The 57,671-nt window shown below is 32.8% G+C and carries 45 protein-coding genes, 4 tRNA genes and 1 pseudogene (2 of these 50 cut by a window edge); 31 read left to right on the top strand and 19 right to left on the bottom strand.

The annotated features are described in order from the left end of the window. Together B3I31_RS00900 and B3I31_RS00895 are read right to left on the bottom strand one after the other, a co-directional pair. Positions 1–80: the 5' end (the start) of a copper resistance protein NlpE N-terminal domain-containing protein gene (locus B3I31_RS00900; protein WP_125349545.1), read on the bottom strand. The gene continues 385 nt to the left of window position 1, outside the view; only the first 80 of its 465 coding nucleotides appear in the window; it begins with the start codon at positions 78–80; the stop codon falls past the left edge of the window. Between the two features lie 100 nt (positions 81–180). After that, positions 181–597, bottom strand: a complete 417-nt coding sequence (locus tag B3I31_RS00895) for a nucleoside-diphosphate kinase (RefSeq protein WP_038330990.1) — start codon at positions 595–597, stop codon at positions 181–183. Positions 598–770: 173 nt separating this feature from the next. Here B3I31_RS00895 and B3I31_RS00890 point away from each other — a divergent pair, with 173 nt between their 5' ends. Next, positions 771–1,298 (top strand): hypothetical protein, encoded by a 528-nt coding sequence (locus B3I31_RS00890; protein WP_291060509.1) that lies wholly within the window; start codon positions 771–773, stop codon positions 1,296–1,298. A 15-nt stretch (positions 1,299–1,313) separates the two neighbouring features. Here B3I31_RS00890 and B3I31_RS00885 read toward each other — a convergent pair whose 3' ends face one another. The 3 genes and pseudogenes from B3I31_RS00885 to alaS form a co-directional block, all read right to left on the bottom strand. Further along, on the bottom strand, positions 1,314–1,709 hold the full coding sequence (locus tag B3I31_RS00885; protein ID WP_244958051.1) for a DUF805 domain-containing protein: 396 nt from the start codon (positions 1,707–1,709) through the stop codon (positions 1,314–1,316). A gap of 80 nt (positions 1,710–1,789) precedes the next feature. Then, positions 1,790–2,701: pseudogene (locus tag B3I31_RS00880) on the bottom strand (DMT family transporter). A 103-nt stretch (positions 2,702–2,804) separates the two neighbouring features. Beyond that, on the bottom strand, positions 2,805–5,414 hold the full coding sequence (gene alaS, locus B3I31_RS00875) for an alanine--tRNA ligase (protein WP_291047676.1): 2,610 nt from the start codon (positions 5,412–5,414) through the stop codon (positions 2,805–2,807). A 99-nt stretch (positions 5,415–5,513) separates the two neighbouring features. Here alaS and B3I31_RS00870 point away from each other — a divergent pair, with 99 nt between their 5' ends. Both B3I31_RS00870 and B3I31_RS00865 read left to right on the top strand, forming a co-directional pair. Further along, positions 5,514–6,464, top strand: a complete 951-nt coding sequence (locus tag B3I31_RS00870; protein ID WP_291060511.1) for a M23 family metallopeptidase — start codon at positions 5,514–5,516, stop codon at positions 6,462–6,464. Positions 6,465–6,473: 9 nt separating this feature from the next. After that, entirely contained in the window at positions 6,474–6,842 is a 369-nt protein-coding gene (locus tag B3I31_RS00865) for a MerR family transcriptional regulator (RefSeq protein ID WP_038331000.1), read from the top strand. Between the two features lie 15 nt (positions 6,843–6,857). On the opposite strand, the gene B3I31_RS00860 is transcribed toward B3I31_RS00865, so the two are convergent. Together B3I31_RS00860 and B3I31_RS00855 are read right to left on the bottom strand one after the other, a co-directional pair. Continuing rightward, a complete protein-coding gene (locus B3I31_RS00860) occupies positions 6,858–7,361 on the bottom strand; it encodes a hypothetical protein (RefSeq protein ID WP_038331001.1) in 504 nt (167 codons plus the stop codon). A 270-nt stretch (positions 7,362–7,631) separates the two neighbouring features. Continuing rightward, complete coding sequence (locus tag B3I31_RS00855) at positions 7,632–8,156, bottom strand: NADPH-dependent FMN reductase (RefSeq protein ID WP_115001941.1); 525 nt, start codon at positions 8,154–8,156, stop codon at positions 7,632–7,634. 102 nt (positions 8,157–8,258) lie between these two features. Here B3I31_RS00855 and dnaE point away from each other — a divergent pair, with 102 nt between their 5' ends. The 11 genes from dnaE (at position 8,259) to B3I31_RS00800 (ending at position 16,160) form a co-directional block, all read left to right on the top strand. After that, the gene (gene dnaE / locus B3I31_RS00850) at positions 8,259–12,659 is read left to right on the top strand and encodes a DNA polymerase III subunit alpha (protein WP_221854003.1); all 4,401 of its coding nucleotides are present in this window, start codon (positions 8,259–8,261) and stop codon (positions 12,657–12,659) included. A gap of 111 nt (positions 12,660–12,770) precedes the next feature. After that, positions 12,771–13,088: a thioredoxin gene (gene trxA, locus B3I31_RS00845; RefSeq protein ID WP_038331009.1), complete on the top strand. Its 318-nt coding sequence runs from the start codon at positions 12,771–12,773 to the stop codon at positions 13,086–13,088. A 127-nt stretch (positions 13,089–13,215) separates the two neighbouring features. Then, a tRNA-Asp gene (locus B3I31_RS00840) sits at positions 13,216–13,289 on the top strand. Between the two features lie 43 nt (positions 13,290–13,332). Next, positions 13,333–13,406, top strand: a tRNA-Asp gene (locus B3I31_RS00835). A 48-nt stretch (positions 13,407–13,454) separates the two neighbouring features. Then, positions 13,455–13,528 (top strand) — tRNA-Asp (locus B3I31_RS00830). A gap of 57 nt (positions 13,529–13,585) precedes the next feature. Further along, positions 13,586–13,662, top strand: a tRNA-Asp gene (locus B3I31_RS00825). A 107-nt stretch (positions 13,663–13,769) separates the two neighbouring features. Beyond that, positions 13,770–14,177, top strand: a complete 408-nt coding sequence (locus B3I31_RS00820) for an NUDIX hydrolase (RefSeq protein WP_291047681.1) — start codon at positions 13,770–13,772, stop codon at positions 14,175–14,177. A 78-nt stretch (positions 14,178–14,255) separates the two neighbouring features. Further along, entirely contained in the window at positions 14,256–14,735 is a 480-nt protein-coding gene (locus B3I31_RS00815) for a DUF2938 domain-containing protein (protein WP_291047682.1), read from the top strand. A 72-nt stretch (positions 14,736–14,807) separates the two neighbouring features. Then, the gene (locus B3I31_RS00810; RefSeq protein ID WP_291047683.1) at positions 14,808–15,071 is read left to right on the top strand and encodes a hypothetical protein; all 264 of its coding nucleotides are present in this window, start codon (positions 14,808–14,810) and stop codon (positions 15,069–15,071) included. Positions 15,072–15,148: 77 nt separating this feature from the next. Then, positions 15,149–15,580, top strand: coding sequence for an RNA polymerase sigma factor (locus B3I31_RS00805; protein WP_409410629.1), 432 nt, complete (start codon positions 15,149–15,151; stop codon positions 15,578–15,580). Then, a complete protein-coding gene (locus B3I31_RS00800) occupies positions 15,570–16,160 on the top strand; it encodes a hypothetical protein (protein WP_280061780.1) in 591 nt (196 codons plus the stop codon). The genes B3I31_RS00805 and B3I31_RS00800 overlap by 11 nt, the downstream gene beginning before the upstream one ends. 18 nt (positions 16,161–16,178) lie before the next feature. On the opposite strand, the gene B3I31_RS00795 is transcribed toward B3I31_RS00800, so the two are convergent. Beyond that, positions 16,179–17,504, bottom strand: coding sequence for a PDZ domain-containing protein (locus B3I31_RS00795; protein ID WP_291087370.1), 1,326 nt, complete (start codon positions 17,502–17,504; stop codon positions 16,179–16,181). A gap of 158 nt (positions 17,505–17,662) precedes the next feature. On the opposite strand from B3I31_RS00795, the gene B3I31_RS00790 reads away from it, so the two are divergent. Beyond that, positions 17,663–18,289 (top strand): hypothetical protein, encoded by a 627-nt coding sequence (locus B3I31_RS00790; RefSeq protein ID WP_291047691.1) that lies wholly within the window; start codon positions 17,663–17,665, stop codon positions 18,287–18,289. Positions 18,290–18,310: 21 nt separating this feature from the next. On the opposite strand, the gene B3I31_RS00785 is transcribed toward B3I31_RS00790, so the two are convergent. Then, positions 18,311–18,886: a hypothetical protein gene (locus tag B3I31_RS00785; protein WP_291047693.1), complete on the bottom strand. Its 576-nt coding sequence runs from the start codon at positions 18,884–18,886 to the stop codon at positions 18,311–18,313. A 160-nt stretch (positions 18,887–19,046) separates the two neighbouring features. Then, complete coding sequence (gene ahcY / locus B3I31_RS00780) at positions 19,047–20,360, bottom strand: adenosylhomocysteinase (protein WP_291060234.1); 1,314 nt, start codon at positions 20,358–20,360, stop codon at positions 19,047–19,049. Positions 20,361–20,434: 74 nt separating this feature from the next. On the opposite strand from ahcY, the gene B3I31_RS00775 reads away from it, so the two are divergent. The 4 genes from B3I31_RS00775 to B3I31_RS00760 all read left to right on the top strand — a co-directional run bounded on the left by B3I31_RS00775 (position 20,435) and on the right by B3I31_RS00760 (position 23,384). Next, positions 20,435–21,064 (top strand): 4'-phosphopantetheinyl transferase family protein, encoded by a 630-nt coding sequence (locus B3I31_RS00775; protein ID WP_280049879.1) that lies wholly within the window; start codon positions 20,435–20,437, stop codon positions 21,062–21,064. Between the two features lie 82 nt (positions 21,065–21,146). Then, positions 21,147–21,833: a nicotinamide riboside transporter PnuC gene (pnuC, locus tag B3I31_RS00770; RefSeq protein ID WP_291060231.1), complete on the top strand. Its 687-nt coding sequence runs from the start codon at positions 21,147–21,149 to the stop codon at positions 21,831–21,833. Between the two features lie 59 nt (positions 21,834–21,892). Continuing rightward, on the top strand, positions 21,893–22,597 hold the full coding sequence (locus B3I31_RS00765) for a Bax inhibitor-1/YccA family protein (protein ID WP_284584249.1): 705 nt from the start codon (positions 21,893–21,895) through the stop codon (positions 22,595–22,597). Between the two features lie 70 nt (positions 22,598–22,667). Further along, the gene (locus B3I31_RS00760; RefSeq protein WP_225538918.1) at positions 22,668–23,384 is read left to right on the top strand and encodes a TIGR00730 family Rossman fold protein; all 717 of its coding nucleotides are present in this window, start codon (positions 22,668–22,670) and stop codon (positions 23,382–23,384) included. A 53-nt stretch (positions 23,385–23,437) separates the two neighbouring features. Here the strand turns inward: B3I31_RS00760 and B3I31_RS00755 are convergent, their stop codons facing one another. From B3I31_RS00755 to B3I31_RS00725, 7 genes are all read right to left on the bottom strand, one after another. After that, on the bottom strand, positions 23,438–23,605 hold the full coding sequence (locus tag B3I31_RS00755; RefSeq protein WP_225532378.1) for a sialidase family protein: 168 nt from the start codon (positions 23,603–23,605) through the stop codon (positions 23,438–23,440). After that, positions 23,592–23,795: a sialidase family protein gene (locus B3I31_RS00750; protein ID WP_225532379.1), complete on the bottom strand. Its 204-nt coding sequence runs from the start codon at positions 23,793–23,795 to the stop codon at positions 23,592–23,594. Before B3I31_RS00750 ends, B3I31_RS00755 begins: the two co-directional genes overlap by 14 nt. Then, positions 23,789–24,175 (bottom strand): sialidase family protein, encoded by a 387-nt coding sequence (locus B3I31_RS00745; RefSeq protein ID WP_349678966.1) that lies wholly within the window; start codon positions 24,173–24,175, stop codon positions 23,789–23,791. The genes B3I31_RS00750 and B3I31_RS00745 overlap by 7 nt, the downstream gene beginning before the upstream one ends. A 366-nt stretch (positions 24,176–24,541) precedes the next feature. After that, positions 24,542–27,346 (bottom strand): alpha-amylase family glycosyl hydrolase, encoded by a 2,805-nt coding sequence (locus tag B3I31_RS00740; protein WP_188319574.1) that lies wholly within the window; start codon positions 27,344–27,346, stop codon positions 24,542–24,544. 88 nt (positions 27,347–27,434) lie between these two features. Continuing rightward, positions 27,435–28,460 (bottom strand): SusE domain-containing protein, encoded by a 1,026-nt coding sequence (locus tag B3I31_RS00735; protein ID WP_125349454.1) that lies wholly within the window; start codon positions 28,458–28,460, stop codon positions 27,435–27,437. Between the two features lies 1 nt (position 28,461). After that, complete coding sequence (locus B3I31_RS00730; RefSeq protein WP_291059266.1) at positions 28,462–30,087, bottom strand: RagB/SusD family nutrient uptake outer membrane protein; 1,626 nt, start codon at positions 30,085–30,087, stop codon at positions 28,462–28,464. Between the two features lie 10 nt (positions 30,088–30,097). Then, positions 30,098–33,016, bottom strand: coding sequence for a SusC/RagA family TonB-linked outer membrane protein (locus tag B3I31_RS00725; protein WP_125349452.1), 2,919 nt, complete (start codon positions 33,014–33,016; stop codon positions 30,098–30,100). A 224-nt stretch (positions 33,017–33,240) separates the two neighbouring features. Between B3I31_RS00725 and B3I31_RS00720 the strand changes: the two genes are divergently transcribed. From B3I31_RS00720 to B3I31_RS00670, 11 genes are all read left to right on the top strand, one after another. Further along, positions 33,241–34,260: a LacI family DNA-binding transcriptional regulator gene (locus B3I31_RS00720; protein ID WP_038331040.1), complete on the top strand. Its 1,020-nt coding sequence runs from the start codon at positions 33,241–33,243 to the stop codon at positions 34,258–34,260. Positions 34,261–34,422: 162 nt separating this feature from the next. Next, positions 34,423–35,769: an MFS transporter gene (locus B3I31_RS00715; protein ID WP_038331042.1), complete on the top strand. Its 1,347-nt coding sequence runs from the start codon at positions 34,423–34,425 to the stop codon at positions 35,767–35,769. A 5-nt stretch (positions 35,770–35,774) separates the two neighbouring features. Beyond that, positions 35,775–36,431, top strand: coding sequence for a beta-phosphoglucomutase (gene pgmB, locus B3I31_RS00710; protein ID WP_221853995.1), 657 nt, complete (start codon positions 35,775–35,777; stop codon positions 36,429–36,431). A gap of 27 nt (positions 36,432–36,458) precedes the next feature. After that, a complete protein-coding gene (locus B3I31_RS00705; RefSeq protein WP_114998830.1) occupies positions 36,459–38,756 on the top strand; it encodes a glycoside hydrolase family 65 protein in 2,298 nt (765 codons plus the stop codon). Positions 38,757–39,031: 275 nt separating this feature from the next. Then, complete coding sequence (locus tag B3I31_RS00700) at positions 39,032–40,888, top strand: glycoside hydrolase family 13 protein (protein WP_291047710.1); 1,857 nt, start codon at positions 39,032–39,034, stop codon at positions 40,886–40,888. Between the two features lie 107 nt (positions 40,889–40,995). Further along, positions 40,996–43,101, top strand: a complete 2,106-nt coding sequence (locus tag B3I31_RS00695) for a glycoside hydrolase family 97 protein (protein ID WP_219033777.1) — start codon at positions 40,996–40,998, stop codon at positions 43,099–43,101. 315 nt (positions 43,102–43,416) lie between these two features. Continuing rightward, positions 43,417–45,585, top strand: a complete 2,169-nt coding sequence (locus tag B3I31_RS00690) for a glycoside hydrolase family 97 protein (protein WP_221853992.1) — start codon at positions 43,417–43,419, stop codon at positions 45,583–45,585. 69 nt (positions 45,586–45,654) lie between these two features. Beyond that, positions 45,655–47,310, top strand: a complete 1,656-nt coding sequence (locus tag B3I31_RS00685) for an alpha-amylase family glycosyl hydrolase (protein ID WP_291071909.1) — start codon at positions 45,655–45,657, stop codon at positions 47,308–47,310. Positions 47,311–47,335: 25 nt separating this feature from the next. After that, on the top strand, positions 47,336–48,724 hold the full coding sequence (locus tag B3I31_RS00680; protein WP_286495094.1) for an alpha-amylase family glycosyl hydrolase: 1,389 nt from the start codon (positions 47,336–47,338) through the stop codon (positions 48,722–48,724). 79 nt (positions 48,725–48,803) lie between these two features. Further along, positions 48,804–49,415: a PepSY-like domain-containing protein gene (locus B3I31_RS00675; RefSeq protein WP_280050766.1), complete on the top strand. Its 612-nt coding sequence runs from the start codon at positions 48,804–48,806 to the stop codon at positions 49,413–49,415. A 127-nt stretch (positions 49,416–49,542) separates the two neighbouring features. Continuing rightward, complete coding sequence (locus B3I31_RS00670) at positions 49,543–51,144, top strand: class I SAM-dependent methyltransferase (RefSeq protein WP_291071912.1); 1,602 nt, start codon at positions 49,543–49,545, stop codon at positions 51,142–51,144. Between the two features lie 73 nt (positions 51,145–51,217). Here B3I31_RS00670 and B3I31_RS00665 read toward each other — a convergent pair whose 3' ends face one another. Continuing rightward, complete coding sequence (locus B3I31_RS00665) at positions 51,218–52,234, bottom strand: hypothetical protein (protein WP_038331054.1); 1,017 nt, start codon at positions 52,232–52,234, stop codon at positions 51,218–51,220. Between the two features lie 218 nt (positions 52,235–52,452). Next, on the bottom strand, positions 52,453–55,194 hold the full coding sequence (locus tag B3I31_RS00660) for a M16 family metallopeptidase (RefSeq protein ID WP_291087367.1): 2,742 nt from the start codon (positions 55,192–55,194) through the stop codon (positions 52,453–52,455). 120 nt (positions 55,195–55,314) lie between these two features. Here B3I31_RS00660 and B3I31_RS00655 point away from each other — a divergent pair, with 120 nt between their 5' ends. Then, positions 55,315–57,671, top strand: the 5' portion of a protein-coding gene (locus B3I31_RS00655) for an alpha-ketoacid dehydrogenase subunit alpha/beta (protein WP_291071916.1). It continues 58 nt past the right edge of the window; 2,357 of the gene's 2,415 nt are visible here — the first part of the coding sequence; it begins with the start codon at positions 55,315–55,317; its stop codon lies off the right edge, out of view.

Genomic DNA, 57,671 nt, shown 5'->3' with positions numbered 1-57,671 from the left:
TTTACTTTTTCTACTTCAGTTTTACAACTTGACACAACGAAAGCTGCGATTGTAAATGTGGCTAAAATTATTTTTTTCATATTTTAGAATTTGATTTAAAGGTAAGTAAATTTTGAGCCAAAAAAAATCCTTCCGAATATTTTCAGAAGGATTTGTATAATGTTTTGTAATCTTATTCGATTAGAAAATTTCTTTCGCAGCAAAGTGGAAAGCAGCTTCAATAGCAGCATTTTCGTCAGAATCAGAACCGTGAACAGCGTTAGCATCGATAGATTCAGCATATTTAGCACGGATTGTACCTTCTGCAGCCTCAGCTGGGTTAGTAGCACCGATTAAAGTACGGAAATCAGCAACTGCGTTGTCTTTTTCTAAAACTGCAGCAACGATTGGTCCAGAAGTCATGAATTCTACTAAATCCTTGAAGAAAGGACGCTCTGCGTGGATAGCGTAAAATGCTTCAGCATCTTGTTTTGCTAATTGAGTCATTTTAGCCGCTTTAATTTTGAAACCAGCGTCAGTAATGTCTTTTAAAATATCTCCGATGTGTCCTTTTGCAACTGCATCAGGCTTAATCATTGTAAATGTAATGTTTGCCATTTTATTGAATTGTATTTATTACTTATTTTTTGAGGTGCAAAATTACAAAAATGATTCGAATGTTTATGTTTTATGATTAAAATTTCTTGTTTTAATAAAATGCATTAATTATTATTCATTTACGATTATTTCAATTCGATAATATTTCTTATTTTTAAATTAAATCTAAAGTTATGAATACAAATAATCTTTCCACATTTCATCATAAAACGAAACTCAAAAAGGTTGGTGATAAATATTTTCTACCTTTCGAAATTTGGAATTATTTAGATTTAGGTTTAATGTTTTTACTTATTTTGTTTTTCGCTTATGCATCAAGTGAAATCAATATCATTTTTATTTCATTGATTGTAATTTTTGGAATTCGAATAATAACGACAATTAAAGACAGATTTTTTGTAGAAATTAAAACATCAAAATCGTTGAGTGAGAATATTAATTTAATCAAAAAATTAGCGCAGCGTCAACATAATTTTACGCAATCATTGGACGAAGAAGGTTTGTTTCTTTTTGAATATTCGGAACGAAATATTTTTTATAAATACAATTACCGAAGAAGAGATTATATCGAAACAGTTGTGATTTATTGTGAAGACAATTCGATTTGGGTGAACTCTTTTAATCAACGTTATTTCGGAATTTTTAGACGATATAATCTAAAACAATGGATAAAATTGATCCAATTAAAAAGCGAGAATTAATCTCGCTTTTTAATTTTAATATCTTTCGATTAAATCGTTTCCTATTTCGTTGATAGAATCATCAGTTTCTTTTGGGTTTGGTCCCCATTGATTAGAACCTGGTTGACTATCCATAATAAAAAATATTAATAAAATAAGATTTCCTCCAGGTATAAAAGTTAATAAATAGAACCATCCACTTTTTCCTGTGTCATGCAATCTTCTACTTATTAAAGCTAATCTTGGTATAAGAGTTATAAAAAAAAATAAAACTATTATTCCTCCAATAGTATATGAAACTATGTCTGATATATTTATAAATTTAAATAAACAAATGAAAGATATTATAAAAAATATAGTATTAATTAAAGTTGTATACCAAAATTCGCTTCTGCGGGCTCTTCCCGAGAAATTGGCGTAATTGTCAAACATTACTCGTTTGTATATTTCAATCATAGATTAAGTTGTTAAATTATGTTAAAAATATTAAAATAAATTTTATTACGCAACTCTTAATCTGCTTTTAAACGTTTAGTTTTGAACATTTCTGGCTTATAGTTAATAATAAAAACACCAAGAATAATTAGAATAGTAGCGACAATAAACTTTGATGAAATCTGCTCGTCAAGAACTAACCAACCCAAAATAATTGCAATAATCGTATTGAAATAAGAAAGAATAGAAACTTGTATAGGGGAAATTTTGGTCAATGCATAATGAAAAGAGAAAAACGTAATCACAGAACCAAAAACAGCTAAATAAAGCATGGCAGAAATACTTTTTGTACTCCAATTCTCGAAATTATAATTTTTAGTAAAAGCGAATGCAAAAATAATTTGAACAATTCCAGCAAATATAAATTGGTAAAAAAGATTGAGAGAAATATTTTTAGATTGAATATTCATTTTCTTGGTGAAAATAGTTCCTGTTGCCCAACCTGTAATCGCACAAAAAAGTAAAATAATTCCGGTTCTATATTCTGGATTTGCTAATTCTTTAATTCCATCCCAAAAAATAAATATTACGCCGCAAAAACAAAGTAAAACACCTAATAATCCGCGGTAACTAAATTTTTGTAAACCAATAAAAATACTTCCTGAAAAGACTAAAATAGGAGAGGTTGCGCTGATTAATGCAGCTAAACTACTCGATAAATTTTCTTCGGCAACAGTAGTTAATCCATTTGCAGCGATTAACATCAAACTTGAAAATATAAGTTGATAAGACAAATTTTTCCAGCCAATCTATTTTAATTCCTTTTTAGATAGTAAAATAATTAGCATAATTAGTCCTGCCAAAAATTGACGAATTTCAACAACAAACCAACCAGGAATAGTTTCTACAGCTATACGAATTCCGAGGAAAGTTGTTCCCCAAACAATTGCAACTATACTAACGGCAATCAATAATTTGATCTCTTTCAAGATAAAAAAGTTAAAAGTGTTAATTCTAAAATAGAATTATAAAAATAAAAAAAAAGCGACTTGATAAACCAAGTCGCTTTTAAAGTATTATAATAGAGATTTATTATTTAACAAAATCCTCTGCTTGTTTTAGTGCAGCATCTAATCCAGAAACCTCTTTACCACCTGCTGTAGCTAAGAAAGCTTGTCCACCTCCGCCGCCATTGATGTGCTTCGCGATTTCTTTTACAATTTGTCCTGCGTTATAACCTTTTTCATCTACAAGGTTTTTTGCGATAGAAATTGTAATCGATGGTTTTACGGCATCATTCGTACCAACAACGATAAATGCATTTTCGATTTCTTTTGTTAAATCAATTGCATTTTGTTTTGCGGCATTTGTATCTAAATTCGTTTTAACCGCTAAGAAATTAACACCATTAATCTCTTTAATCGCAGCTTTCCAAGTCGCTTTCTCAGCAGCAGCTTGTTGCGCAACAAAAGACTCTAATTGCTTTTTCAATTCTGCATTTTCATCTAATAAATGTTGAACCGCTTTTACCGCATCATTTTTCGTTTTAAGTGCAGCTAAAACATCATTGTAATTTTTCTCAGCATCTTTGTATGCTTCGATTGCTTTGTTTGATGTAATTGCTTCGATACGACGAATACCAGCAGCAGTAGAAGATTCAGATAAAATTCTGAACAAACGAATATCTGCTGTGTTTTTTACGTGCGTACCACCACATAATTCGATTGAAGATCCGAAACGAATGACACGAACTTTATCACCATATTTTTCACCAAATAGAGCCATAGCTCCATCAGCAATAGCTTCGTTGATATCACAATCTCTTTTTTCGATTAATGGTAAAGCTTCTGCAATTTTATCGTTTACTTTTTGCTCAACAATAGCCAATTCTTCATCTGTCATTTTAGAGAAATGAGAAAAGTCAAAACGTAAATAATCGTCTCCAACATACGAACCTTTTTGTTCTACGTGCGTTCCTAAAACTTCGCGTAAAGCTTCGTGCATTAAGTGTGTTGCAGAGTGATTTTTAGTTGTCTCATTACGTTTTTCTGTGTCAACTTTCGCATTGAATGTAGCGTTTACATTTTCTGGTAAAGTTTCAACGAAATGAATTACTAAGTTATTTTCTTTTTTCGTGTCAACAACTTCAATTGTTTCATTCAAAGTAGAAATTGATCCTGTATCACCAATTTGTCCTCCAGATTCTGCATAGAATGGCGTTTGATTGAATACTAATTGGAAAAATTCTCCTTTTTTATTTTTTACTTTTCTGTAACGTGTAATTTTTACTTCAGCTTCTGTGTTATCATAAGCGATAGAGGTTTCGTTTCCTTTATCATCTAAAATAACCCAGTCATCCGTTAATAAAGCAGTTGCTTTTTTCGAACGTTCTTTTTGTTTCGCCATTTCAGCTTCAAAACCAGCTTCGTCAATTGTGAAACCGTGATCTTCTGCTACAATACGAGATAAATCTGCAGGGAAACCAAACGTGTCATATAATTCGAAAATCACATCACCAGGAACAATTTTAGAATCTCCTAATTGCTCAATGATTTGATTTAATCGATTTAATCCTTGTTCAATTGTACGTAAGAAAGATGCTTCTTCTTCACGAATAACGCCAGTTACAATTGTTTCTTGTTTTACTAATTCTGGGAAGAAATCGCCCATTTCAGCTTTCAAGATTGGATATAATTTATAGATAAAAGGCTCTTTAAGACCTAAGAAACGATATCCGTAAGAAATAGCACGACGTAAAATACGACGAATTACATATCCAGCTCCTGTGTTTGATGGTAATTGTCCGTCTGCAATTGCAAAAGAAACTGCACGTAAATGGTCAACTACAACACGAATCGCGATATCTGTTTTTTCTGCTGCGCCATATTTTACACCAGAAATTTCTTCTAATTTTTGAATTGTTGGTTGAAAAACATCTGTATCATAATTTGATGATTTTCCTTGTAAAACCATTGCTAAACGCTCAAATCCCATTCCTGTATCGATGTGTCGCGCTGGTAAAGATTCTAAAGAACCATCAGCTTTACGTTGGTATTGCATAAATACCAAGTTCCAAATTTCGATAACTTGTGGATGATCCATATTAACCAATGTTTTACCATCAACAGCTAAACGATCAGCTTCTGGACGAATATCAACATGAATTTCAGAACATGGTCCACATGGTCCGATATCACCCATTTCCCAGAAATTATCTTTTTTATTTCCGTAAAGAATTCTGTCTTCAGCAATATGTTGTTTCCAAAGTTCTAATGCTTCTTCATCTAATGATGTTCCGTCACCTTTATCACCTTCAAAAACTGTTACATAAATTTGATCTTTAGAGATTCCGTATTTTTCTGTTAGTAATTCCCACGCCCAAGCGATTGCTTCTTTTTTGAAATAATCACCAAAAGACCAGTTTCCTAACATTTCGAACATCGTGTGGTGGTAAGTATCTTTTCCTACATCATCCAAATCATTATGTTTACCAGAAACACGAAGACATTTTTGTGTATCCGCGATACGATTACTTTTTGGAGTTCCGTTTCCTAAAAAATATTCTTTGAATTGTGCCATCCCCGAATTATTGAACATTAATGTCGGATCGTCTTTCAAAACAATCGGCGCAGAGTCTACTATTAAGTGGCCTTTTGTCTCAAAAAAATGCAGAAATTCTTTTCTTATATCTTTGGATTTCATTTAATTAAATTATTTTTATCATTTGATTAACAAGTTTACTCGTACAATATTCGTTACTTTGCAAACGTTTTACAAAGATAATAAAAGGTTGGTTAAGTAATGGAAAATAAAAACTATAAGTATAATTCTGTGAAATTTTTAATGAGTTGGGCGAAGAAAAGAGTCCAAAATACTCCTAAAACAGCATTATACGTATTACTATTTTTATGTCTATCGACAATATCTGCTGGAATGATTGGTTATCATTTTAATGATTCTGAATACGCATCGAGAGCAGGGAAATTCAAAGACGACAAAAGCAAATTATTGGCTGAGTTGGAAAGAATGGAAAATGAAAATCAGCAATTACATAAAAAATTCAAAGAAGTTGAAGAGGCTTTGACAGAAATCGAAGAAAAAGATCGCAATATTTATCGTACAATTTATGATATGCGTGTCAATGAAAATATCGATTCTGTAAACAAAGAAATTGATAATTATACAGCAGAAGATATCGAAAAATTGATTGATAAAATCGAAATTGAATCAAAATCGTTGGACGAAGTATTTCGTTCTGCTGGTGTAAAAGATGCCAATTTATCATCAATGCCAGTTCTAAAACCTGTTGCAGATAAATATGTAAGTAGATTAGCTTCTGGTTATGGATCTCGTTTTCACCCAATTTTGAAAGTGAATAAAATGCACAAAGGTTTAGATTTTGCAGCTTCTACAGGAACACCAATTTATGCAACTGGAGATGGTTCTGTAAAAGTTTCTGAATTTAATTCGGGTTACGGAAATATGGTGGTCTTGAAACACGGAAATGGTTACGAAAGTTTGTATGCTCACATGTCTCGTGCGAAAGTTCGTAGTGGACAAAAAGTGAAAAGAGGCGATGTAATTGGTTATGTTGGGACGACTGGATTGTCGACAGGAGCGCATTTGCATTACGAAATTCACAAGAATGGAGAACCTGTAGATCCAATTATGTATTTCTACAATGATGTAGATCCAGACGATTTCATTAAAATTTATCAAAACTCTAAAAAATTGTCATTATCTTTGGATTAAACGCTGATAATGAACGTAGACCTGCCTGATAAACTATATTACTCGATTGGCGAAGTCGCCAAAGCCTTTGATGTAAATGCATCGTTGATTCGATTTTGGGAGAAAGAATTTGAAATTATTCAACCCAAAAAGAACAAAAAAGGAAATCGATTATTTACCAAAAATGATATTGATTGTTTCAAGAATATCTATTATTTGGTAAAAATAAAAGGCTATACGTTAGAAGGTGCAAAACAAGCGATTGGTAAAAAAGGAATTGCGACAACAACAGATGAAATAGATGTTGTGAAGCGATTAGAAAATATAAAAGATGAACTCATCAAACTTAAAATGAGTTTTGAGTCGGAAGAAATTTTAGAAAAAGATGAACTGAATTAAGTTCATCTTTTTTGGTTATAAAACTTTTGTTTCAATAAATTTAAAGCCAATTGCAAGTATAAAACTTATAATGATTAGAATCCAGTTTGGTTTTAGTTTAGTTTTTAATTCAAATAGTTTCGAAAAAATTTCAATCACTCTTTCTTTGTCAATAATTAAGATAACAAAGACTAAAACTTGATAAAAAATAGAAGAATTTAGCGCAACAATTTCATAGAAATAATCTTGTAGAATAATATTGATTAAAATTGTAGTTAATAACAAGCATGCAAAAATTCTTGTCCTTCTAAAAAGTAATGTGATTGCACCAATCACTTCAAAAATTCCGATGATTATTGGATACCCTTTGGTAAAACTATAAAAATTCCACATCAATCGATGACCTTCAGAAAGATGATTATTAATGCTGTTATCCATATTTGTGAATTGAGTAGGTTTTACAATTCCATACACAAACATTGATATTGAAACCGTAAATATTGCTGACCAATAAAGTATATAGATTAGTTTTTGTTTCATTTATTTTTTAAAATTATTTAGAATAATCATTACAATTTTTATAATTAATACAATAATAGTGATTGGAAGTAAGAAGAGTAAAATGGAGTATAAACTCCAAAAATCATTTAAAATTTTAAAATATTGTAAAAAAAATAAGCTAATCAAGTAAAGCCAGAATAAAAAAACTAAAATGAGAAGGTTATTTATTTTGAATATTTTTCGTTCAACGAAATAAAAAGTCAAAATAATCAAAAGTGGTATTGCAATAGTATAAACGTAAAACATATTTTAGGTTAATAGTTGGTTATAAGCTACGATGAACTCTTCCAATTGTTGTAAAGTTACTTTATCAATAATTTTTCCTTCCGAATTTACTTTTCCTTTAACACCTTGAATGAGTAAAGTTGTTTCATTATTGAAGTTTGTCATCAACGTTTTCATTATCAATTGCAATTCTTCATGTCCTTTTTCTCCATTTGCAGACGCAGTGATAATTCCTAAAGGTTTTCCATCAAAAATAGTTGTAGAAACGCACCATTCTAATACATTTTTTAATCCACTCGGAATACTAAAAATATATTCGGGCGTACAAATAATTATTCCATCAGCTTTTTCTATTTCAGTTCTAAAACCAAGTATTTCTTGCGGCGTATTTTCGATAGAACGTTCTGGATCAAAATGAGGAAGAGTTTTTAATTCATCAAAAACAGTACATTTGAAATATTGAGATGTAGAAGAAATAAAATTTTCTATGATTTTTTGATTAGATGAATTTTCGCTTGTGCTTCCATTAATGATGAAAATATTTTTCATTTTCGTTGATTTGAACATCTAAAATAGATAATTATTCTTAACTTATCTTAAGAAAATCTTCTGCTAAGATTTCGTAAATTTACAGATTCAAACGAAAACTCAATGTACTTAATATACGATACAGAGACAACTGGTCTTCCGAAAGATTGGAATGCGCCGATTTCTGACTCCGACAACTGGCCGCGTTGTATACAAATCGCTTGGCAATTGCACGATGAAATGGGGCAAATTATTGAACATCAAGATTATTTGGTGCGTCCAGATGGTTTTGATATTCCGTATGATTCTGAACGTATTCACGGAATTTCAACTGATTTAGCAACCGAAAAAGGTGTTCCATTAAAAGAAGTTTTAGATAAATTCAACGAAGCTTTAGGTAAAGCTAAATTTATTGTTGGACAAAATTTAGGTTTCGATATTAACATTATGGGAGCCGAATTTTATCGTCTGAATTATGAAAATAATTTAGCCGAAAAACCTGTTTTGGATACCTGTACCGAGGTGACTGCTGAGTTATTGAAACTTCCTGGAGGTCGTGGAGGTCGTTACAAATTACCAACGTTAACGGAATTGCATCAATATCTTTTTGGTGTTTCGTTTGGCGAAGCGCATAACGCAACTGCCGATGTGGAGGCAACTACGCGTTGTTTTTTCGAGTTGATTCGTAAAGGTATTTTTACAAAAAACGAGTTAGAAGTTGAAGATGAATATTTTGTTCGATTTAATGCAATTAATGAAACAAATATTCAGCCAGTTGGACTAAATCACGTAAATCTTAAAAAAGCTTCACAAGAAATTGCGAAAATTAAAGCCAAAGAAGATGGAGGAGATGAGGTTATTGATATTTCGGAAGAAGTTTTAGCACAATTCGAGAAAGCAAAATTTGCACATTTACATAATCACACACAATTTTCAATTCTTCAATCGACTATTTCTGTAAACGATTTGGTGAGTGCTGCGGCAAAAAATAAAATGACTGCAGTTGCAATTACCGATCATGGAAATATGATGGGAGCTTTTCATTTTAATGCAGAAGTACAAAATCATAATAAAGCTGCAAAAGTAAAGAATGAAGAGTTAATTGCTGACGGAGCAGAACCAACGGAAGTTATCTTAAAACCTATTATTGGTTCCGAATTCTTTGTTTGTGAAAATCATTTAGACAAAACAAAAAAGGATAATGGCTATCAAATTGTAATTTTTGCAAAGAACAAAAATGGTTATCATCATTTAGCAAAAATGGCATCGAAGGCTTATACTGATGGGTTTTACTACGTGCCTCGAATTGATAAAGCGATTATTGAAGAATATAAAGAAGATTTAATTGTTTTGTCTGGAAACTTACAAGGTGAAGTTCCAAACAAAATTTTGAATCTTGGTGAAAAGCAAGCCGAAGAAGCTTTACTTTGGTGGAAAGAGCAGTTTGGTGATGATTTTTACATCGAATTGATGCGCCACGGACAAGAAGATGAAGATCGTGTTAATCAGACTTTGCTTGCGTTTGCGCGTAAACACAATGTAAAAGTTGTTGCGACAAATAATACGTATTATATCAATCAAGACGATTCGAATGCACACGATATTTTGTTGTGTGTGCGCGATGCAGAAAAACAATCAACGCCAATTGGTCGTGGTCGTGGATTCCGTTTTGGTTTGCCAAATCAAGAATATTATTTTAAGTCGGAAGCAGAAATGAAACAATTGTTTCAAGACATTCCCGAAGCAATTATTAATATTCAAGAAATTGTTGATAAAATAGAAGAATACACGCTTTATCGAGATGTATTACTTCCAAAATTTGATATTCCCGAAGAATTTCATCACGCAGAAGATGATGAAGATGGAGGGAAAAGAGGTGAGAATGCTTATTTAAAACATTTAACCTACGAAGGTGCAAAAATTCGTTATCCAGAATTGACAGACGAAATTAAAGAACGTTTGGATTTCGAATTAGCCACAATTGAAAAAACAGGTTATCCTGGTTATTTCTTGATTGTACAAGATTTTATTGCTGCGGCGCGTAAAATGGGCGTATCGGTTGGTCCAGGTCGTGGTTCGGCGGCAGGATCAGCAGTTGCTTATTGTTTATGGATTACCAATTTAGATCCAATTCAGTACGATTTACTTTTTGAGCGATTCCTAAATCCTGATCGTGTATCTATGCCCGATATCGATATCGACTTTGATGACGAAGGTCGATCGTTGGTAATGGATTATGTGATTGATAAATATGGAGCAAATCAAGTAGCGCAAATCATCACTTATGGTACAATGGCGGCGAAATCTTCGATTAAAGATACGGCGCGTGTATTGGATTTACCATTGTTTGATGCGAACCGTGTTGCAGGTTTGATTCCGAATATGAAGTTATCTAAAATCTTCAATTTAGATGAAGCTGCATTAAAAGGAGCCTTAAAACCAGAAGAGTTTGATGCTGTAAGCGAATTAAAACGTTTATCGAATGGAGACGATTTAGCTGCGGAAACTATTCAGCAAGCAAAAATCTTAGAAGGTTCTGTTCGTAACACGGGAATTCACGCGTGTGGGGTAATTATTACGCCAGATGATATTACGAATTTCGTACCTGTAACAACAGCTAAAGATTCAGATTTATATGTAACGCAGTTTGATAACTCGGTTGCAGAAAGTGCCGGATTATTGAAGATGGACTTTTTGGGGTTGAAAACCTTAACCTTGATTAAAGATACCATCAAATTAGTAAAAGCGAGAACAGGAATCGAAATCAATCCGGATGAAATTCCGATTGACGACGAAAAAACATATGAGCTTTTCCAGCGTGGCGAAACGGTTGGGGTTTTCCAATACGAGTCACCCGGAATGCAAAAATACATGAAGGATTTACGTCCGACAGTTTTCGCGGATTTAATTGCCATGAATGCCCTTTATCGTCCTGGGCCTATCGAATATATTCCGTCGTTTGTTCGCCGTAAAAATGGTGAAGAACCAATTCAGTACGATTTGGATGCGATGGAAGAATATTTATCAGAAACCTACGGAATTACGGTTTATCAGGAGCAAGTAATGTTGCTTTCGCAAAAATTAGCAGGTTTCTCGAAAGGTGATGCCGACGTTTTGCGTAAAGCAATGGGGAAAAAGCAAAAAGCTGTCTTGGATAAAATGAAACCAAAATTTGTTGCGCAAGCTTCAGAAAAAGGGCATGATCCTAAGATTTTAGAAAAAGTTTGGACAGACTGGGAAGCCTTTGCATCCTATGCCTTCAATAAATCGCACTCGACGTGTTATGCATGGGTAGCGTATCAAACAGCTTATCTGAAAGCACATTATCCAGCAGAATATATGGCGGCTGTTCTTTCAAATAATATGAATGATATCAAGCAAGTGACCTTCTTTATGGAAGAGTGTAAGCGAATGGGATTGGCGGTTCTTGGACCAGATATCAACGAATCCATTACAAAATTTAATGTAAACGAAAATTACGAGATTCGTTTTGGAATGGGAGCTGTAAAAGGTGTTGGGCAAGCCGCAGTAAACTCGATAATTTCTGAACGTGAAGCAAATGGTCCGTTCAAAGATATATACGACTTTGTTAAACGTGTCGAATTGCGAACAGTGAACAAAAAAACAATCGAAAACTTAGTTTTAGCTGGAGGTTTTGATTCGTTTGAATTTCATCGTGGACGTTATTTTTATATCGAAAATACGACAACTAATTTGGAAAAACTAATCAAATACGGAGCAAATTTTCAAGAGCAAAAAAACTCTGCTCAAACTTCTTTATTTGGCGATTTTGGTGGTGATTCTGTTGTAGAAGATGTGGTTCCGATGTTGCCAGATTGTGAGAAATGGAATATGTTACAACGTTTGTCGAAAGAGAAAGAAGTTGTTGGAATTTATATTTCTTCGCATCCTTTGGATGATTTCAAACATGAGTTGAAAATGGCTTCAAATTGTAGTATTTCTGATATCAATGCGAATGAAGATAATTTTGTCAACAAAGAAGTTTCAATTTGTGGAATGATGTCAAATATTCAACATAGAATTGCCAAAAATGGAAACGAATTTGGTATTTTTACGTTTAGTGATTACACCGATTCGATGGATATCATGGTTTTTGGTAGCGATTATATGAAATATAGACACTTTATGCAGGAAAATATGTTCTTGAATTTGAAATTGAATATCTCGAAAAAAGAATTCAAAGACAAAGAAGGAAATGTAACGCAAGGTCGTGTGTATAAAAACATCACAAATATTTTGTTGTTGAATGAAATTGTTGAAAAACAAGCCGAAAAAATGACGGTGAAGATTGAAGTTCCAGAATTTTCGGAAGAAACATTTAGCAAATTATCAGATATTATGTTCAAATATCAAGGAGATAAATTATTAAAAATTCAATTAATTGATCCAAAAGATTATTTGAATAATTTAGATTTACCAGCAAGTAAAATCAAAATTAACATTTGTCGAGATTTGTTGAAAGAATTAGATGAATTGCAGGAAATTACATTCAAACTGAATTAATTATTCGTTTCATCTATTGAATAATTGATAGATAATATGAACGAAATTTTTCAAGAATAAAATTTTATGTAGATTTGTAAACTTAAGATTAGATAAAAAAAATATAAGATTATGGCATTAGAAGTAACAGACGCATCATTTGCATCAGATATTATAGAGTCAGGAAAACCAGCAATGGTTGATTTTTGGGCTGTTTGGTGTGGTCCTTGTAGAATGGTTGGTCCAGTTGTGGAAGAGCTTGCTACAGAATATCAAGGAAAAGCAGTTATTGGTAAAGTTGATGTAGACACAAACCAAGAAGTTGCAGCAAAATATGGAATTCGCAACATTCCTACAATTTTATTCTTCAAAGACGGAGAAGTAGTAGACAAAGTTGTTGGAGTTGTTCCAAAAGAGCAATTAGTAGAAAAATTAAACGCGATTTTATAATAAATTAAATCGCTGATTTTGAAATAAAAGAATCTCGGATGCAAAATTTCCGAGATTTTTTTTGAAAAAAGTTTAGGTTTTATCAGAAAACCGCCTATATTTGCAATCCGAAATCGATACAGATTTTGATCCGGTAGTTCAGTTGGTTAGAATACTTGCCTGTCACGCAAGTGGTCGCGGGTTCGAGTCCCGTCCGGATCGCAAAAAGTTCGTTCTTTTACACAATATATTTTTTATAATTTCTGATCCGGTAGTTCAGTTGGTTAGAATACTTGCCTGTCACGCAAGTGGTCGCGGGTTCGAGTCCCGTCCGGATCGCAATTTTTTATAAAAATTCATAAAAAATATATCAATTTATAATTTTCTGATCCGGTAGTTCAGTTGGTTAGAATACTTGCCTGTCACGCAAGTGGTCGCGGGTTCGAGTCCCGTCCGGATCGCATCTATTTCTTTTTCTATTTTAGTGCGATCGAAAATTATAAATAAAAAAACAGACTGATCCGGTAGTTCAGTTGGTTAGAATACTTGCCTGTCACGCAAGTGGTCGCGGGTTCGAGTCCCGTCCGGATCGCCAACTTTTATAAGCTTCACTTATTGTGAGGCTTTTTTTTGCTCCAAACTTTTTATTTTTGCATAACGCATAACGCATAACGCATAACGCATAACGCATAACGCATAACAATGAATCATATTTATTTGGTGAACGCCTTGGTTACAGATGAAACGGGTAGAATGTTAGCTGTCCGAAAAAAGAAATCGAAATTTTTTCAGATGGTTGGTGGAAAACGAGAACAAGATGAAGAATTATTAACCACACTTCGACGCGAATTTTTAGAAGAGATTAATGTTGATATTCTACAGCACGATGTTTCATTTTTAGGGCAACACACTTCTATTGCCGTTAATGAAGTTAATACCGAAGTTTATGCAAATGTATTTCATGTTAAATTAAAATCATTAGAAACGCTTAAAATCGCTTCTGAGATAGAAGAAATGGCGTGGATAACGAAAGAAAACTACAAAGAATTTCAATTGGCTCATTTATTAGAAGAATTCAGTTTACCGATTTGGTTAGAAATGAAATTTTAAGGAAATATTTTGAAATATATTAATGCGATTAAGTTGCATTAATTAAGAAATAATCTATCTTTATTAAAAAAATAAACGATGGAGATAATTATAAAAACAATATTGGTTGGCGTTGGTGCAACAATTGTGATGGATATTTGGGCTTTTATTTTGAAATTATTCAATATTAAATCTTTGGATTATAGATTTGTAGGACGTTGGATTGGACATTTTGCAAATGGAAAGTTTACACATGATAAAATATTTGATTCAAAACCAATTCAAAATGAAATTTTTATCGGTTGGTTGGCGCATTACTTAATCGGAATTACATTTTCTATTTTATTAGTCGTGATTTTTGGGGTAGAATGGTTAAATCATCCGACCGTTTTTCCCGCTTTATTTGTAGGATTGTTTACAATTGTAGCACCTTTTTTTATTATGCAACCAGCATTTGGGCTCGGACTTGCATCTTCCAAACTTCCATCGCCAAATGTAATGCGTTTTCGCAGTTTACTCACACATTTTATTTTCGGTTTTGGCTTATACATTTCTGCATTAATTCTTTCTCTATTCTAAATATTTTTCAAAAAAGTTTGTAACGTTTTTATTTTTTTTCTACTTACTAGTAAACACTAAAATAATTAAACGATGAAATCTATTTGGGAAGCAACAGTTGAAAATAATGTTATCAGAATCGAGAATAATTGGTTTTCTGGCGAAAAACTTTTTGTAAATGACAAATTACAAGATTATCAAATTAACTATTTTTCTGCGCCAATTTTAACGGGGCATTTGAAAAATTCTAAAGATGAAAAGTTAAATATCAAAGTAAATATTTTGCAAGAATTTTTCGGAGTCAATTGTATTTTATTTATCGATGATGAACAAGTTGCGTTGAAAAAAATAAAGTAACGATTTTGGAAGCTAAACAAACTCTTTTTTTAGAATTAATCGATCAGCACAAAGGGATTTTACACAAAATCGCTATGATGTATATGGATAATTCTGAAGATCAAAATGATTTGATACAAGAGATTGTTTTGCAGTTATGGAAATCTTTTGATCGTTTCGAAGGTAAGTCTCAATTTTCGACATGGATGTACCGCGTTTCGTTGAATACGGCGTTAACTTATTTTAGAAAAGAAAAGAGAAAAGCAGATCGTCATACTTTTTTAGAAAATATTGATCAAGTAGATGAGGTGGATTCTGGTGAAAAAGAAACGCAACTCGAATTGTTTTACAAAGCAGTTCATGAATTAAATAAAGTAGAGAAAGCATTGATTTTTCTGTTTTTGGAAGGGCAAAATCACAAGGAAATTAGTATCAACTTGGGAATTTCGGAAGTAAATGCACGTGTGAAATTGAACAGAACGAAAGAAAAAATACAAATCATCATAAAAAAATACGGTTATGAATTTTGATGAATTACAAAAACAATGGGACAATCAATCTTCAGATGAAGTGAAAATTGATCCAAATCTTGAGCTTAATCAAGAAGCAAATACCATTATTGATAAAGTAAGAAAAACATTGAAACAAGAGTTTTATTTTCAATTATTAGGATTATTGTTTTTATATACTTTTCCTTTCTTATTTGATGCAAATACGCCAACAATTTGGTGGACATTGTTGTGTGTTTCGTTGACTTTTTTGGTGCCGTTTATTTATGTTTTCAAGTTTTATAAACGATCATATCATCTGGAATATAATTCGTTAAAGAACATCAATTGGTTTTATTTCAATTACAAATCTGCGATTGATATTTACAGTATTTACTCGTACATGATCTGTATTTTAATGTTGATGATTATTGGTGTTTCGTATATCCAGCATCCTAACTCGTTGCAATTTGTTCATAAATTTCAGTTTTATCTTTATATTTTTCTTACACTATTTTTCTATGTTTTAATTTGCGTTTTATTATTAAAATGGTGGATTTCTACTTATTATAAAAAGAATCTGGTAGAATTAGAAAATATATTACATCAATTAGAAGAGTAACCAAAAGTTACTCTTTTTTTAATACGGAATGTCAAGTACAAACTTAAATTTCATTGGAACATTATTTCGGAGAATTTCTACAGAAATTTGCTGAAATTCATTTTTAATCATAAATTTTTCGATATCATCTAAACTCATTTTATTCACTTGTTTTCCATCCAATTTTGTAAGTATATCATTTGCTTTCAAACCCACTAAATCTGCATTCGATTTTTTACGAACTGCTTCTATTTTATAAACAGGTTTCATCACATATTGATAGTTAACTTTGTTTGTCGTGATAGAATTATATTCAGATATAGATGTATTTTGTGATACAATATTTATTTTTTCATTTTTCCATTCAAATTGATCGTGAATTATCGTTAATCCACTTCTGTTGTAGTGGAAAGCATCTTTGAAATTTCGATTGGGTTTATAATAAAACAACTGATTTTTATAATCTAAAATAATTGTAAATCTTCTCAAAATTTCATTTCCAAGAGAGCCTTTTCGATTATTTTTAAAGTTAAGATATTGGATTGATTCGATATCTGGAATGGCAATTAAAGGTTGATTAAGTTTATATTTATCTAAGTTTACGGCATCTATAACTCCACGTTTGCCATTAATAGAACCATTAAAACCTTTGCCCAATTCATCCGAAAATACATGTTGTAAAGGTGCTAAATTCTCAATTTGATTTTCGAAAAGCCACAAACCATCACTATTTCCAATGTCTATCAACATTTTTTGATTTGTGTAAGTTGTTTGATGCGTAAAATCAACAGTTGTAAAAGGTTTTATTTCTGGACTTATTTCTAATGGATTTGATTGAAATTTCTTTAATTTTTTAACTTCAAGAATAGATTTATAAATGGTGATTTTTCTTTTTGCATAATCTACTTGAATTGGATAGTTTTTAAAAAATTCAGAACCAATTATTCCATGAACATCAATTCCTAACCGAGAAAAGAGGTTGAAATTCTCGTCTTGTATCACGATAATATCCATATTGTTTGAAGAATAATTTTGACCTAAAACGATTTGATTTTTTGATGAAAAAAATCCTTTTGTATCAGCATTATCTTTTCCTAGACCTTTTAAATTAATTTGGCGAAGATTGTTTTTGTTGATTGTTTTGTCATATTGGCTGAATAAAATAGTTTCTTTAAGTCCAGAATCTACAATGAAATTCATTTGATGACCATTAAATGTAATTGGAACAACAACTAAATTCTTGATAAATTGAAATGAGATAGTTTCTTTATTTACATTTTCAGACAAAGAAAGTTCCTTTTTTTGTGCATGAATTTGTAAAAAAGTAAACACAAAAATTATTGAAAGTAATAATCTAATTTTCATTCAAATTTCAGTTTTTATTAAAATTATGCAAAAAAATGATGTGATAATAAAATTATTCTTAATATCCAAATTGAAACTTTAACATGTTATTGTGTAACCTTTATGAATTTTGAACATCTATATTTTATAAAATTGATAAATGATTTTAAAACCAATAGATGACAAAAATTTACTTCTTTTTTTTATGTTTTATAACGTTTGCAAATGCGCAAGATTATAAAAAAGATACGATAGAATTACACGAAACGATTTTGTATGATAAAAGCAAATTTCGCTTGAAACGTGTTGGTCCAGAAACAAAATCTAAAAGTATTTGCCTTCAATTTTCTACAATAAAAGATAGTGTAAAATGGAATAAACCGATCATAGAAAGTTTTATTCAGGTGAATGCTCCTAAGAAAGATTTTATTGTAAAAGCGATTAATTTTAATTTTTCATATCCTCCAAAAGAAGAAAGTTTTAAATTAAATTTAAAACTATATAAATCGTCTAAAAATACTCCTGTTGATAATGTATTTTTTGAAAAGAATAATATTGAGATTTCTCCAAGTGATATTGTAAATCAATCGTACAAACTTGATTTAACCGATGATAATATTAGTTATAATGATGAATTTTATATAAGTGTTTTGATAACAAAAAGATTGGTTGATGAATTTGTTTGTTTAAGTGGTGTTATTTTGTCGAATGGATTTACAAGAAACTTAACGACAAATGGAGGTTTTGAGAAAAATCCTTTGGGAGCAAAACCATCTGTAAACGCTGATTTATTGATAAAAAGATAAAAGAGCTTTTCAGCTCTTTTATTATCGTGGTGTTCCCCACCCCCAAGGTGCTGGCGGAGTTTCAATTTCTTTTGTCAAGTCAAAATAGACATGGAATGGTGTTTTAGAACCAGCTTTTTGCAAATTGTAACTAAACGTTTTATCATCTAAGGTAATCCACCAAATATTTGTCGAAGCATAATCTATTAACGTTGCAGTTTCTTGATCGGCAGGAAACATCTGAAAATCTTTGAAACCATAATTTGTATTTGTTCCTCCATAAAATGTAATTGTTTCCGAAGTTCCATTTTTGTAACGATGATCGTGTTTTAGCGTGATGATTCCATCTTTTTTAGTCAAAATCCACGTTCTCGAATAATTATCACCAACATTGAACGGAATTTTAATTTCGTTTGTAGAACAACTTTTTACATGCATGGTTAATTTTTTACCTGCAAAATCATCGCGCGTAATATGTTCGGGCAATTTGCCTTCGTAAGCTTTACCGCAATGTTTTTCGAGATTTTTCCAGAATATTTCTGAAGGTTTTTCAGTTTGTGCAAAAAGTGAAGAAAAACCAATTAAAACGAATCCAAGTTGTAAACATTTTTTAATCATAATCAGTAATAAAATTATTCAATAATATTTTAAAGATAATCTTTTTAGAATTAATTGTTGAGCTTAATTTTCTATGCATAAAAAAGCCCTCGCTTGTTCAGGGCGAGGGCATATAGTTAAGTGTGTTATTTCTTCAAATAAAAATCTAAATTAAAATTAATTAATATCTATAATATTCTGGTTTATATGGTCCTTCAACCGTTACACCAATGTATTCTGCTTGTTCTTGAGATAAAACTTCTAATTCTACTCCTAATTTAGCTAAGTGTAATTCTGCAACTTTTTCATCTAAATGCTTCGGTAAAGTATATACTTTATTTTTGTAAGCTGATGAATTTGTCCACAACTCGATTTGAGCTAAAGTTTGGTTAGAGAAAGAGTTTGACATCACAAAAGAAGGGTGTCCTGTTGCACAACCTAAGTTAACTAAACGTCCTTCAGCCAAAATGATGATGTCATTTCCGTTGATGTTGTATTTGTCAACTTGTGGTTTAATTTCTTCTTTCGTGTTTCCGTAGTTTCCGTTTAACCAAGCCATATCGATTTCGTTATCGAAGTGACCAATGTTACACACAACTACTTTGTCTTTCATTTTCTCGAAATGCTCTGCACGTACAATTCCAAAGTTACCAGTAGTCGTAATTACGATATCAGCGTTTGCAACCACTGTATCTAATTTTTTTACTTCGTAACCTTCCATAGATGCTTGTAAAGCACAAATAGGGTCGATTTCAGTTACTGTAACAATTGCTCCAGCACCGCGGAAAGAAGCCGCTGTACCTTTACCAACATCACCAAATCCACAAACTACAACACGTTTACCAGCGATCATCAAGTCAGTAGCACGTTTGATAGCATCTACTGCAGATTCACGACATCCGTATTTGTTGTCGAATTTAGATTTTGTTACAGAGTCATTTACGTTAATTGCAGGCATAGGCAATGTACCTTTCTCCATTCTTTCGTAAAGACGGTGTACACCCGTAGTTGTTTCTTCTGATAATCCTTTGATCTCAGCAACCAATTCTGGGTAACGATCAATCACCATATTCGTTAAGTCTCCACCATCATCCAAAATCATGTTTAATGGTTTACGATCTTCTCCGAAGAATAATGTTTGCTCGATACACCAATCGAATTCCTCTTCGTTCATCCCTTTCCAAGCATACACAGGAATCCCAGCAGCAGCTATTGCAGCAGCAGCGTGATCTTGTGTAGAGAAAATATTACATGACGACCATGTAACATCAGCTCCTAAAGCAACCAACGTTTCGATTAATACTGCAGTTTGGATTGTCATGTGTAGACAACCTGCAATGCGAGCACCTTTCAAAGGTTGAGCAGCTTTGTACTCTTCACGGATAGCCATCAACCCAGGCATTTCTGCCTCAGCCAACGTAATTTCCTTTCTTCCCCACTCAGCTAAAGAAATATCTTTAACTTTGTATGGAATGTATTGCGTTTTTGTATCCATCAATTGATATATTTAACTAACTTTTTTTTTAAGTTTATAAGGAACAAATTTACAAACAAATTTCGATTAATAAAATGCCCGTTATCGATTATATTAACGATTTTAAACATACCCGCATTATTACGTGGAATGTAACAGAATCGAATGAAGAATTATTAGAATATCTTCATTTAGAGGACTATAGAATAGAAAAATATAATAATCTTCGACCTAAACAGGCGAGAGAATATCTTGGTTTGCGCGCTTGTCTAAAGAAATTGGACTTGGATTATGATGTAAATTATGACGAAAGAGGAAAACCTTTTTTACCTACAAATAAAGAAATTTCTATCACGCATTCCTATGGATTGGTTTCTGTTGGCGTGAGCGAATATAATATTGGGATAGATATTGAATTGGCTCGACCAAGAAAAATTTTAAACATTAAACACAAATTTGCGCGTCCAGATGAAATCGCTTGGATTCCGCAAGAACATGAAACTGAATATTTGCATGTAATTTGGGGAATGAAAGAAGGTTTGTACAAATTGAATGGTGGAAATCTTTGGAATTTTCTGAATCATTATCGTGCAGAAGAATTTGAATTAATAGAAAATAAACAATTTATTTGTTGGATTTCGGATGATGTGAAATCTCGTAAATATCATGCATTCTATAAAATGATTGGTGAATATTATTTGGTTTGGGTGTTGGATTATGAATAAGTCGAAGTTTAAAATTAGAATTACGAATTTAGATTTTTGATTTAGAATGAATTATTTTTAACTCACAACTCACAACTTAAGAATGAACGATTTTATTGATTATATCCTTGCGCCTTACAAAACCTATTCTAAGTTGAATATCTTGCTCGAAACGATAGCAACTTTTTTCGGAATTATTTCAGTTTATTATACCTACAAACGCAATATTTGGGTTTATCCAACTACAATTATTTCAACATTTATTTTCATTTATTTATTTTTTAATTGGGGATTATATGGTGAAACAATTATTAATGTTTACTATACTTCAATGGCGATTTATGGTTGGATTTTGTGGCAAAAAAATCTTGAAGAAGATCATAAACATGTCGATGTTTCGTGGGCTTCGAAAAAAGAATATTTGTATGCAACGATTTTGTTTGCATTGAGTTTTCTGTTTATTCTGACGATTTATTATTTCCGTCCAGTTATTCAGAATGGATTTGACACAAGTTTTATCAATCAATGTCAATTTCATTATACTCAAATAGATTTTATAGATGCATCGACAACAGCCATCTTTTTGATTGGGATGTGGATGATGGCAAGACGAAAAATTGATAATTGGTTTTTTTGGATAATTGGTGATTTGGTGATGATTCCACTGATGATTCATAAAGGAGCTGTGATTACATCATTTCAGTATATTGTTTTGTTAGTTTTATCGATTATTGGACTAATTGATTGGATTAAATCTATTAAAAATTACCAAAAAATAGTGAGCGAGTAAATAAGTTTATTTTATTATTTTAGCATTAATTATTTATCAAAAATTTTACCTAAAAAAATATGGAAGATCAACACGTATATCAACAAAACCAATTGGTTGCAGAGGCAACGAGTGTAGAAAGGGCAAATTTCTATAAACATACTTACGGACACGTTGCAGGAGGAGTTTTAGTATTTGTTTTAATCGAATCTTTGATGTTAAAATCAGAAGCATTAGTAAGCTTTATGTTAAGTTTAACTTCTGGATATCTTTGGCTTATTTTATTAGCAGGTTTCATGGGAGTTACTTGGGTCGCACAAAAAATGGCTTATGGTTCGATTTCTAAATCAAAACAATACTTAGGTTACTTATTGTATATAATTGCAGAAGCTTTAATTTTTGTTCCAATGCTTTACATCGCATTGTATTATGGCGGAACATACGTTATAAAACAAGCAGCTGTAGTAACAGGAGGATTATTTGTAGGATTATCAGCTATTGTATTTTTAACAAAAGCAGATTTCTCTATTTTACGAGGAGCATTAACTATAGGATTTTTCTTAGCAATTGGATTGATTATTGCAGGAATGTTATTCGGGTTCGATCTAGGATTATGGTTCTCAGTTGGAATGTGCGCCTTAGCTGGTGGAGCAATTTTGTACAACACTCACCAATTAAAATATGAGTTCGGAACACAACAATATGTTGCAGCAGCATTGTCGTTATTTGCATCATTAATGTTACTATTCTGGTATATTTTAAGAATTTTTATGAGCAGAGATTAAACAGAAACAAACAATAAATTTGTATATTGAACCGTAGCATTTTTGTTACGGTTCTTTTTATTAAAATACTATGACAAATAAAGAAAAAGAAGTAGATAGAATACAATCTCCGTTTCGACCAAAAGATTGGAACGAGATTAGAATAAATGACTCTTGGGCATTGTTCAAGATTATGGCAGAGTTTGTAAATGGTTATGAAGCCATGTCAAAAATTGGACCTTGTGTTTCTATTTTTGGTTCGGCACGTACATCAAAAGAAAATCATTATTATCAATTAGCAGAGGAAATTGCCTATCAATTAACTAAAATAGGTTTTGGTGTTATTACAGGAGGAGGACCTGCAATTATGGAAGCTGCAAATAAAGGTGCTCAAAAAGGAGGAGGCTCATCTGTTGGTTTAGGAATTACATTGCCTTTCGAGACAGAATTGAACAAATATATTGACCGTGAATATGAAATAAATTTTGATTATTTCTTTGCTCGAAAAGTGATGTTTGTAAAATATTCTCAAGGATTCATCGTAATGCCAGGAGGTTTCGGAACATTAGATGAACTGTTTGAAGCATTAACTTTAGTTCAGACAAAGAAAACAGGTCGTTTCCCAATTGTGTTAGTTGGAACTGAATATTGGTCAGGTTTAATTGATTGGATCAAAGAAACAGTTTTGAGAGAAGGTTATATTTCTGAGAAAGATTTGGATCTTTTCCGTTTGGTTGATACAGCAGAAGAAGCAGTTGCTCACATCGAGAATTTCTACGAAAAATATAATATTAAGCTTAATTTTTAAGCAACAAAAAACCTCATCATTTGATGAGGTTTTTTATATTTTTATGATTGAATTTATTTTAAATCAACTACTTCAAAAACCATATCTTGGTAATCATTAGCTTCATAAAAAATACCAATTTTATTTTTTGATATATTCGTTAAAACGGAATAAGCCGAAGAATTTGGTTCTATAGTTTTGAAAAAATTCCATGTTTTCGCTTGATCTCTACTTACTTTCAATCCCAGGTTTTTGACTATCTTTTGAATCATGCAAATTACTAAACACAATATCTTTTCCTAAAACCAATGTCGAAGCATTACAAGTTGGATCAATTAATTGTTCATCCATTTTAGAAGTCCATGTTTTTCCTTGATCTTTTGAGATAAATATTTTACGGAAACCAGCATTTTGAATGCGCGCATTTAACATCCAATTTTTGTTTCGTCAGCTTTTTCTGCAACACTCGAAATTCGTTCCCACGTTTTTCCATGATCTTTACTTCCGAATACGTAAACACCGTCTTTCAATCGAACCAATGTATTCAAAATCCAACCTTCTTTTGTGTATGCGCCACGACCAGAAGTAATGAATTTAAAATCTTTTTTCCATTCCGTTGGCGTAATTTGGTCCGTAATATCAACAGGTTTTGACCACGTTTCTCCATTGTCAGCACTTTTTACAAAATGTAATCGAAATTCATTTTTCGCAATTTTATGATTCATGTAATTGTAAAAAAGATAAATTTCTTTTGTCTTTTCATCCAAAACCATTGATACATCAGAAGCAGATTCTTGATCTGGAAAATCGATAACTCGCTTGATTGCTGACTATGTTTTTCCCTTGTCATCACTTTTCCTAATCACAATATTGATATTAGGATTGTAAAGTAAATCGCCACAATTTGGAACACGCTCGTCGATTGCCGCAATCAATATTCCTTTTGCTGATGTAATGATACTCTAAATGCGATAACATTTGACATCCGATTGATTTTTGATTGTAAATAAAACTTGTTTGTTGGTTTGGGCAAATCCCAGCGTATAAGCGAAGGAAAAAATGGCAAGTAGAATTTTTCTTTTTTGTCATGGTGTAAATTAACCGACAAGTTATTGATTTTTCAACGATTTGTGAAAATGAAAAGCCATCAAAACGAATTTTAATGGCTTTTTTTAAAATTAATTTTTAATCAGTTTCGCCGACGATTTTCGATTTTTAGCTTCAATGTCAAGAATGTAAATACCTTTTGGTAATTCTTTGATGTTAAATTGATGTATTGCTGAAAATTTTCCTGAAAATTCTTTGACCAACTTTCCTGATAAATCATAAATTTTTACTTTTTCTGAATTAATATTTAATGAAAAAGAGGAAGAAACTGGATTTGGAGTTACAGAGATTTTTTCTGAATTAACCTCAATATTATCTGTTGATAAATTTGCTTTTGCATTCCCGAAAATTCTAAATTCACCTGGATTTAGATTAACTGTAAATGATGAATTTGTATTGGTGACATTCAGCGTTGTTTCGTCCATCAAATTGTACCAATTTCCTGTAAATGGAAAAAGTGGCGCAATTGCTTGAGTGCTTGTTGTGAAGTTTGCAATAACAATTACCTCATATAAATCAGACGACGATAATAAATTATTTGTAATCTGAATACGCGGTTTTAAATCTCCAGATGTAATTGTATAATTATCAGTTTCGAAAACTTTGTTGTTTAATTTAAGACCAATAATTTTTGACCAAACTTCATAAACAGATTTTCTATCGGCATTTGTTAAGTAACCAATTTCGCTTGGAATAGGTTTTGGATTGGTGCGACATCCGTCATTATTTGTTCCATCTTCGCAATGATTGATCGAATAATCATATCCTAATTCTCCAAATTGCCACAACATTTTAGGACCAGGAATCGTAAATAGAACGGCACCTAAAGCTTTTTGTCTTTCTAAAGAAGTTTTTAAATCTTTTACATTATAAGTTCCTGATGATGCACCATATTGTAAATTCTTGTACATCATTCTTTCTTCATCATGACTTTCTGCGTAGGCAACCAAATGTTTTTTCGTAAAACCTTTTACAGTATGCTTCAACCAATCAAAGTTACTATCCGAAGCATATCCCATTGTATTTTGATTAAAATTATTAGTCGCTTTACCCCAAAGCATAATTCCTTTACCTTCGTTAATGCGATAATTCGCCCATTCTGTTTCCTCTTGTGCTGAACCATTATTTCCTAAATGTTCAAAAATGATGTAGGAATTCGGATCAATTGTCCATTGCATATCTGCATATTTTTTTAAAATTGCTACACGATCAGCCTGATATCCGTTTGTACAAGTTTCATCAGAAGGTGTACAATTTTGTGTAAATCCTTTTGTTAAATCCCATCTAAATCCATCAATTTTGAACTCTTCAATCCAATGTTTTAATGTACGTTGTACATAATTTTGAGTTGGTGTTAATTGATGATTTAAATCGTATCCAACATTGTAACTATGTTTTGAGGTTTGATTAACATAAGGATTTGTAGTAGTTGGTTCTCCAAAACCATCATTGTCGGGATCATTCATCCACATTCTAACCAACGGAGATCGACCATAAACATGATTTAAAGCAACATCTAAAATGATTGAAATTCCATTTTGATGACACAAATCGATGAACTCTTTCATTTTATCTGCTGGTCCATAAGCTTTATCCAAAGCAAGATGATAAGCTGTATTATAACCCCAAGAAATATTTCCTTCAAACTCCATTACGGGCATAACTTCGATTGCGTTGATGTTTAATTTTTTGAAATAATCAAAATCATCAATTAAAGATTGCCATGTTTTTGTCGAATTGAAATCACGAATTAATAATTCGTAAATCATCAAATTCTCTTTATTTGGGCGATTGAAATTTGAAACTTTCCAATTGTATTTTGCTTGATTTGTTTGTAAAACCGAAACTTCAAATTGTTGTCCAGTAGGATATACAGGCATATTTGGGTAAGTTGCTGCGGTAATATACGGATCATCATAAGGCGATAAAACTAAAGTCGAATAAGGATCTGCAGTTTTGATTCCATCACTTGTTCGATATTGAAACGTATAGATTTCACTTGCTTTAAGATTAGATAATTCAATCCAATATAAATCCTTGTTAGTTGTATCTCGATTCATCACATATTGATCAGAAAGTTGCCAATTATTGAAACTTCCGATTACATGAATGAACTCTTTTTGTGGAGCGTATAAAACCAAATATGCTTTTGTAAAATCATTATTCAAATAATTAATTCCTTCATGTAAATTAGATGGAATGGCTACATCTTTAACCGTTGGTTTGATATTAATTGTAAAAGATTTGCTTATTGTTTGACCATTAAAAGTTGCATTTAATGTATAATTCTGATTTTGTAAAATGGTATAATTTTTATCAAAAGAAGTTGAATTATTTAATGCATCAATTTGAGTTCCGTTAGCAGATAATGTCCAATTAGCAGATTTTGTAGCTATCGCTTTGATGTTAAAACTTGATCCTGAAGAAACATTTGTAATTGAATTTTCGAGCGGATTAGTTAAAGTAACTTTGAAAGAACCTACCGAAATAGAAAGATCCGTAGTTTGTTGTTTTCCATCTGCACTTCTAAAAACAACATCTATTGCTGTAATATTTTTAGAAGTATCAACTCCATAGAATTGATAAATAGATGTAGGGATTTCTAATTTGTAGGTTGATCCAGAAACGAAAGTTAATTTGGGTTGAGTGGTATTATTTCCCCAACTTTCAATTATATTTTCCCATTGTTTTCCATCAATAGTTACGCCTGTATGCGCATAAATATCTCCTGAATAATTGGCAAGACCTGTTCCTGTTTTATCGAAGTTTATTACAACTGCTTGGTTTGCTTCGGGTGGTGAAGGAGTTGTTGTAATTTGTGCTTTGGTAAAAGATATTACCATTAAAAGCATTAAAATAGATAGAATGTTTTTCATGTTTTGTGTAGTTTTAGAAAAAAGCCATTAAAAAACGTAATTGAATTTTAATGGCTTTTAAAAAATTATTTGTTGATGAGAAAAAATTTTATTGAGCTTCTACTGTATAAGTTTTCTTGTTGAAATTAGCTGTGATTTTATATTTCCCAGCTTTTATTTTGATGTTAGTACCGTCTTTGTCTGTTAATTCTCCTGCATTACTTGTACCACCAAAATTTGTTCCCCAATCATTATTTAAACGGAATTTAAATTCTCCATCTTTTAATGTTGTAGTAATAGTCCAAGCATCTAAAGTACCATCATAAGACAATTTTTGGTCTGGACCATCCCATCCGTTTGCTGTAGCGTCACCTACTAATCCCCAAGAATAATTATCTAATTTATAAGTTAGATTTGTTAAGTCCATAGTTATCTTGTAAGTACCGGCATCTACTGCGATGTTTTTACCTCCTTTTTCAAGTTTTCCATTAGATCCACCATAATCTAACTCCCATTTGTTGTCTTGACGGAATTTGATTTCACCAGCTTTTAAATCTGTATACGCTACAAATACATTTGTAACATCAGTTTTCCAAAATTGAACATCTGGCCCGTCCCAACCGTTAGGAGTAGCAGAACCAACAACACCCCAATTTGTAGATAAATCTGTTGGATATGGCGTTATTTTTAATATATTGACATTAGAAATTAACTGTTGAGAACCAGGAGTACCAACTGTAGAGACAATACGATATTCTATTTCTCCTTCTTTAAAAGGTTCTAATCCTAAAGCAATAACTGCTAAATTCAATTCTTTTACGGTAACATCAGCTGTTAATGTTGAAGTTGAAGTAAGAACTTGATGATTTTCAAAATTATCTCCTTTTACATCAATTTGTAATTCATATTTAGGAGGAGTATTTGTTCCATAATTTGCGGCACTCCAATTAAATGTCATTGCTGTATTTGCAGCATTTTCTTCTAATAATTCAATTGTTGATGAAGCAGGTGTTTCTACTTTCGGTGCAACAAAATTTGAGGGATCTAATTTGATGATATCTTCATCATCGTTACATGCGCTTAAGGCAAAAATACTCGCACAAGCTAACGAAATATATTTTATAAAATTTTTCATCTTAATAACCTGGGTTTTGAGTTAAGTTTGGATTAATGACAATAATATTGTTTGGAATTGGGAAGATAGCTTTTGTAGCATCTACAGAAGTTCCGTTATGAACGCCTCCTTTCCAAGGCCAATTGTAATTATTTGTATATCTACTGAAACGAATTAAATCCGTTCTACGCGTTCCTTCCCAGTACAACTCTCTTGATCTTTCTGCTAAAATGAAATCTAAGTTTAATTGTCCGTCAGTAATATTACCTGATGTATTTCCGTATGCACGAGTTCTTAATTCGTTGATTAAGCTCAATGCAGTTGCACGATCACCACCAGTTCCTCCACGTAAAACAGCTTCGGCATAGTTTAAATAAACTTCTGCTAAACGAATTATAGGAACATCTGTGTCAACATATTCTCCTGTTGCGTCGTTTGCACTTTTTCCGTCTGAACGTTTATTTGACCATTTGTAAACAGCATAACCTTCTCCAAATGTACCTATGTTGTTAATTTCAAATGTTTGTCCATCTGTAAAGAACATCGCACGTTTATCTTTCCATGCAGTTGGATTTCCGTTACTGTCTTTCGTTGTTACAGCATCTGTAAATTGATTCACCAATGCTTTTGTAGAACGAGGACCTCCCCATCCACCATTTACACCATAATCAGCAGCTGTCATTTTTCCACCAATTGCAGCTTTTACTAAGAAAGTAGAACCTCCATATGTACGAGAATTATTTCCGTCAAAATTTAAAACGAAAATAGCTTCGTTCTGCGCGCCATTCGTATTGTTATCAGCTAAAAATAATTCGTCATAAGCAGAACCATTTTTATTTCCATCAGTTATGTTAAGCGTATATCCAGCTTGCATAGCCAATTTAGAATAAGTGATGGCTTCTGTATATTTTGCTTCACCAATCCAAGTTTCTGCATTTAGATATAAACGAGATAATAATGCTTCGGCAGCTGCTTTGTCTACACGTCCGTATTCGTTTGTACGACCAGCTTTTAATTCAGCTTCGATAGCTTTTAGTTCGCTTTCAACGAAAGTGAAAATCTCTTTACGATTGCTTTGTTTCGGTAATTCAGAAGAAACTTCTGTTACTAACGGAACATTCGCATATAAATCCATTAAGCTATAATAAGCATATGCTCTAATGAAACGCGCTTCAGCTACATATTCTTTCACTTCTGGAGTTGTGCTTGATAAAGCTTCAGCGTTTGCAATAAATGAATTAGAGAAAGAAACGGTTTGTGCTAAACGATAATACATCGCTTCAACAAAACTGTTACTTGCTCCCCAAGAAATCTCATGCAAGTTTGGTAAACCTGGATCTCCCCAGCCAACAATAGATTCGTCTGTTGTTAATACATTTAAGTTGAACATTAAACGAGTATATTGAGAAGCACCTTCGTCAATACCTTGAATATCTCCACTTCCCGCTGGACCTTTTTGTCCAGTAAGTGCTAAAGAAGAATATACTTTTGCTAAAGCAGATTTTGCAGTAGCAACATCTTTGAATACATCAAATTGTGTATAAGTATCTGGATCATTTGGCATTAAATCTAAATCATCATGACATGAAGAAACAGAGAAAGCCAATGCCGCAGCTAAAATATATGTTGAAATTTTAATCTTTTTCATTGTAGTTTTCTTAGAAATTAACATTTAAACCAAATACATACGTTCTCGGTCTTGGATAAAAACTATTATCAATTCCGCGGTAAATTTCAGGATCTAAACCACTGTAATTTGTGAATACAGCTACGTTTTGAACCGCTCCATAAAGACGAATATCTAATCCTTTGATTGCTTGTTTTAGGTTGTAACCTAATGTAATGTTATCAATACGGAAGAAAGATGCATCTTCTATAAAGTGGTCACTTAACAAATTAGTTTCTGTGATACTTGTGAAACCTGTGTTGTAGTAGCTTGAAAGCACATTAGATAAATAGTTTTGACCATTTCCTGTCGCTTTTTTGCTGTAACCTTTAGACGAAGCCATGTTATTGTAAGCATAGTTTCCGATATTAGCACGAGCAGTTGCACTTAAATCCCAATTTTTGTAACGGAAGAATGTATTGAATCCCATTGTTACTTTTGCGAAAGGACTTTTGTGAATATAACGGTCTTTTTCGTTGATGATTCCGTCGTTGTTCAAATCTTCGTAAGCTCCTTCGATAGGCTTTCCGTTTGCATCATAAATTTGTTTGTATACGTAGAAACTAAATGGTTCTTCTCCTTCACGTTGAATTTGAATATTGTTACCAGTTCCTCCATCGATACCACCTGTTAAATTATCAGTAGGTAAGTTGACAATTTTATTATCATTAAAAGCGATGTTGTATCCAAAAGACCAATCAAAATCTTTTGTTTTTACGATATCAGCATTGATGCTAAATTCGATTCCTTTATTTTCCATATCACCGATATTTTTATCGATCATATTTCCAAAGTTTGTAAATGGATCTACATAAACACTCGCAATTAAATCACTTGTTTTTTTCTTGTAAACGTCTAATGTACCATAGATTCTATTTTTGAATAAAGAGTAATCAATACCAGCATTTAATGTACTAGAAATTTCCCATTTTAAATCACCATTAAATGGTTGAGGACGATAAGTTTGATAGAATGTTGAACCAAATTGATAATAAGCAGTTGATTCTGATCCTTGATAACGCGTTAAGAATTGGAAGTTTCCTAATCCGTTCACATTACCAACTTTACCATATCCAACACGTAATTTCAAATCATTTACAACAGAACTTCCTTTCAAGAATTCTTCTTTAGAGATATTCCATGCAATAGCTGCAGAAGGGAAATAACCCCATTGGTTGTCATGGCTTAATTTTGATGAAGCATCTGCACGCATAGTAGCTGTTAAGATGTAACGATTATCAAAATTATAGTTTAAACGTCCGAAGTATGATAGTAAAGAATAGTGATCACGGTCTACGAATGTAAATTGATCAGAACCTTGTTGTTCTAATTCACTATCGTAATTGGTGTTGTATGTATTAAAGTATTGATAACTGTAACCTCCAACAACAGTTAATCCGTGTTGTCCAAAATCTTTGTTGAATGTTAAATATGCATCAAATAATTTGTTGTAGAATTGTGCGCTAAATGTTGTTTTAGAACCATCCCATGTCAAAGAAGAGTTTGGCATATTTGCAGTTGTTACATTACGTCCATTCGCATTAGAAATATCATAACCTACATTAACTGTTGCAGTAACAGATGGTAAGAAATGTAATTTATAATCCATTTTTGCATTTCCTACAAAACGACGAACTTCTGATGTATCTCTGTTTTCGTTGATTAATGCAACTGGGTTAGTTGGCGCTAAATTGTGTTTAACAGATCCGTCCATCCAAGTGTGGTAACCTCCAAATATATTTGCTCCAGAATAAACTGGTTGAGTTGGATCATACTCTAAAGCAGCTCCAATTGCACCTCTGTTTGCAAATTGATTTTCGATATAAGAACCTCGAGCATTCAATTCAAATTTTAAGTGATCATCTAAGAAAGATGGACTTAAGTTCATAGAAGCTGTTGTACGATTGATGTTATCTCCTTTCAAAATACCATCTTGATCTGTGTTAGAAATAGAAAAACGAGACGGCATTTTACCTCCAATATTTCCTGTTGCACTAAAGTTGTGATCAAAACCTACAGCTGTTCTATAAATTTCTTTTTGCCAATCTGTATTTGCGTTACCTAAACGAGAAATTTCGTCAGCTGTTCCTACAGATTTTACCAATTCACGGAATTGATCTGCATTCATTACATCAATATAACCTTCTGGTTGATAAATTGATGTAATTGAATTATAATTAAAACGGAATTTTTTTCCTTTTCCTTTTTTAGTTGTAACCATTACAACCCCATTCGCAGCACGAGAACCATAAATGGCAGTTGCAGAAGCATCTTTCAAAATAGTCATCGTTTCGATGTCGTTAGGATTTAAGAAATCCAAAGGATTTCGAGAACCTCCAATATTTACTTCAGATAAAGGAACACCATCAACTACATATAATGGTTGAGAGTTTAATGATAACGAACTATTACCACGAATGATAATGTTTTGACCGTCACCAGGAGCTCCACCAGCAGATGTTACCACAACACCAGCGATTTTCCCTGTCATTAATTCTTGCGCAGAAGTGATTGATCCTTTGTTGAAATCTTCTGAATTTAATTGATTTACAGAACCTGTGACATCTTCTTTTTTAGCTGTACCATATCCAATTACAACTACTTCTTTCAAGTTTTCTGTCGTTTTAGACATACGAAGTTGTAATTGCGTTTGTCCCGCAAAAGTTATTTCTTGATCGTCATAACCAAAAAAACTGATAACAATTATATCACCATCGTTCGCTTCTAATGTAAAATTTCCTTTTTCATCAGAAACTGTCGATTCTCCTGTTGTAATGTTCGAAACATCTGCACCAGCTAAAACCGTGTTATTAGCGCTATCTTGTACTGTTCCTTTTATCGCAGTTTGTGCAGATAAAATAGCAGGGCTTGATAAAACTAATGCTAGAAGAGATTGTTTTAAAATCCTCATATATTTTTTGTTTTGTTTCGTTAATTATTAATTTATATTTTTACTTCTCATTACCAAATATAAGTTGTTTAATTGATTGATTGTGTATGTAATACACTAACTAGTTGAACGAAAACGTTTTCGTGTTAATAAATAATTAAATTAATTGTTATAGCATGTTAATTTTTAATAAAAAAGACGGAAATTAGTAGAATAAGATTGATGGTTAAGGTAGAAAGAAGATTATGAAAAAGAATTTGACATTAAAACAGATTGCAAAAGAGTTAGATGTTTCGATATCAACGGTTTCTAAGGCGTTGAAAAATAGCGAAGAGATTAGTGCTGTAACGAAACAAAAGATTCAGGCATTTGCAAAATTATACAACTACAAACCGAATAATATAGCATTAAGTCTAAAGAATCGTAAAACGAAAACCATTGCCGTGATTATTCCCGAAATCGTTCACGATTTTTTTGCGATGGTAATTAGTGGAATCGAAAATTTAGCCAATCAATATGGTTATAATGTCTTAATATGTTTGTCAAATGAATCGTACGAACGTGAAGTGATTAATATGGAGATGCTTGCAGCGGGTAGTATAGACGGATTTGTGATTTCTCTTTCGAAAGAAACTCAAGCCAAAAAAGATTATCATCATATCAAAGAAATCATCAACCAAGGAATGCCAGTTGTGATGTTCGACCGTGTAACGCGTGAGGTTTATACTGATAAAGTGATTATTGATGATGTACTTGCGACACAAGAAGCAATTCAGTATTTTATAAGTAAAGAACGCAAGAAAATCGGTTTTATCACAACGCCAGATTATATAAGTGTTGGACGCTTAAGAACCGAAGGATATAAAAGAACATTAGAAGCGAATGGAATTGCAGTTGACGAAAACTTGATTTTGCGTGTAGAAGACGAGAGTCAGTTGGACACTATGATTGATGAGTTTTTCGAAAAAAATAAATTTGACGCAGTAATGGCAGTAAATGAATTATATGCCGTAAAAGTGTTGAGAGCAGCACTGAAAAAAGGAATCAAAGTGCCAGAAGAATTACATTTAATAGCTTTTACAGATGGTGTAATTTCCAAGAACTCAATTCCAAGCATTTCTACAGTCAAACAAAATGCATTCAAAATGGGTGAGATTGCAGCGCGTTTATTGATTCAAAAATTAGAGTCAGAAAACGAGCATGAGCATTACATTACCGAAGTTGTCGGAACAGAATTATTACACAGAGAAACTACAACGATTTAGTAAGTTTTTTTTGGTTAAATAATTGTTACAGTTGCAATAATCCCAAAAAAAAGTTTTAACATTGTAAACAAATCAAAACATATTTTTACTTCTCAAATTACAAAAATATAGTTTTGATAAGCATAAAACGCTTATCGTAAAATACATAAAAAAATTACGATAATGAGAAAGCGTAGATTAGGATTTCTTGAAATCTGGAATTTAAGTTTCGGATATCTAGGAGTTCAAATGGGTTTCGCCTTGCAAAACGCAAATGCGAGCCGTATTCTAAGTTCATTTGGTGCCGATGTGCACGAATTGTCTTGGTTTTGGATTGTTGCACCGCTAATGGGATTGATTGTTCAACCTATTATTGGTCATTATTCAGATAATACTTGGTCTAAATTTGGACGAAGAAAACCATACTTTTTAGTAGGAGCTTTATTGGCTTCTTTCGGATTAATCTTAATGCCACAAGCAGGTGCATTTACGGCATTGATGCCTGCATTATGGATGGGTGCTGGATTCTTGATGATAATGGATGCTTCATTCAATATCGCGATGGAACCGATGCGTGCATTTGTAGCAGATATGTTGCCTTCGGATCAACGTACATTAGGATATTCAATTCAAACTGTAATTATTGGTTTAGGAGCTGTTGTCGGTTCGTGGTTGCCTTATATTTTGAGCAACTGGTTTGGTGTTTCAAGTATTGCAGCGGAAGGAGAAGTTCCGTTTCACTTAATTTTATCATTCATTATTGGAGCAATTGCAATTATTGTAACCGTTTTAATTACCATTTTTACAACAAAAGAATATTCGCCAGAAGAATTAGACGCTTTCGAAAAAGCAGAAGGTAGAGAACCAATTGTTGAAGAAAAAGCAAGCTTAACACAGATTTTTACCGATTTTGGGAATATGCCAAAAACGATGAAACAATTAGGTTTGGTACAGTTCTTTACGTGGTTTGCATTATTCGGTATGTGGGTATTTGCTACGCCTGCAATCGCTCATCATGTGTACGGTTTGTCTTTGAGTGATACACATTCAGAAACGTACCAAAAAGCAGGGGATTGGGTTGGAATTATCTTCGGAGTTTACAACGGAATTTCTGCAATATTCGCCTTCTTTTTACCAGCAATAGCCTTAAAATTTGGTCGAAAAACAACACATGCTATTTCATTAATTTGTGGAGGATTAGGATTAATTTCAATCTATTTTATTCACGATCCAAAATTACTAATCCTTTCCATGATCGGAGTAGGAATCGCTTGGGCAAGTATCTTATCGATGCCTTATGCAATTTTAGCGGGAGCAATTCCAGCGAAAAAAATGGGTGTTTACATGGGAATTTTCAATTTCTTCATTTGTATGCCTCAAATCGTCAACGCATTGTTAGGCGGTCCAATTGTAAAATATTTATATCACGATAATCCAATTTTCGCCATTGTTACCAGCGGTGTTGCGCTAATTATTGCAGCACTTTTTGTAACGCGCGTAAAAGATGTGGATGAACCAATCAAAGCATAATCATTTTGAAAACTAAAGCATTTATTTTTGATTTAGATGGTGTCATCGTCGACACTGCAAAGTACCATTATTTAGCATGGAAAAAATTAGCGAATAATCTAAACATCGATTTTACGCACGAACATAACGAATTATTGAAAGGTGTTTCTCGTGTGCGATCATTAGAAATTATTCTTGGATTGGGAAATGTTGAAGCTTCTGATGAGCAGAAAAACGAATGGTTAATTCAGAAGAACAAAGAATATTTAGAATACATTGATAAGATGGACGATTCTGAAATTTTACCAGGCGTTATGGACGTTTTAAACTTTCTAAAAGAAAACAATCAACCAATTATTTTGGGATCAGCTTCTAAAAATGCACGTCCAATTTTAGAGAAAGTTAATATTCTAAATTATTTCGATGATATCGTAGATGGAAACGATGTTTCTAACGCAAAACCAGATCCAGAAGTTTTTATCGTTGGAGCGAAAAAAGCGAATCAAACAAACGAAAATTCAATTGTATTTGAAGATTCTGTTGCAGGAATTGAAGCAGCAAATGTAGCAGGAATGACAAGCATCGGAATTGGAGAAGCTTCGGTTTTGAATGAAGCGAAATACAACTTTAAAAATTTTACTGAAATCTCAGAGGATTTCTTGGTCGAATTAATCAATCAATAATTATACAAACTACATACAACAAACAAAATGAATCAAGATTATATCATCCCGAATGCGTGGTCAATTATCGAAGAAGGGTTTGAAAAAGATCGTGTAAAATCGTCTGAAAGTTTATTTTCTATCGGAAATGGAGCAATGGGACAACGTGCCAATTTCGAAGAATTTTATTCAGGTGATACATTTCAAGGAAGCTATATTGCCGGCGTTTATTATCCTGACAAGACAAAAGTGGGATGGTGGAAAAACGGTTATCCAGAATATTTTGCAAAAGTATTAAATGCGCCAGTTTGGATTGGAATTGACATCGAAATTAACGGTGAAAAATTTGATTTAAACACTTGTAAAGAAGTTAAAAATTTCCGTCGCGAATTGAATATGAAAGAAGGTTTATTGGATCGTTCATTTATTGCGATTTTACCTTCAGGATTAGAAATTGAGGTTTTTGTTCGACGTTTTCTTTCTGCTGATTTAGATGAATTAGGAGCAATTAAATATGACATCAAACCAATCAATGATGATGCGAAAATTGTCTTCAAACCTTATGTTGATGCAGCTGTAAAGAACGAAGATGCGAACTGGGAAGAGATTTTTTGGGAACCAATTTTTTCTGAAATTAAAGGTGAACAAGGTTTTGTACAAGCGCGTACGTTCAAAACTCATTTTGAAGTCGTAACATTTATGCAGAATAAAATCTTGGTAAATGGAAGTTATCAACAAAATACACCAACAAGTGATGTTAAAACTGAAACAAAAGTAGAATTTACATATGAAGTTGAGGTAAAAGCGAATGATACCGCGACAATTGAGAAATTTGGAGGTTATGTAGTTTCGACAAATCATCCTAAAAATGAATTAATTAACGCTGCCGAAAATGTATTATCTCAAGCAAATGAACAAGGTTATGAACAATTGTTAATAAACCAAAAAGAAGCTTGGGCAAAGATTTGGGAAATGGCTGATATCACTATAGAAGGTGATACAAAAGCGCAACAAGGTATTCGTTTTAATATTTTTCAATTAAATCAAACGTATTCTGGAAAAGATGAGCGTTTGAATATCGGTCCAAAAGGCTTTACGGGAGAGAAATATGGAGGTTCTACATATTGGGATACAGAAGCATATTGTTTGCCATTTTACATGGTAACAAAAAATCAAGAAGTTGCGCGAAACTTATTAATGTATCGTTTTAATCAATTGGATAAAGCGATTGAAAATGGAGAAAAATTAGGCTTCAACAAAGGTGCAGCTTTGTATCCGATGGTTACGATGAATGGTGAAGAATGCCATAACGAATGGGAAATTACATTCGAGGAAATTCACCGTAATGGAGCTATTGCATTTGCGATTTACAACTATGTTCGTTTTACGGGAGATCAAACGTATATTCCAGAAGCTGGTTTAGAGGTTTTATTAGGAATTGCACGTTTTTGGAAACAGCGTGTGAATTGGTCAAACGACAAAAAACAATATGTGATGTTAGGAGTTACGGGACCTAACGAATATGAAAATAATGTCAACAACAATTTCCATTCAAATTATTGTGCACAATGGTGTATGAATTATTTGTTGGAACAAGTTGAAAACGTCAAAACAAATTATCCAGAGGATTTCGCTCGAATCGCTGCAAAGAGAAGTATTACTGATGCTGAATTAGCAGAAATGAAAGAAGTTGCAGAGAATATTTATTTTCCATTCAGTGAAGAATTAGGAATTTATTTACAGCAAGATGGTTTCTTGGATAAAGATTTAACACCTGTTTCTGAATTACCAAAAGAAGAACGTCCGATTAATCAAAAATGGTCTTGGGATAGAATTTTACGTTCAGCTTATATCAAACAAGCAGACGTTTTACAATCGTTCTATTATTTCGAAGATCAATTTTCGAAAGATCAATTAGAAAAACATTTTGATTTTTACGAACCATTAACGGTTCACGAATCATCATTATCGCCTTGTGTTCATTCCATCCAAGCAGCAACGTTAGGAAGAATGGAGCAAGCATATACATTTTATTTGAGAACTTCTCGTTTAGATTTAGATGATTATAACAAAGAAGTTCACGAAGGATTACACATCACATCTATGGCTGGAACTTGGATGTCGATTGTAGAAGGATTTGGTGGAATGCGTGTGAAAAACGATCAATTGTATTTTGAGCCGCGTTTACCAGAACAATGGGAAGGTTTTTCGTTCAAAGTCAATTTCCGTCATCAAATCCTAAAAGTTATTGTAAATAAAGGAGAAACAATTTTTGAACTGGAAGGAACAGAACCGTTAGAGGTTTATGTTTTCGACCAGAAAGTAGTTGTTCAGCCTTCGATTTAATAAAGGGAATCTAATACCTTGAAGGCTTCGGTTTTCAGGGTATTTTTATTTAGAATAGATGTTTTAAGTTCTAAGTTTATTCTGAAAACTTATTTTAAAAAAGTCATCCTGAATTCATTTCAGGATCGCATGAAGCAGAGAATGAGAAGCTGAAACAAGTTCAGCTGGACAGAGAATTTAAAAAGATTCTTTGATAAACTCAGAATGACAAGTTCATTAACGACAATAAAGTAAATGTCATTCCGCAGAATGGAGGAATCTAAAAAACAAAACACATGAAAAAAATACTATTATTATCATCTTTCCTATCAACATTTGCTTTTGCACAGATTCAAAAAGTAGAGCCAATGTTTTGGTGGAAAGGAATGAAAAATCCAGAAGTTCAAATTCTGGTTTATGGAAAAGATATTAGTAAATACAATATTGAATTATCGGATAATGTAAAAATTCAAAATTTACAGAAAACTGAAAATCCAAATTATGTTTTTGTAACGATTAATACGAATGAAGTAAACAAATCATCATTCAAAATTAACATCAAAAACAAAAATAAAATCGTTGATTCGTATACATACGAGTTAAAAGATCGTCAACCAAATTCAGCGAATCGTTCATCGTTTTCATCAAAAGATGTGGTGTATTTAATTATGCCGGATCGTTTCGCCAATGGAGATGAAAGCAATGATTCGAAAAAAGAATTGCGTGAGAAAGTTAATCGTCAATTGCCAGGTGGTCGTCACGGAGGAGATTTACGAGGAATTATCAACAACTTAGATTATATCCAAAATTTAGGAGCCACTGCAGTTTGGTTAACTCCAGTAAACGAAGACAATGAAAAAGAATATTCGTATCACGGGTATGCTCAAACCGATTTATATAAAATTGATGGTCGTTACGGGACAAACGAAGAATACCGTGAATTGTCTCAGAAATTGAATCAACGTGGAATGTATTTGATTCAAGATTATGTCACGAATCACTGGGGAATCTCACATTGGATGATTCAGGATTTACCTTCAAAAGATTGGATCCATACATTTCCAGAAGGAGAAAATGGATTCCGTCGTTCGAATTATAGAACAACAACCCAATTTGATCCTAATGCTTCAGAGATTGATAAAATAGGCGCATTAAATGGTTGGTTCGATACGACGATGCCAGACATCAATCAAGCAAATCCATTAGTATTAAAGTACATCACTCAAAATGCCATTTGGTGGATAGAATATGCCGAATTAGGAGGTTTACGTGTAGATACATATCCTTACAATAACAAAGAAGGAATGGCAACTTGGGTAAAAGCAATTACAGATGAATATCCCAATCTAAATGTAGTAGGAGAGGCGTGGATGCATTCGCCAGCTCATGTATCGTATTGGCAAAAAGATTCGAAAATCGGTGAAATGGCGGGGTACAATTCGAATTTACCAGCGGTGATGGATTTTTCGTTGTATGCAAATATGACGAAAGCTTTTCAGGAAGAAGAATCGTGGGATAAAGGTTTGGTGAAAATCTACGAATCATTCACGAATGATTTCTTATATCCAGACATCAATAATTTATTGGTCTTTTTTGAAAATCACGATACCGAACGTTGGAACGAAATCTACAAAGGAGATATTAAGCCGTATCAACTAGCAACGACTTTAATCGGAACGGTTCGTGGAATTCCACAAATTTATTACGGCACTGAAATCGGTATGGCTGGAGATAAAAATACTGGTGGAGATGCAGCAATTCGTCAAGATTTTCTTGGTGGTTGGAAGTCTGATACACAAAATGCATTTAATCCAAATTCACGAACAGCAACGCAAAAAGCGTTCTATGATTTTACAGCGAAAGTATTCAATTGGCGTAAAAATAAAGAGGTGATTCATTCCGGTAAAACCAAACATTATGCACCAATCAATGATGTCTATGTGTATTTCCGATACAATGACAACGAATCGGTAATGGTGATTTTAAATAATAAATTAGATAAGCAAACCCTCCAATTGGATCGTTTTGAAGAATCGATCAAAGGATATCATACTGGAAAAGATATTTTATCGAATCAAGATTTCACAATTCATCCAAACGGTGAAATCACAATTGATGGAAAATCTTCGATGATTATTGAATTGATGAAATAGAATTACTGTCACACTGAGCTTGTCGAAATGTTTTTTATAATTCTTAAAAAGCTCAGAATAACAAAATCGTATAACGTAAAACATATCACGTACAACGTAAAAAGCAAATGAAAAAATTAACAACAACTATATTTACTTTACTTGCCATAGGCGCATTAAATGCCCAAATCATTGAATCGCCATCAAAGGAAGTAAAAGTTAACTTCGAATTAACAGCTAATGGTCAACCATCGTATTCGGTAACTTATAAAGGAAAAGAAATTGTAAAACCTTCAACATTAGGTTTCATTTTAAAAGATGCAGAAGCTTTAGAAAACGGATTTACAGTTACAAATTATACGACTAAATCAGTAAATGATGCTTGGCAACCTGTTTTAGGAGAATACAAAGAAATTAAAGATATTCATAACGAAGGTACGTTTCAATTAACGCAAACTTCTACTAACCGAAATGTAAATGTTACGTTTCGAGTTTTTGATGAAGGTGTAGCTTTTCGCTATGAATTTCCGAAGCAACAAAACTTAAATTACTTTGTCGTAAAAGAAGAAAAAACACAATTTAATTTAACAGGAGATCATCAAACATTTTGGTTACCTGGTGATTTCGATACACAAGAATATACATACATCGAATCGAAGATTTCAGGAATCGATCACAGTAAAATTGATATGAATAATGGGATTGGAGTGAAATCAATTGGGAAACCAAATTCAGTTCAAACGCCATTACAAATGAAAACTTCGGATAATATTTACTTAAATATTTTCGAAGCTGCAGTGGTTAATTATCCAGTAATGCATTTAGAATTTGATAAAAACTCCTATCAATTCAAATCGCATTTAGCACCAAACGCAATTGGAGATTTAGCTTATTTACAAGCGCCTTTCAACACACCTTGGCGTACAATAATGGTATCAGATGATGCCCGAGATATCGTAGGGAAAGGTCCTCAAATGATTTTAAATTTAAATGAACCGTCAAAAATTGAAGATACATCTTGGATTAAACCAATGAAATATGTCGGAATTTGGTGGGAAATGCACGTTGGGAAATCAACGTGGGATCGTCAAGGAACTCAAAACGCACAAAACCAAGTCGGACAGGAGGCAATTAAATTTCCTCACGGAGCGACTACAGAAAATACAAAACGTTACATCGACTTTGCAGCGAAACACGGATTCGACGGAGTTTTAGTGGAAGGTTGGAATGAAGGATGGGAAGATTGGTATGGGAACTGGAAAGAAGATGTTTTCGATTTCACAACACCTTATGCTGATTTCGATATCAAAGAAATTTCTGCTTATGCAAAATCAAAAGGTGTAAAAATGATTATGCACCACGAAACTTCTGGTTCAGTAGCCAACTACGAACGTCGTTTTGACCGTGCAATGGAGGTAATGAAACATTACGAATATCCTGCAGTAAAAACAGGTTATGTTGGTCGCATCATTCCAAGAGGAGAATATCACGATGGACAAACAATGGTCAATCATTTCAATTGGACGGTAGAGCGTTTCGCTGAAAATAAAATTTTAGTCAATACACACGAGAGTTCTCGTCCTTCGGGTTATCACCGTACGTATCCAAATTATATTGCTGCTGAGGCAGGGAGAGGAAACGAGTTTAATGCATGGAGTTATGGAAATCCTCCAGCGCACGAAACCATTCTACCCTTCACACGTCAGTTAGGTGGTCCTATGGATTATACGCCTGGTATTTTTGAAACAGAAATGAAAGTGTATAATGTTGGTCGTGATACAAAAGTGCATACCACTTTAGCGAAACAATTGGCTTTATATGTGACGTTATATTCTCCGTTACAAATGGCTGCCGATTTACCAGAAAACTACGAGAAGTATGCCGATGCTTTCCAATTCATCAAAGATGTGGCAGTGGATTGGGACGATACAAAATACTTAGAAGCTGAGCCTGGTGATTATTTAACAGTAGCGCGTAAAGCAAAAGGAAGGGAGAATTGGTTTGTAGGTGCGATTACAGATGAAAATCCTCGAAAAACTGAAATTAAATTAGATTTCTTAACGCCTGGAGTAACTTACGAAGCAACAATTTACCAAGATGCGAAAAATGCACATTGGGATAAAAATCCAAAAGCATACGACATCAAAAAAGTAAAAGTAAATTCAAAATCAAAACTGAAATTGAATTTAGCGGCGAGTGGAGGAACAGCAATTTCGATTTTTCCAATAAAGTAGAAAATGTTTTAAGTTCTACGTGATACGTTTTACGTAGAACTTCTTTCAATTCTCATTAATAAATTGTCACACTGAGCTTGTCGAAGTGTATTTTTAAGCTTCTTTGATAAGCTTAGAATGTTATTTAAAGTAATCTTGAATAGGTCACTGAGCGAAGTCGAAGTGCAGGATCAAATTAAAGATGATGAGAAGCTGAAATAAATTTAGCTTGACAATTTGAATACTTTTTTATCAAGAAAAGAATATTGGAGAATTAATTCTTCGGCAATCTCAAAAAGACAAAAAAATATAGATATAAAAAATAAACAAATTATAATGAAACACTTAAAATCAATTATAGCGTTAGGAATTTCAATGATGAGCGTCGTTTACGGTCAAGAATTGAAATCACCAAATGGAAATTTCAAATTAGATTTTTCTTTATCGAAAGATGGAAAACCAACGTATCAATTAAAATACAAAGGGAAAGATGTCATCAAACCTTCAACTTTAGGATTCGAATTTAAAGCGAACAATCAAATGAGTTTTGAATGGGAAAATCAAGTCGGAGATAAAAATGCATTTACAAATTTTGTATCTGGTTTTCAAATCGTAGATACAAAGACTTCAACTTTTGATGAAACGTGGACACCAGTTTGGGGAGAAGTAGCTAAAATCAGAAATAATTTTAACGAATTAGCAGTTACAGTTTCTCAACCGAAAACAGATCGTCAAATGGTGATTAGATTCCGATTATTTGATGATGGTTTAGGATTCCGTTACGAATTTCCTGAGCAAAAGAATTTAAAATATTTTGTGATAAAAGAAGAGCATTCTCAATTTGCTATGGCAGGAGATCACAAAACATGGTGGATTCCGGGTGACTATGATACGCAAGAATATGATTACACAGAATCAAAGTTATCAGAAATTAGAGGATTATTTGATCAAGCCTATACTGGAAATGCATCACAAAAATCATTTTCTAAAACAGGAGTTCAGACTTCATTAATGATGAAAGCTGAGAATGGATTATACATCAACATTCATGAAGCAGCTTTAATCAATTATCCAGCAATGAATCTAAATTTAAACGATAAAAATTTAGTATTTGAATCGTGGTTAACGCCTGATGCATTAGGTGATAAAGGATATTTACAAGCGCCTTTTAATACACCTTGGAGAACAGTTATTGCAAGTGATAATGCGGCAGATATTGCGTTTAAAGGGCCACAATTAGTATATAATTTAAATGAACCATCAAAGATTGAAGATACTTCATGGATCAAACCAGTGAAGTATGTAGGTATTTGGTGGGAAATGATTACAGGTCGTGGTTCTTGGGCTTATACAGACGATTTTTCTACAGTGCAATTAGGAATAACGGATTATAAAAACGCAAAACCAAATGGAAAACATGCGGCTAATAACGAAAATGTAAAAAATTACATTGACTTTGCTGCAAAACATGGTTTCGATGCGGTATTGGTAGAAGGTTGGAACGAAGGTTGGGAAGATTGGTTCGGAAATCACAAAGATTATGTGTTCGATTTTGTAACGCCTTATCCAGATTTTGATGTAAAAGCATTAAATGAATATGCAAAATCAAAAGGTGTAAAAATTATGATGCATCACGAAACTTCGGGATCAATTCGTAATTACGAAAGACATTTGGATAAAGCATATAAATTCATGAACGATAATGGTTATACATCTGTAAAAAGTGGATATGTTGGTGATATCGTTCCTCGTGGAGATTATCATTACAGCCAAAATACAATTAATCATTATCAATATGCAATCGAAAAAGCGGCTGATTATAAAATAATGGTCAACGCACACGAAGCGGTTCGTCCTACAGGAGTTGCGCGTACATGGCCAAATTTAATCGGAAACGAATCTGCACGTGGAACAGAATACCAAGCTTTCGGTGGTTCTAAACCAAATCACGTAACGGTTTTACCTTTCACACGTCTATTAGGTGGACCAATGGATTACACGCCTGGTATTTTCGAAATGGATGTGAAAAAATTAAATCCAAACAATCATTCTCACGTTAATTCTACGATTGCAAATCAGTTGGCTTTATACGTGACAATGTATTCTCCTTTACAAATGGCTGCTGATATTATCGAGCATTACAAACAATTTTCTGATGCATTTCAATTCATCAAAGATGTGCCTGTAGATTGGCAAGATTCTAATTATTTGGAAGCTGAACCAGGAAGATATTTAACAATTGCGCGTAAAGATAAAAATTCGAACAATTGGTTTGTTGGAAATGTAAATGGTGAAACGCCTCGTTCAACAAAAATTAAATTAGATTTCTTAGATAAAGGAAAAAAATACGAAGCGAAAATTTATGCAGATGCAAAAGATGCGCATTACAAAACAAATCCACAAGCCTATAAAATTGAAACAAAAAAGGTTGATTCAAAATCTGTTTTAGATTTAACATCTCAAGCTGGTGGAGGTTTTGCAATTAGTATCAAAGAAATTAAATAAGTAATGAGTGATGAGTATTGAGAAACTTGTTACTCAATACTCAAAACTTACTACTCAAAACTTTTTAGTATGAAAAAAATACTTTTCACGTTAGGAATAGCTTCATTGTTTTTAAGCTCTTGTTCAAAAACAACAACACAAGCTACGCAGACAAATCATTCAGAAAAACAACTATTTGTTTGGAATGGTGCAAATATTTATTTTTTATTGACCGATCGTTTCGAGAATGGAGATAAAAAGAATGATGTTAATTACGGGAGAACTGCTAAAACATCTAAATTAAGAGGTTTTGAAGGAGGAGATTTTCGTGGGGTAATCAATAAAATCGAAGATAATTATTTTTCAGATTTAGGAGTTAATGCGATTTGGATGACACCGATTGTGGAGCAAATTCATGGATATGTTGATGAAGGACAAGGAAAAACATATGGATTTCACGGTTATTGGACAAAAGATTGGACGTCGATTGATAAAAACTGGGGAACTGAAAAAGAGTTACAGGAATTAGTAGACAAAGCACATGCGAAAGGCATTCGTATTATGTTGGACGCGGTGATTAATCACACAGGTCCAGTTACAAATTCGGATGGTGTGTTTCCTGCTGATTGGGTTCGTGTTTCGCCACAATGTACTTATGAGTCTTACAAAACGACGATTGAATGTACGTTGGTAAAAAATCTTCCAGACATTTTAACGGAATCAGAAAATGATGTGATGTTGCCCCCGCAATTGTTAGCAAAATGGTCGCAAGAAGGTCGTTTAGACAAAGAAGTTGCTGAATTGAATGCTTTTTTCGCGAAATATAATCTTCCAAAAGCACCGAAATATTATATTATGAAATGGCTTTCAGATTATATTAGAAAGTATGGAATTGATGGTTATCGTGTCGATACGGTGAAACATACGGAAGAAAATGTTTGGAAGAAATTCGAAGAAATTTGTCAAGATGCTTTCGCAGAATATAAAACGAATAATCCTACAAAAGTATTGGATCAAAATAAGTTTTTCTTGTTAGGAGAAGTTTATGGATATTCGATTAATGATGGTCAGCAATATAATTTTCCTGATAAAACAGTTAATTATTTCGAGAATGGATTTGATGCATTAATCAATTTCGATTTGCGTTCAACTCAAAAAGAATCTAATCAAACTGTTTTTGATCGATACAATGATATTCTTCAAAATAAGATGAAAGGAAAGTCTGTGATGAGCTACATTACCTCGCACGATGACGGTTCGCCTTTTGATAAAAATCGTCAAAATACTTGGGATGCAGGAACTCGATTGTTATTGGCGCCAGGGATTTCGCAAATTTATTATGGAGACGAAACGGCTCGTCCGTTAGAGATTGAAGGTGTTGATGGAGATGCAAATCTTCGTTCGAATATGAACTGGGAAGATATTAAACCAAATTCAGAAACGGAATCATTATTGAATCATTACCAAAAATTAGGACAATTTAGACGAAATCATCCAGCGGTTGGAGCAGGAAATCAAACAGATTTGCAAAATTCTCCGTATATTTTTACAAGAAAATATAAGACAGACGAAGTGGTGATTGGTTTGGAAATGCCAATTGAAAAAAAAACAATTAATGTAAGTTCTGTTTGGAAAGATGGTACCAAAGTTCGCGATGCTTATTCAGGTTTTTCTGGAAAAGTTGTGAACGGAAATTTAGAATTGAATACGACTTCCAATATTGTATTATTGGAAAAAGTGAATTAGTTTTTTGAGAAGTAATAGAAGAAAAATGATAAAAAAAATAGTTGGTTTAACCTTGATGACAACTTTGTTTTTAACAAGTTGTGAAAGCAAAAAAGAAACAAAGTCAGAAGACGTTAAAACTGAAAGGAAAGAACAAAGCATTTTGCCTTTTACGGCTGATATGGCAGAAACTTCTGTGATTTATGAAGTGAATGTTCGTCAGTTTTCACCAGAAGGAACTTTTGCAGCGGTTACAAAAGAGATTTCGAATATCAAGAAATTAGGGGTTAAAATCCTTTGGATTATGCCCATTTACCCAATTGGAGAAGAAAATCGAAAAGAAGGTTTAGGTTCGTATTATTCGATCAAAGATTATAGAGGAATCAATCCAGAATTTGGAAATGCCGAAGATTTTAAGAAATTAGTTGATGAGGCGCACAAAAACGGAATCTATGTGATTTTGGATTGGGTTGCGAATCACACGGCTTGGGATCATCCTTGGGTAAAACAACATCCTGATTGGTATGAACAAGATAAGAACGGAAAAATGCATTCTCCTTACGATTGGTCGGATGTTGTGGCGTTAAATTTCGATAACAAAGAAATGCGCAAACAGATGATTGCCGATATGAAATATTGGTTAGATGATTTCAAAATTGATGGTTTCCGTTGTGATATGGCGCACGAAGTTCCGACAGATTTTTGGAATGAAGCAAAACCGCAATTGGCAAATGGTCGCGAAATTTTTATGTTAGCTGAAACGGAGAAACCAGATTTATTAGCAAATAATGCATTTGACGCCGCTTACGGATGGGAAATTCATCATATCATGAATGATATTGCAAAAGGTAAGAAAAACGTTTCTGCGATTGATGCGTACATGGATTCGATTCCGAAAAAATGGCAAGCGGACGATTACAAATTATTATTCACATCAAATCATGACGAAAATTCTTGGGCTGGAACTGAATACGAAAGAATGGGTGATGCGGTAGAAACATTTGCTGCATTAACGTATACTTTACCTGGAATTCCATTGATTTATAATGGACAAGAAGAAGATTTTAATCGTCGTTTAAAATTCTTTGTCAAAGATTCTATTGATCGTAATCCAACAGCAAAAATGCGTGGCGTTTATGAAAAGTTAGGAGAACTTAAAATCACAAATGAAGCATTTAATGGAGCGAAAAAAGCGGCTTCTTACGAACGTTTGAAAACATCTGATGATAAATCTATCTTAGCGTTCAAACGTCATAAAAATACGACAGAAGCTTATTTTATTGCGAATTTTACGAAAGCAAATAAAGAAATTATAGTTCCAATTAATGGGGTGTATAAAAACTTTATGAACAACGAAGATGTCACATTTGATGCAACAACAAAACTGAAATTAAAACCTTGGGAGTACCTGATTTTAGTTCAGAAGAAAAAATAATTTCTTAAAAGCTGGTTAAATTTTTAACCAGTTTTTTTTATGGTATAATGCTTGTTGATAAACGTTTAAAATCCAAATCATGAGAAAAATAATTTTATCAACAGCCGCCATTTTAAGTTTAGTTTTATCTTCGTGCGAATCGAAGAAAACAGAAAACACAGAAGTTGTAACAAATAAATCTGAAGTTGCAGAACAGCCAATTGTTTTGGAGAGTGATATTGCGAATCATCCAGAGTCATCGACTTCGTCAAATACCTATGTGGTTTTGCAAGATAATGGTCAACAAAAAACAGTAAATATTGACCCGAATGAAACCGTTATTTCAGCAAATAATTTGCCTGTTAATGCACAAAATTTTGTTTCGAAAAACTTTGGTAATATGGAGTTCGTGAATGCAATAAAAGAAGTTGAACGCAATATCACAACATATAATATTCAGTTGAAAGACGGAACAAAAATAGAATTTACAGATAATGGAGATTGGAAGGAGGTGAAAAATGGTCTAGGAAAAGCGATTCCGATTAAATTTTTCCCAGATAATATTCAAAAATATCTTCAAACTAAATATCCTAAAATTGATGCGAAATCAATTGAAATGGATACAAAAGATAAAGAAATAAAAGTAGAATTGTTACAAAATAATGTCGATTTGAAATTTGATTTGAATGGTAATTTTATCAAAATTGATTAATCACATACATCAAAAACCTTATCAATAGATGAGGTTTTTTTTATTTCTGATTTTTAAAATTTACAATAACCTTCACATCAACTTTTCGCAATTTTCAATATATTTATAGTAGAAAAAATCAACCAAAATGGATAAAAAATATTTGAGATCGCTAATTTTTAGACATCTCGATGGTTTGGTAACGGCTCCGGTATTAAGCGCTTTGGCTAAAAAAGGAGCTTTGCATTACATTGTCGAGCACAAAACTATACAGTTAGAAGAATTGACAAAAGAATTTCAGGCAAACGAAGGTTATCTAAATGTTGCTTTGCGTGTATTGGCTTCGCAGAATATGTTAGAATATTCGGTGGACAATGCGAAAGATAATGTCGAAATTCAAACCAATAAATATTCGGATCGAGCATTTACAAATATTGATATTTACCATGATTTAGCTGTTTTTTTGGCAGAAAATGAGGTAATCAATCAACATGATTTTTCGGATGAGTTTTGTAAAAAATGGATCAAATTATTTGATAAATATAAAACTTATTTGATGACTGCTGACGACGAAGAGTTTCTTGAAAAACCTTTGCATTATCAAATTACCAAACATATCGAAGGCGTTTTAGTTGGACCAATTATTGTGCGAATGGGAATGAGTGGTTTGTTTCATAAATACTTTATGGAAGCTTCTTTCAATCCAGATGAATTTCACAAAAACCCACAAACTTTCGAGAAAATATTGGAACGATTAACCGAATTAGGTTGGTTTACAAAACACGAAAAAAACTATAAATTCACAGAAATAGGATTATTTTTTGCGCGCCGTGCAACATCTTATGGTGTTACAGTTTCTTATTTACCAATGTTCGCGAAGTTGAATGATTTGCTTTTTGGTTCGCCAACAAAATTGCGTGAAATTACCGAAGGCGAAGATGAACAACACGTGAATCGCGAAATGAATGTTTGGGGTAGTGGAGGAGCGCATTCCACTTATTTCAAAGTGATTGATGAGTTTATTGTAGATATTTTTAATCGTCCAATAGAAGAGCAACCGAAAGGAATTTTGGATATGGGATGCGGGAATGGAGCGCTTTTACAACATTTGTATGATGTGATAGAACGTCAAACCTTACGGGGAAAACATCTCGACGAATATCCACTTTTTTTGGTTGGTGCAGATTATAATCAAGCAGCGCTGAAAGTAACGCGTGCCAATTTAATTAAAAATGATATTTGGGCAAAAGTGATTTGGGGTGATATTGGTGATCCAGATCGTTTGGCAACAGATTTGAAAAATGATTATTCAATAGAGTTGAGTGATTTATTAAACATTAGAACATTTTTAGATCATAATCGAATTTGGGAAGATGTAGAAGATATCAAAACAAATCGAATTAGTGCTTCTACAGGAGCTTTTGCGTTTAGAGGAAAACGATTGTCAAATAATGATGTGGAACAAAATTTATTGAATCATCTCAAAAAATGGGCGCCTTATGTAGATAAATTTGGTTTGTTATTGATCGAATTACATACGATTGCTCCAGATTTAACGGCGGAGAATTTAGGAAATACACCTGCAACAGCGTATGATGCAACGCATGGATTTTCGGATCAATATATTGTAGAAGTCGATGTTTTTCATCGAATTTGTCAAGAAACTGGTTTAGTTCCAGATAAAACATTGTTCAAAAAATATCCAAACAGTGAATTGGCAACTGTTAGTATCAATCTTTTGAAACGATAATATTTAAAAGATATATTAAATCAAAAAAAGCTCAGCAATTGCTGAGCTTTCTTGGTTAGTCTTGTGTCAATAATTAGTTTAGGGTTATTTTTGCTTGACTAATCTTAAATCCATTTTCGTAAACATTGAACGTGTAAACTCCTTTTTGGAATTCCTCGTTTTCCCAATCAAACGTAATATTTTTTGTTTGTCCGTTTGTGTAATTAAAGTTGATTGCATCAGAGAAATTAACTGTATCTCCAGATCTCAATTCAATTTGTCCGCCTTGCGCATTTCCATATCTTCCTAATGTTCCGTCAGGATTATAGATAGCAACATATAATTTTTTGTCTCCAGATTCTGTTCTCGAATTACGATCTACATCAAAAGAAACACGAATTTTATCAATACGTTTTGCACGTGTTTTTTCAACTTCTTTTCCGCTATTTCTTACACGAATTCCTTTGATTTGTTGATTAGAAACAGATAAAGTTGAACTTAATTCATTGATCTTTCCTTTCGAAATTGCATTGTCTTTTTGACGAACACTTTTTTCTGTTTCGTAGTTATATGTTAACTCTTTATTGTTTTCTCTTAAATTGTTGTTGTCTGTTGTTAAAGCAGAATTTTTATTATTTAATTCGTCAACGCTACGTACAAGAATTGCATTTTCTTTTTGTAAACGAGCAACTTCAGATTTGTAATTTTTTACACTTCCTTCTAAATCGTTAATCATTTTACGAGCACGATTCATTTCCTCTGCAGTTGGATTGTCTTTATCTAAAATTTCTTGAATATCTTGATTCTTTAACTGAATCATATTTTCTTTATCGCTCAATAAATTGTTACGATCTTCGATGCGTGCTTTATATTGTGTATAGTCGTTTAAAATCGAATCATATTGTTTACGAATTTGATCCTTTTGACCTGTTTCGTTTTTAAGGATTTGAGAATTTAAAGATTCATTTTTTTCAAGATTTCCGATCTGATTTGCTTGATAAATATTATATCCTACACTTCCTGCTAATAATATTCCGACTAATGCCAAAGGAACTACTAAACCATTTTTTCCTTTGTTTGTTGGTTGATTGTTTTCTTCTAATCCTTGCATATGAACTATTATTTAAGGTTAATTGTTTTTTTATTGTTTTTAGTGTTAAGAAATTATGATGCCAAAAACTTAGTATGATGTTAAAATGAGGATTTTTTAACAAATTTTTTCACATTTTAGACCGAAAATGAATAATTATGCAGATTCTTATTCTAAATAAATCATAAAAAAAGCTTCAGATTATTCTGAAGCTTTTTTTTAATTAATATGAATTGTATTTACTTTTTATCAAAAGTTCCTGTGTAAACAGAAGTTAATTTATCTAAAGAAATGTACTTTTTGAAAACCTCGTTTACTTGGTTTACATTAAGAGCATCTACTTTTTTCTCTAAATTATCAAATTCATCAAACGTAATTCCATTCAATAAATAACCATTCGATAAGCCTAACAAAGTTCCGTCAGTTCCCAAAGAAGTTGTACGACCGTATTTCCAACTTACAATATTTGTTTTCAATTCGTCCGCTGTGAAACCATCTTTCAATGCTTTTGCAACTTCTTCTTTCAATGCTTTTTCAACTGCTTCACGTTTTGTAGGGTTTAAAAATGCATAATATCCCCAAGAAGCTACATCGTTTTTAGGATCGTTTGGAATCGAAACATATGAACCTGCACCATAGCTGATTCCTTCTTTTTCTCTTAATCGCATTGGAATACGAGCAGATAAAAATCCTCCACTTCCAATCATTTCATTTGCCATAACCATTGCGGCGTAATCAGCACTTTCACGATTCATTTTGAAGTTAATTGATCCAACTGCAGCAGCATTTTCTTTGTCTGGAATGTTATAAAGTTTATCCTCTTTTTTCGTTGCTGTAAAAGTTGGATACGCTTTTTCGTACTTCGATTTGCTATTCCATTTACCAAAAGTATCGTTTAATAATTTTTCAACTTTCGCTTTGTCATTTGTTCCAATAATAGAAACAACACCATTTTGTGCACCTAAAATATTTTTATAAAAATCAACTAAATCAGCTTGTTTGATTTTCTTTAAATCATCTTTTGTTTCAGCAAAAGAAGCTGTATAAAAAATAGAAGATTTAGGATAATTAGATGTTAAACGACTAATTTCGTTGAAGGCTAATGCTTGCGGATCGTTTGTATTTGCATCTAAATATGTTGTGTATTCATTTACAGATTTTGCTAATTCAGCTTCAGGAAAAGTTGGTTCTGTAATGATTTGACGCACGATATCCATTGTTTTGTCTAATGAATTTTTGTACGTATTAATTGTTACAGATAAATTTTGTCCTCCAAATCTAAATCCAACCGAAGATTTTAAAGCATCTAATTGATCTTTGATTTGTTCTTTTGTTAAATTCTTCGTTCCAGACATTAACAATTCAGCCGTTAATTGACCGATCATTCCTTTGTTTGCCAAATCTTTTTCATTCGAAACAGGTAAATTAAATGAAAGAATTACTTTTTCACCTTTAATTTCTTTGTCGATGATTCCATATTTTAGACCATTGTTCAATTTTCCTTCTGCATAATGAGCTTTTAAGTTTTTGATTGAAGCTTCAAATGGTTTTGCTTCTTTCTCAACTGCACGACCTTTGTAATTCGAAACTAATTCTGTAATCTGTATATTCGTTAATTCAGCTGGTTTTACACGAATTTCATCTTTTGTCGGAATAAAAGTTCCAACTGTTCTATTATTCGCTTTAAAATATTTTTCAGCTACACGTTTTACATCTTCTTTGGTTACTTTTTCGATATTATCGCGGTATAAGAAACCTAAACGATAATCACCCGCACCAACAATTTCTGTTAAACCAATGGCATAATTAATCGTATTATTTTTTTGATTTTCGATGTTTTTCACAATACTTGCTTTCGCACGTTGTACATCTTGATCAGTATAATTAATTGTAGCAACTTTGTCTAATTCTGCACGAATATCATTTTTCGTTTGTTCGATGTTTTTCTCTTTTGGAATTTCAGTTCCGATATAGAAGAAACTTGCATCACGAACTTCTGGACTATACGCCCAAATTGAAGCAATTTTGTGTGTGTCAACTAAAGATTTGTACAAATATCCCGAAGGATCTGAAGTTAAAATATTATTTAAAACATCAATTGCTGCATAATCTTTATCGCTATATGCTGCAACGTGATACATAACACCAACCGATTGGGAATCTCCTGCACGTTTTACTTCAACAAATTTTTCACCATCTTGCGCTGGTTCAACTGTTAAAACTTCGTCTAAAACACGAGTTGGTTTTGGAATTGAAGCAAAATACTGATTCACATATTCCATCGTTTTTTTCTCGTCAAATTTTCCAGCAATAATTAAGGTTGCATTATCTGGTTGATAATATTTTTCGTAGAATTTGCGCAACTGTGGTGTTTTTACACGCTCAATATCTTCTTTAGATCCAATTGTAGATTTTCCGTAATTGTGCCATAAATAGCCAGCAGAAATAACGCGTTCCATTAAAACACTTGACGGATCATTTTCACCAATTTCAAATTCATTACGTACAACCGAAAATTCTTTGTCCAAATCTTCTTGTTTAATGGTTGCATTAATCATACGATCAGCTTCCATTTCCAAACTCCAACGTAAATTTTCGTCGCTTGATGGGAAAACTTCGTAATAATTTGTACGATCATAATATGTCGTTCCATTTGCACGTCCACCTTTGTCAGATAACATTTTCTTGATATCACCTAAGTTTTTTGTTGATTTAAACAACATATGTTCTAACAAATGCGCCATTCCTTTTTCACCGTAACCTTCGTGTTTAGAACCAACATTGTAAACAATATTTACTACAACATTACTTTGCGATTGATCAGAGACTAATAAAACTTGTAATCCATTTGGTAGTTTGTATTCCTTAATTCCTTCTACTTGCGTCACAAAAGTTGCGTTTCCAGATTTCGTTTGAGCCATTAAGTATGGTGAATTTGCAAAGGCAAAAACCAGACATATACTCAGTAAAGTTTTTTTCATGTATTTATTTTTATAGTTATTAATTGGATGATACAATTCTATAATCTATTCGTTAGACGCAAATTGTATGGTGTAAGTTACAAATCTTTTGTTAAATTTGTGATGCAACAAACAAAAGAAATGGAAACAAAAGAGGTAAATAAAATTACTTTCGAAGAGTTTAAAAGTCAAATCATTAATGATTACAAGACGGCTTTTATGTCTCGCGAAGTAAGTCTTTTAGGGAGAAGAGAAGTACTTACTGGGAAAGCAAAATTTGGAATTTTTGGTGATGGAAAAGAATTACCACAAATTGCAATGGCAAAAGTATTCAAAAATGGAGATTTTCGTTCTGGATACTACCGCGATCAAACATTTATGTTCGCAATTGGTCAATTAACAGTTGAACAATTTTTTGCACAATTATATGCTTTAACAGATTTAGAGAAAGAACCTTCATCTGGAGGTCGTCAAATGACATCTCACTTCGGAACACGTTCTTTAAATGAAGACGGTTCTTGGAAAAAATTAACAGAACAAAAAAATTCGAGTGCAGATATTTCGCCAACAGCTGGTCAAATGCCACGTTTGTTAGGTTTAGCACAAGCTTCAAAATATTTTAGAAATGTTCCTCAATCAGACGAAGAACAACAATTTTCTGTGAACGGAAATGAAATTGCTTTTGGAACAATTGGAGATGCAAGTACTTCTGAAGGTCATTTTTGGGAAACTATAAATGCAGGTGGAGTTTTGCAAGTGCCAATGGTTGTTTCTATTTGGGACGATGGTTACGGAATTTCTGTGCCAGCTAAATTTCAACGTACAAAATCGAATCTTTCTGAATTGTTATCAGGTTTCGGAAGAACGGAAGAAGAAAGAGGTTACGAAATTATTACTGTAAAAGCGTGGGATTATCCTGCTTTGATTGAAGCGTATACACGTGCAGAAAGATTTGCGCGTGAGCATCACATTCCGTGTATTGTACACGTGCAAGAATGTACGCAACCACAAGGTCACTCGACTTCTGGTTCGCACGAGCGTTATAAATCAGAGGAGCGTTTGACATGGGAAAAAGATTTTGATGGAATCTCAAAATTCCGTGAATATATTTTAGCATTTGCAGATCATTCAGAAGCAATTATTTCTGCGGAAGAGTTGGATCAATTAGAAGCTGAAGTAAAAGCTGAAGTAAAAGCTTCTCAAAAACAATGTTGGGACGATTATTTGAATCCAATTTTGGATTTGAAAAATGAAGCGTTAGAATTATTAACGAAAATTGCTTTAGAAAGTGCAAACGGTGCTTTTATCAACATTGAAATTAGTAATCTAAAATCAAAGAAAAGTCCTTTCAAACGTGATGTTTATGGAGCTGTTCGTAAAGTAATTCGTTTAATACGTTCAGAAAATTTAGTTACAAAAGCTGAATTAATTTCTTGGTTAGATGCCAAAATGAAGCGCGAAGAAGAAATCTATTCGACTAAATTAGTTTCAGGAACGGCAACTCAAGTACCACAAGTAAAACCTGAGTTTGGAGAAAATCCAGCGTTAGAAGATGGTCGTGTAATTGTTCGTGATAACTTTGATAAAATTTTCGAAAAATATCCAAAGGCATTAGTTTTTGGTGAAGATGCTGGAAATATTGGTGATGTAAACCAAGGTTTAGAAGGTCTTCAAGCAAAATATGGTATCGATCGTATTTCGGATACAGGTATTCGCGAAGCAACAATTCTTGGTCAAGGAATTGGATTAGCGATGCGTGGTTTACGTCCAATTGCAGAAATTCAATATTTAGATTATATCCTTTATTGTTTACAAGGAATTTCTGATGATTTGGCAACTGTGCTTTATCGTTCGAATGGAGGTCAAAAAGCGCCTGTGATTATCAGAACGCGTGGTCACCGTTTAGAAGGTGTTTGGCATTCAGGTTCGCCAATGGGAGGAATTTTGAATTTGGTTCGTGGCGTGAATGTTTTAGTTCCACGTGATTTAACAAAAGCCGCAGGTTTTTACAATACATTGATGCAAGCAGATGAGCCTGCAATTGTTGTAGAAAGTTTGAATGGTTATCGTTTGAAAGAACCTGCACCAACTAATATTGGAGAATTTACAACGCCAATAGGTGAAGTAGAAATTACAAAAGAAGGAAAAGATGTAACGTTATTAACATACGGTTCTACTTGGAGAATTGTGATGGATGCTGCGAAAGAATTGGAGCAACTAGGTATTTCTGTTGAAGTAATTGATGCACAATCTTTATTGCCTTTCGATATCAATGCAGATGTTGCAAAAAGTTTGAACAAAACGAATCGTTTAGTTATTGTTGACGAAGATGTTCCAGGTGGAGCAAGTGCATTCTTGTTACAAGAAATTATCGAGAAACAAGGTGGATATTTTACATTAGATAGCGCACCATTGACGATTACAGCGAAAGCTCACCGTCCTGCGTATGCGACTGATGGAGATTATTTTTCAAAACCTTCTGTTGATGATATTACAGA

Source organism: Empedobacter sp. UBA3475 (genome assembly GCF_002378465.1).
Lineage (GTDB): Bacteria > Bacteroidota > Bacteroidia > Flavobacteriales > Weeksellaceae > Empedobacter > Empedobacter falsenii_B.
This window is presented reverse-complemented; position numbering and strand designations above follow the sequence as displayed.

Bases quoted from the DNA above. Each gene is read 5' to 3' on its own strand.
- B3I31_RS00895 (WP_038330990.1), bottom strand. From the start codon at position 597: ATGGCAAACATTACATTTACAATGATTAAGCCTGATGCAGTTGCAAAA.
- B3I31_RS00890 (WP_291060509.1), top strand. From the start codon at position 771: ATGAATACAAATAATCTTTCCACATTTCATCATAAAACGAAACTCAAA.
- B3I31_RS00885 (WP_244958051.1), bottom strand. From the start codon at position 1,709: ATGTTTGACAATTACGCCAATTTCTCGGGAAGAGCCCGCAGAAGCGAA.
- alaS (WP_291047676.1), bottom strand. From the start codon at position 5,414: ATGAAATCCAAAGATATAAGAAAAGAATTTCTGCATTTTTTTGAGACA.
- B3I31_RS00870 (WP_291060511.1), top strand. From the start codon at position 5,514: ATGGAAAATAAAAACTATAAGTATAATTCTGTGAAATTTTTAATGAGT.
- B3I31_RS00865 (WP_038331000.1), top strand. From the start codon at position 6,474: ATGAACGTAGACCTGCCTGATAAACTATATTACTCGATTGGCGAAGTC.
- B3I31_RS00860 (WP_038331001.1), bottom strand. From the start codon at position 7,361: ATGAAACAAAAACTAATCTATATACTTTATTGGTCAGCAATATTTACG.
- B3I31_RS00855 (WP_115001941.1), bottom strand. From the start codon at position 8,156: ATGAAAAATATTTTCATCATTAATGGAAGCACAAGCGAAAATTCATCT.
- dnaE (WP_221854003.1), top strand. From the start codon at position 8,259: ATGTACTTAATATACGATACAGAGACAACTGGTCTTCCGAAAGATTGG.
- trxA (WP_038331009.1), top strand. From the start codon at position 12,771: ATGGCATTAGAAGTAACAGACGCATCATTTGCATCAGATATTATAGAG.
- B3I31_RS00820 (WP_291047681.1), top strand. From the start codon at position 13,770: ATGAATCATATTTATTTGGTGAACGCCTTGGTTACAGATGAAACGGGT.
- B3I31_RS00815 (WP_291047682.1), top strand. From the start codon at position 14,256: ATGGAGATAATTATAAAAACAATATTGGTTGGCGTTGGTGCAACAATT.
- B3I31_RS00810 (WP_291047683.1), top strand. From the start codon at position 14,808: ATGAAATCTATTTGGGAAGCAACAGTTGAAAATAATGTTATCAGAATC.
- B3I31_RS00805 (WP_409410629.1), top strand. From the start codon at position 15,149: ATGTATATGGATAATTCTGAAGATCAAAATGATTTGATACAAGAGATT.
- B3I31_RS00800 (WP_280061780.1), top strand. From the start codon at position 15,570: ATGAATTTTGATGAATTACAAAAACAATGGGACAATCAATCTTCAGAT.
- B3I31_RS00795 (WP_291087370.1), bottom strand. From the start codon at position 17,504: ATGAAAATTAGATTATTACTTTCAATAATTTTTGTGTTTACTTTTTTA.
- B3I31_RS00790 (WP_291047691.1), top strand. From the start codon at position 17,663: ATGACAAAAATTTACTTCTTTTTTTTATGTTTTATAACGTTTGCAAAT.
- B3I31_RS00785 (WP_291047693.1), bottom strand. From the start codon at position 18,886: ATGATTAAAAAATGTTTACAACTTGGATTCGTTTTAATTGGTTTTTCT.
- ahcY (WP_291060234.1), bottom strand. From the start codon at position 20,360: ATGGATACAAAAACGCAATACATTCCATACAAAGTTAAAGATATTTCT.
- B3I31_RS00775 (WP_280049879.1), top strand. From the start codon at position 20,435: ATGCCCGTTATCGATTATATTAACGATTTTAAACATACCCGCATTATT.
- pnuC (WP_291060231.1), top strand. From the start codon at position 21,147: ATGAACGATTTTATTGATTATATCCTTGCGCCTTACAAAACCTATTCT.
- B3I31_RS00765 (WP_284584249.1), top strand. From the start codon at position 21,893: ATGGAAGATCAACACGTATATCAACAAAACCAATTGGTTGCAGAGGCA.
- B3I31_RS00760 (WP_225538918.1), top strand. From the start codon at position 22,668: ATGACAAATAAAGAAAAAGAAGTAGATAGAATACAATCTCCGTTTCGA.
- B3I31_RS00750 (WP_225532379.1), bottom strand. From the start codon at position 23,795: ATGTTAAATGCGCGCATTCAAAATGCTGGTTTCCGTAAAATATTTATC.
- B3I31_RS00740 (WP_188319574.1), bottom strand. From the start codon at position 27,346: ATGAAAAACATTCTATCTATTTTAATGCTTTTAATGGTAATATCTTTT.
- B3I31_RS00735 (WP_125349454.1), bottom strand. From the start codon at position 28,460: ATGAAAAATTTTATAAAATATATTTCGTTAGCTTGTGCGAGTATTTTT.
- B3I31_RS00730 (WP_291059266.1), bottom strand. From the start codon at position 30,087: ATGAAAAAGATTAAAATTTCAACATATATTTTAGCTGCGGCATTGGCT.
- B3I31_RS00725 (WP_125349452.1), bottom strand. From the start codon at position 33,016: ATGAGGATTTTAAAACAATCTCTTCTAGCATTAGTTTTATCAAGCCCT.
- B3I31_RS00720 (WP_038331040.1), top strand. From the start codon at position 33,241: ATGAAAAAGAATTTGACATTAAAACAGATTGCAAAAGAGTTAGATGTT.
- B3I31_RS00715 (WP_038331042.1), top strand. From the start codon at position 34,423: ATGAGAAAGCGTAGATTAGGATTTCTTGAAATCTGGAATTTAAGTTTC.
- B3I31_RS00705 (WP_114998830.1), top strand. From the start codon at position 36,459: ATGAATCAAGATTATATCATCCCGAATGCGTGGTCAATTATCGAAGAA.
- B3I31_RS00700 (WP_291047710.1), top strand. From the start codon at position 39,032: ATGAAAAAAATACTATTATTATCATCTTTCCTATCAACATTTGCTTTT.
- B3I31_RS00695 (WP_219033777.1), top strand. From the start codon at position 40,996: ATGAAAAAATTAACAACAACTATATTTACTTTACTTGCCATAGGCGCA.
- B3I31_RS00690 (WP_221853992.1), top strand. From the start codon at position 43,417: ATGAAACACTTAAAATCAATTATAGCGTTAGGAATTTCAATGATGAGC.
- B3I31_RS00685 (WP_291071909.1), top strand. From the start codon at position 45,655: ATGAAAAAAATACTTTTCACGTTAGGAATAGCTTCATTGTTTTTAAGC.
- B3I31_RS00680 (WP_286495094.1), top strand. From the start codon at position 47,336: ATGATAAAAAAAATAGTTGGTTTAACCTTGATGACAACTTTGTTTTTA.
- B3I31_RS00675 (WP_280050766.1), top strand. From the start codon at position 48,804: ATGAGAAAAATAATTTTATCAACAGCCGCCATTTTAAGTTTAGTTTTA.
- B3I31_RS00670 (WP_291071912.1), top strand. From the start codon at position 49,543: ATGGATAAAAAATATTTGAGATCGCTAATTTTTAGACATCTCGATGGT.
- B3I31_RS00665 (WP_038331054.1), bottom strand. From the start codon at position 52,234: ATGCAAGGATTAGAAGAAAACAATCAACCAACAAACAAAGGAAAAAAT.
- B3I31_RS00660 (WP_291087367.1), bottom strand. From the start codon at position 55,194: ATGAAAAAAACTTTACTGAGTATATGTCTGGTTTTTGCCTTTGCAAAT.